This is a genomic window from Sphingomonas sp. S-NIH.Pt3_0716, from assembly GCF_003950715.1.
Taxonomy (GTDB): Bacteria; Pseudomonadota; Alphaproteobacteria; order Sphingomonadales; family Sphingomonadaceae; genus Sphingobium; species Sphingobium yanoikuyae_A.
On record NZ_QLJK01000039.1, the window covers coordinates 1 to 44250 of the forward strand.

At 61.1% G+C, this 44250-nt stretch carries 34 protein-coding genes and 1 pseudogene; 17 read left to right on the forward strand and 18 right to left on the reverse strand.

Annotated elements, in window-relative coordinates:
• The first annotated feature begins 405 nt into the window (after positions 1-405).
• A complete protein-coding gene (locus BRX37_RS22870) occupies positions 406-651 on the forward strand; it encodes a BrnT family toxin (protein ID WP_017502885.1) in 246 nt (81 codons plus the stop codon).
• Positions 648-935, forward strand: a complete 288-nt coding sequence (locus BRX37_RS22875) for a BrnA antitoxin family protein (protein ID WP_017502886.1) — start codon at positions 648-650, stop codon at positions 933-935. The genes BRX37_RS22870 and BRX37_RS22875 overlap by 4 nt, the downstream gene beginning before the upstream one ends.
• A gap of 97 nt (positions 936-1032) precedes the next feature.
• Here the strand turns inward: BRX37_RS22875 and BRX37_RS22880 are convergent, their stop codons facing one another.
• Positions 1033-2256 (reverse strand): Fic family protein, encoded by a 1224-nt coding sequence (locus BRX37_RS22880; protein WP_125989610.1) that lies wholly within the window; start codon positions 2254-2256, stop codon positions 1033-1035.
• 79 nt (positions 2257-2335) lie between these two features.
• Here BRX37_RS22880 and BRX37_RS22885 point away from each other — a divergent pair, with 79 nt between their 5' ends.
• The gene (locus BRX37_RS22885; protein ID WP_080727349.1) at positions 2336-2653 is read left to right on the forward strand and encodes a hypothetical protein; all 318 of its coding nucleotides are present in this window, start codon (positions 2336-2338) and stop codon (positions 2651-2653) included.
• A gap of 219 nt (positions 2654-2872) precedes the next feature.
• Here BRX37_RS22885 and BRX37_RS27685 read toward each other — a convergent pair.
• Positions 2873-2965: pseudogene (locus tag BRX37_RS27685) on the reverse strand (IS5 family transposase); the annotation flags it as partial.
• A 555-nt stretch (positions 2966-3520) separates the two neighbouring features.
• On the opposite strand from BRX37_RS27685, the gene BRX37_RS22900 reads away from it, so the two are divergent.
• Positions 3521-4237: a hypothetical protein gene (locus BRX37_RS22900; RefSeq protein WP_318276883.1), complete on the forward strand. Its 717-nt coding sequence runs from the start codon at positions 3521-3523 to the stop codon at positions 4235-4237.
• Positions 4238-4491: 254 nt separating this feature from the next.
• Here BRX37_RS22900 and BRX37_RS22910 read toward each other — a convergent pair whose 3' ends face one another.
• The 4 genes from BRX37_RS22910 to BRX37_RS22925 are packed head-to-tail and all read right to left on the reverse strand — an operon-like array spanning position 4492 to position 9246.
• On the reverse strand, positions 4492-5349 hold the full coding sequence (locus BRX37_RS22910) for a glucosamine kinase nucleotide-binding domain-containing protein (RefSeq protein WP_017502894.1): 858 nt from the start codon (positions 5347-5349) through the stop codon (positions 4492-4494).
• Entirely contained in the window at positions 5346-7043 is a 1698-nt protein-coding gene (dld, locus tag BRX37_RS22915; protein ID WP_125989596.1) for a D-lactate dehydrogenase, read from the reverse strand. The genes BRX37_RS22910 and dld overlap by 4 nt, the downstream gene beginning before the upstream one ends.
• Positions 7040-8191: an N-acetylglucosamine-6-phosphate deacetylase gene (gene nagA, locus BRX37_RS22920; protein ID WP_063976951.1), complete on the reverse strand. Its 1152-nt coding sequence runs from the start codon at positions 8189-8191 to the stop codon at positions 7040-7042. Before nagA ends, dld begins: the two co-directional genes overlap by 4 nt.
• On the reverse strand, positions 8188-9246 hold the full coding sequence (locus tag BRX37_RS22925) for an SIS domain-containing protein (RefSeq protein WP_017502156.1): 1059 nt from the start codon (positions 9244-9246) through the stop codon (positions 8188-8190). The genes nagA and BRX37_RS22925 overlap by 4 nt, the downstream gene beginning before the upstream one ends.
• A gap of 172 nt (positions 9247-9418) precedes the next feature.
• On the opposite strand from BRX37_RS22925, the gene BRX37_RS22930 reads away from it, so the two are divergent.
• From BRX37_RS22930 to BRX37_RS22945, 4 genes are read left to right on the forward strand one after another with little or no spacing between them, the layout of a single operon-like run.
• Positions 9419-10309 (forward strand): N-acetylmuramic acid 6-phosphate etherase, encoded by an 891-nt coding sequence (locus tag BRX37_RS22930; protein WP_017502155.1) that lies wholly within the window; start codon positions 9419-9421, stop codon positions 10307-10309.
• Between the two features lie 6 nt (positions 10310-10315).
• Positions 10316-11047, forward strand: coding sequence for a GntR family transcriptional regulator (locus tag BRX37_RS22935; protein ID WP_017502154.1), 732 nt, complete (start codon positions 10316-10318; stop codon positions 11045-11047).
• Positions 11048-12541, forward strand: coding sequence for an MFS transporter (locus BRX37_RS22940; RefSeq protein WP_063976950.1), 1494 nt, complete (start codon positions 11048-11050; stop codon positions 12539-12541).
• Positions 12542-12549: 8 nt separating this feature from the next.
• The gene (locus BRX37_RS22945) at positions 12550-13566 is read left to right on the forward strand and encodes a serine hydrolase domain-containing protein (RefSeq protein WP_017502152.1); all 1017 of its coding nucleotides are present in this window, start codon (positions 12550-12552) and stop codon (positions 13564-13566) included.
• Here BRX37_RS22945 and BRX37_RS22950 read toward each other — a convergent pair.
• Complete coding sequence (locus BRX37_RS22950; RefSeq protein ID WP_234781622.1) at positions 13563-14666, reverse strand: serine hydrolase domain-containing protein; 1104 nt, start codon at positions 14664-14666, stop codon at positions 13563-13565. The genes BRX37_RS22945 and BRX37_RS22950 overlap by 4 nt on opposite strands.
• A 220-nt stretch (positions 14667-14886) precedes the next feature.
• Between BRX37_RS22950 and dacB the strand changes: the two genes are divergently transcribed.
• Entirely contained in the window at positions 14887-16329 is a 1443-nt protein-coding gene (gene dacB / locus BRX37_RS22955) for a D-alanyl-D-alanine carboxypeptidase/D-alanyl-D-alanine endopeptidase (protein WP_234781621.1), read from the forward strand.
• 3 nt (positions 16330-16332) lie between these two features.
• On the opposite strand, the gene BRX37_RS22960 is transcribed toward dacB, so the two are convergent.
• A complete protein-coding gene (locus BRX37_RS22960; protein ID WP_125989598.1) occupies positions 16333-18714 on the reverse strand; it encodes a penicillin acylase family protein in 2382 nt (793 codons plus the stop codon).
• A gap of 465 nt (positions 18715-19179) precedes the next feature.
• On the opposite strand from BRX37_RS22960, the gene BRX37_RS22965 reads away from it, so the two are divergent.
• A complete protein-coding gene (locus BRX37_RS22965; protein WP_235682147.1) occupies positions 19180-21996 on the forward strand; it encodes a TonB-dependent receptor plug domain-containing protein in 2817 nt (938 codons plus the stop codon).
• Between the two features lie 239 nt (positions 21997-22235).
• Here the strand turns inward: BRX37_RS22965 and BRX37_RS22970 are convergent, their stop codons facing one another.
• On the reverse strand, positions 22236-23867 hold the full coding sequence (locus BRX37_RS22970) for an N-acyl-D-amino-acid deacylase family protein (RefSeq protein WP_017502147.1): 1632 nt from the start codon (positions 23865-23867) through the stop codon (positions 22236-22238).
• Positions 23868-24033: 166 nt separating this feature from the next.
• Here BRX37_RS22970 and BRX37_RS22975 point away from each other — a divergent pair, with 166 nt between their 5' ends.
• The 5 genes from BRX37_RS22975 (at position 24034) to BRX37_RS22995 (ending at position 28730) form a co-directional block, all read left to right on the forward strand.
• Positions 24034-24918, forward strand: coding sequence for a LysR family transcriptional regulator (locus tag BRX37_RS22975; RefSeq protein ID WP_026109384.1), 885 nt, complete (start codon positions 24034-24036; stop codon positions 24916-24918).
• A gap of 94 nt (positions 24919-25012) precedes the next feature.
• Complete coding sequence (dgcN, locus tag BRX37_RS22980) at positions 25013-26050, forward strand: N-acetyltransferase DgcN (protein WP_017502145.1); 1038 nt, start codon at positions 25013-25015, stop codon at positions 26048-26050.
• 5 nt (positions 26051-26055) lie between these two features.
• Positions 26056-27048 carry an N-acetyl-D-Glu racemase DgcA gene (dgcA, locus tag BRX37_RS22985; RefSeq protein WP_017502144.1) on the forward strand — a complete coding sequence of 331 codons (993 nt, stop codon included), beginning with the start codon at positions 26056-26058 and terminating at the stop codon, positions 27046-27048.
• 16 nt (positions 27049-27064) lie between these two features.
• The gene (locus BRX37_RS22990) at positions 27065-28297 is read left to right on the forward strand and encodes a dicarboxylate/amino acid:cation symporter (protein ID WP_017502143.1); all 1233 of its coding nucleotides are present in this window, start codon (positions 27065-27067) and stop codon (positions 28295-28297) included.
• A gap of 169 nt (positions 28298-28466) precedes the next feature.
• Positions 28467-28730, forward strand: a complete 264-nt coding sequence (locus BRX37_RS22995) for a hypothetical protein (RefSeq protein WP_017502142.1) — start codon at positions 28467-28469, stop codon at positions 28728-28730.
• Positions 28731-28757: 27 nt separating this feature from the next.
• Here the strand turns inward: BRX37_RS22995 and BRX37_RS23000 are convergent, their stop codons facing one another.
• Entirely contained in the window at positions 28758-30266 is a 1509-nt protein-coding gene (locus BRX37_RS23000) for a tyrosine-type recombinase/integrase (RefSeq protein WP_037522387.1), read from the reverse strand.
• Positions 30267-30550: 284 nt separating this feature from the next.
• On the opposite strand from BRX37_RS23000, the gene BRX37_RS23005 reads away from it, so the two are divergent.
• Positions 30551-31468 carry a hypothetical protein gene (locus BRX37_RS23005; RefSeq protein WP_125989600.1) on the forward strand — a complete coding sequence of 306 codons (918 nt, stop codon included), beginning with the start codon at positions 30551-30553 and terminating at the stop codon, positions 31466-31468.
• Positions 31469-33969: 2501 nt separating this feature from the next.
• Here BRX37_RS23005 and BRX37_RS23010 read toward each other — a convergent pair.
• From BRX37_RS23010 to BRX37_RS23020, 3 genes are all read right to left on the reverse strand, one after another.
• Positions 33970-35100: a replication initiator protein A gene (locus tag BRX37_RS23010; protein ID WP_017502138.1), complete on the reverse strand. Its 1131-nt coding sequence runs from the start codon at positions 35098-35100 to the stop codon at positions 33970-33972.
• Positions 35101-35174: 74 nt separating this feature from the next.
• Complete coding sequence (locus tag BRX37_RS23015; protein ID WP_026109382.1) at positions 35175-36248, reverse strand: ParB/RepB/Spo0J family partition protein; 1074 nt, start codon at positions 36246-36248, stop codon at positions 35175-35177.
• A complete protein-coding gene (locus BRX37_RS23020) occupies positions 36245-37441 on the reverse strand; it encodes an AAA family ATPase (RefSeq protein ID WP_037522374.1) in 1197 nt (398 codons plus the stop codon). The genes BRX37_RS23015 and BRX37_RS23020 overlap by 4 nt, the downstream gene beginning before the upstream one ends.
• Positions 37442-37823: 382 nt before the next feature.
• On the opposite strand from BRX37_RS23020, the gene BRX37_RS23025 reads away from it, so the two are divergent.
• Positions 37824-38216, forward strand: a complete 393-nt coding sequence (locus BRX37_RS23025) for a hypothetical protein (protein WP_125989602.1) — start codon at positions 37824-37826, stop codon at positions 38214-38216.
• 374 nt (positions 38217-38590) lie between these two features.
• On the opposite strand, the gene BRX37_RS23030 is transcribed toward BRX37_RS23025, so the two are convergent.
• The 5 genes from BRX37_RS23030 to BRX37_RS23050 form a co-directional block, all read right to left on the reverse strand.
• A protein-coding gene (locus BRX37_RS23030) for an IS5 family transposase (protein ID WP_486057003.1) occupies positions 38591-39375 on the reverse strand; the annotation gives its coding sequence in 2 pieces (ribosomal slippage) (positions 38591-39033 and positions 39033-39375; 786 coding nt in all).
• A 179-nt stretch (positions 39376-39554) separates the two neighbouring features.
• Complete coding sequence (locus BRX37_RS23035) at positions 39555-40046, reverse strand: hypothetical protein (protein ID WP_164522515.1); 492 nt, start codon at positions 40044-40046, stop codon at positions 39555-39557.
• 110 nt (positions 40047-40156) lie between these two features.
• Positions 40157-40732: a hypothetical protein gene (locus BRX37_RS23040; RefSeq protein ID WP_081261097.1), complete on the reverse strand. Its 576-nt coding sequence runs from the start codon at positions 40730-40732 to the stop codon at positions 40157-40159.
• Positions 40729-41277: a hypothetical protein gene (locus tag BRX37_RS23045; RefSeq protein ID WP_125989606.1), complete on the reverse strand. Its 549-nt coding sequence runs from the start codon at positions 41275-41277 to the stop codon at positions 40729-40731. The genes BRX37_RS23040 and BRX37_RS23045 overlap by 4 nt, the downstream gene beginning before the upstream one ends.
• A 625-nt stretch (positions 41278-41902) precedes the next feature.
• Positions 41903-43894, reverse strand: coding sequence for a site-specific integrase (locus tag BRX37_RS23050; RefSeq protein WP_125989608.1), 1992 nt, complete (start codon positions 43892-43894; stop codon positions 41903-41905).
• Positions 43895-44250: the final 356 nt, after the last annotated feature.

The following is a 44250-nucleotide window of genomic DNA, read 5'->3' on the forward strand; positions in this document are numbered from 1 at the left end:
CCTGGTTTGCGGACCCCATCAGGGCCAGCAGTCCCTCCCGACTGCAACAGTAGGCCGGACAGACGACTGCAACCGACCGAACGTCAAAACATCAATTTGTACTTGCAACGCGGGAGCCATCCACAGAAGACGGACCGCTCCTGGGACCCCAAATTTGGCGTCTGAGCGCCCGCAAAGGGGCGGGCGCAGAAGTGCCTCTACGTGCCGGCCGCGAGCGTGGCCGCCAGTCACCAAATTCGCCGTTCCATGTATGATCCGGTCAAAATGAGCCTACGGTCCGCTTTCCCCTCTGGAGCACGTTCGCCTGCGGCGCCCGGCGGATTCGAAGATCGATCACGACACCAACGGCATTTTGTAGTAACGATAAGCGATTGACTGCTAATCAAATCGTAACTACAAAATGCTATGATCATCGTATGGGATGAGCCGAAGCGGCAAGCGAACCTCGTCAAGCACGGGATCGACTTTGCCGATGTGGGCGAAGGGTTCTTCCTCTCCGCCCTGGTCATGCCTGCGAAGGATGGACGCTTTGCCGCCATCGGTGAGATGAACGGTAAGATCACGGTGATTTTCGCTGTGCTGGGCACCGAAGGCGTCTCGATCATCTCGGCCCGCCCGGCCAGCATTACGGAACGGAGGCTCTTGCCATGACCTACCCGAAAAACGCCGCTCTCGGTTACACCAAGGCCGATATGGATGCGGTCAGCAATAATCCTGAATGGACTGCTGAGGATTTCGCCAGGGCCAAGCCTTTCGCTGAGGCCTTCCCGGATCTCGCAAAGTCGATTCGTGCACGCGGTCCGCAGAAAGCCCCGAAAAAGGTTAGTACCACACTGCGCCTTTCGCCCGAGGTGATCGAGCATTTCAAATCCGGCGGCCCGGGTTGGCAGTCACGGATCGATGCAGCACTCAAGGATTGGGTGGCTGCACACTGAGGCCGACAGCGCCCATCCGCCCGGAAGGGCGAAGACAAGCTGCCGGACCGCTCCTGGAGAGCTGAGCACGACCGCTCACGTCGGTATAGGGTCGCTGTCAGGCGAAGAGCTTTGGGAAAAGCGTATCCTGGGTGTCACTCGAGAAACGAAGTGATACCGGCCCCTTCGGGGTATCGGACGCCAGCAGTCCAGCGTCGGTGAGTTCCTTTAGGACGCGTCGCGCGCTGCGCTCGGGCAGACCCGTAAGGCGCGGAGCTGCACCCCGCTCGAATTCTCCTCGAATAAGGGCTTCCTGGAGTAACCAGTTACTCTCCGGAGACAAGCCATCTGTGATCAACACATGGCGCTCAAGCCGCTTCGATAGGGTGTCGAGTTCGAAGACGCCCGACATGTAGCTGATTTGATCGAGACAGACTTTGAGAAACCACTCAGCAAATCCCACCAGATGCGCTTCGGAAAGGTTTCCCCGGCCATCGCGATCTCCCTGACGCGGTGCATCGGCCGAGGCCATGTACTTGCGATATTCTGTCCGGCCAGCATCTCCGGGCTCCAGCCCGCGTGCAAGCCCTCGAGATACCGACCATAGCCCGTGCGCGCCGATCCCTGCCTTGAGCGCCATGGCGTGGCTCATCAACCGACTAATCCGGCCATTGCCATCGGGAAAGGGGTGAATCCAATTGAACCGGTGGTGTGCTGTTGCCAGTGCCAGTATGCGCTTTGCTTTCCCGGCTCCCACTGCGGTCAAGCGCATTCCATCCTTGGGTTCAAAGGCAAACCGCGAGAAGAAATAGCTCATGAAATCGGCCACTCTGGCCGACGATGGCGGAGTGTGGCGGCCGATCTGGACATCGTGCTCGGCCCTTGATCGCCATTCGCCCGGCGTCATGACAAAGCTTCGCTCCCCACCGCGCACGGTGAGCATGTCGATCGAGGCATCCGCGTAGAAATCGCGGTGCAGTTGCAGGATAAAATTTGGGTCGGCAGGATCGGGAAGTTCGCCATGAATGGCAGCGCGATCGATGGCTTCCTGTACGCGGTAATGCGCGGCAGCTTCGGCCATGAGATCTCGTTGATCGTCATCGCGTTCGCCGGCCAACGCGCGCTCGATATCCCGTGGACGGGTGCGGTGCCCCTCGATGAGGTTACTGTAGTAGGTGTTCATCACTCGCACGAGGCTGGCTAGATGGAGTGCGGTCTGCGGATGAAGTGCTCGCCCGAGACCTTCGGCCCTGGCTGCTATTTCGGCGACGAGATCCGGCAAATCACCGGCCGGTGCATCGATCCGTGCAGGCTCGATCTGTGTGGGGGATTCGACGTTCACTGCCACAGTTTTGGCCGATCCTTCTAGCCGGTTCTCTTATGCTCACATTAGCCCAAGAATAGCCGTTTTTCCAGCCTTTATGCTTTACTTTCAGCACTGCCTGATGGGCTATGGAGTGGCAATTTGGCCGGTCATTTGGCCGATCTTCTTGCCAAAGTTCGCCCTCCGTCGCGGCACCCCGTTCCGACAGGCCTACGCTTCGGTTGCACTTGACGCCCATTTCGCAACAGTAGGCAGCCGTGCCGATATCGTCCGAAGCGCCATGGCCCCCAATCCGCATGATGCCACCAACAAGCCGCTGGAGCGAGGTCCCAGCGATCTTTCCGACCACGGCTTGGACATCATTCCGGGTCAGCCGACCCAGGGCATCAAGGTGAAGACGCGGGATTTTCGTTAAATGGCGGCAGGAGCTGCTGCAATCGAGCCGCCATTCCCCTCCATCGGCGACACGCAGCACGGGATAAGGATCATCGCCAAGCAGTATGCCGATGAGCTCGCGCCGCGTGCCGCGTGGCATGTCATTTGCGCCTTGCGGGCTTGCACGCGGATCGGGCCTCGGCCCCGTTCTGGTCCTGATTTTCGAACACCCAGTTGAGATAGGCGGCGATGCGGATACCTTGCGGTTCGAACGCGGTGGGATGACCGGCAAAATGTTGCTCAGGAGCAGGTTCTCGCGGAAGCGGTCGCCATCATAGCCTTTGTCGGCAAGCAAGGCGCCCCACATGCCGAGCGCGGCATTTTTCGGGAAGTTTCTGCTCCTGTGATGCATTCGCACCTCCTGGGCTCGAAGTCGCTAGACGGGCGTCCGACACATTTTCGACGAGGGGGGAATTCCATCATGCCCAGCACCCGATTGACCAGGCTCAAGCGCCTGCGTCTCAAACTCGACATCGACCGGCCCGCCGCGCATGCGGGTGAAAGCAGGGTGTCTCACACCTCCCGCGTCGCCCAGCCGACCGCCAGCGCGCCCGACAGCCAGGCGCGCCCATCAAGGCTGAGCCTCCGCCGTGCCGCAATGGCGCGCGGTGGCTCGCGTCGCTGACCGCCCTCCGTCCCGCAGGCTTGATGCCATGGGCACGCACGCGCCGATGCTCCGCCTCTCCCGTCCGCCAGGGAACAGCCACAAGCCCCCGCCTCCGCGCATTCGCCAGGCCCCGGCGCGGGTAGCGGAAAAATCCGCGGCGTCCACGCGCATTCATCGCATTGTCCACGATCTGTTGGGGATTTTGTCATAGGCCGCGCCACGATGATGTGCGAATCGCTCATGCCGCGCCTTTTCCGGACCATCCTCCCTCTCCTGTGCATGATCGCATGCATGGTGATGATGGCACTTGGATGGTCCTCCCCCGCCGCCGCGGAAATGCTGCGGATCGGCCATCCTTTATGCCATGCCGTGAGCCAGGCGGTGGCGCAGGGCGATCGCGCGCCTTCCCCCTTCGCCTGTCGCGGCGCGCCTCTAGGATATCAGAAGGGAACACTCTGGCTTCGCGCGACGCTGCCCGCTCGCGCAGGGGAGCCCGACGACCTGTCGCTGATCGTCCACAGCTCGCGTTTCGATCGTCTCGGCGTCGCATTCACCTATGCCGATGGCGCGGTGGAGCGCCAGCATGTGCGCAGCGGTGATTTCGGGCCCCATTGGCGGGCCGGCGGACAGCTTGCCTTTCGCGCGCCGCGCCGCGACGCCGCGCTCACGGCCGTGACCCTGCGGTTCGACAAGGTGGCGAGTGCGCGCCTGCTGCGCATCAGGCTCGTCGGCGAGGCGCAGAAAGCACCCAGACGGCCGCGCTTCATCATCACGCCCGGCCAGACTGGCGACGTTACTCAAGCGCCGGCCCTGCTGCACGGGCAGGAAGGCGGCGTCGTGCTCGCCGACAAAGCTTATGACAGCAATGCTTTACGGACAATCATCGCGAAAATGGGCCCGAAGCGGTCATACCTTCAAACCGCTGCCGTAAGGTCGCCATCCCGCATGACACGCTGATCTACAAACACCGCAATCGTATCGAACGATGCTTCGGCAGGCTCAAACACTTCCGCCGCTTCGCAACACGCTACGATCGCCGCACCATCCACTTCGCCGGCTTCACAAACCGCGACGCCGCCACGATCTGGTTACTCTGAATGTCGATCCGCGCCAGGATTGTCAGCGGGCAGGCGGATTGAAGTGCGGCAAGTGCCCTGAATGTTCTGCGCATAATCGACCCTAACCCCAAAATTGTGAAACCAAGAAATGCATCACAAATAGCTGGCAAAGAGCAATGCACCGTCCAGCGGATCGCCCAACTTAGGGCTCAACCGCCCCACCGTTCGCGCCCGCAGCCAAGGCTGCATGCGATCGGCCAATCCGCCGACCAGCGTGCAGCGGCTAGCTCCGCGTTCAAAAATTGTCTCGATGAACCGTTCGATATGCTGGACCGCATCCTCGACGATCGAACGAGCAATGGCATCATCCGCTTCAGCGTAGTCCATCACCAGAGGCGCAAAACTGCCGTAGTCCTTAGGCGTAGCCTTATCCATCCAGCCGATCGCCTTCGTTGTGTCATGATCGAACCGCTCTGTTACCGCTCGGCTCAGAGGAGTGGCCTGTGATCGCCCGTCCAATGCGCGCAGAGCATGGCGCATTGCGCTCAAGCCCAGTGCAGCGCCGCTGCCCTCATCTGATATAGGGAAACCATAGCCACCGATGGTAAAGTCCCGGCCACCTGCGCGCACCTGCGCGATACTCCCCGTTCCTAAAATAAGGATTGCCCCATCTGCGCCGCCATGCGCCCCTAAGTTGGCGATGAAGGCGTCCGTCCCATAATTGACTGAGGCAAAGGGAAAGGCGAACCTCTCCAGCGCGTCGCGCACACCCGGTCGAGAAATGCCGGCAATGCCCATGCCCGCACGGATCGTTTCTACCTGCATCGAAGAAAGTCCCGCTTCAGCGATCGCTTGATTGGATACCGCGCACAATGTCGTATAGAGCGCTTCCAGGCCGATCCGAGCATTGGCCGTTCCGCCCTGTCCTGTGCCGATCACATTGCCTTCACTGTCGATCAGCCGCGCACGGCAATTACTGCCACCCGCATCGATGCCCAAAAAATAGCTCATGATGGAACTTCCTTTTGCTGTTCGCCCCAATGGCGCGCCCGCACTGTCTGGCCGATGCCGGGATTGCACTGGTTGCGCGGGTCGATCTGGCGATAGAAATCCGCAAGATCGGGCTTTGCCTTGTAGAGATGGCCAACATTATGTTCGGCTGGATATTCCGCACCGCGCTCATCGAGCAGCGCCCAGATGCGATGCTCGAAAGCCAGCAGGTCTACGCCTTTACGAACGATATAATCCTGATGGAACACATGGCACATAAAATGGCCATAATAGAGGCTATGGATGCTCTGCGCCGCCAGATCCGGCGGCAATTTCTCCTGCCATTCCGGTATATTGCGCGGCAAAGCTACGTCCAGTGGCACGATATCCTCGACTTCGCGAGCATGCACTGCGCGATAACGCACCGCCGCCCCCGCCGCGACGAAGCGATGCAGGAACGCCTTGGCCGCCAGCGCTGGGCTACACTCAAAATACCCCCCCTCGCCGGCGGCAAATAGATCGGTGAGTAAAGCGCGGGTATCCGCAACCGCCGCCAACGGCATCTTGAGCAGCAGATGATGCTCGAACCTATTGCGCCAGGCGCGCATCTCAGGCGGCAGATGATCGGGCAGCATCCGGCCGATACGCTGCATTATCCGGTCGCTAAACCCCGCCCCGACAAGGGGAAGCGCATCAACCCGTGATTTCAATGCAAACAACCGGGGCAGCCGGTCCGTCCCCAGCCGCTCGATCGCGATGAACATGTCCTTGCCATAACGATCGGCAATGTCGAACGCGTCGCGGTGCATATATTCGCCCGCCACCGGCAGAAAGCTGAATTCACCCAATATGGTGCGCCGTATCGCCGTCAACTGTGCGGGATCATTGGTCCCGATATAGAAGGTGGTGGCGCCTTCTTCCTTCACGAAACTGTCCAGCCGCACGGCAAAGACGATGATCTTGCCGGCGCTGCCCGCCGCTTCATACAGGCATCGACTGTCGGCATTGAATCGAGCGGGCGTCGCGCTGTCGATATCGCGCACATGGCCGGCATAACCACAGTCATGCGCCCATCGATCCGCCGCCGCATCGACATCGTCGGGCCGGAAGTCGCCACTCTCCAGCCGCCGCAGCATCTCTTCGGGATCATCGCCCAGCGCCACGCCCAGATGATTGACCAGCCGCAACGCCCCGTCCGCGCCGATCTGGCCATAGAGACTGAGCTGCGTATAGGCAGGCCCGCGCTGCACCAGCGATCCGCCCGAATTATTGCACACGCCTCCCACCACCGACGCGCCGAAGCAGGAGGAGCCGATCACCGAATGCGGCTCTCGCCCCAGCGGCGCCAGCGCCTTTTCCAGCGCATAAAGCGTCGTACCGGGCAGGCAGACGACTTGCGCACCATTGCGGATAAGATGCAGCCCGTTGATCCGCGTTGTGCTGATGATCACGCAGCCGCCGGGATAACCATCGCCATTGGGCGTCGATCCGCCGGTCAGCCCGGTATTGGACGCCTGCATAATGATCGACACATCTGCCGCCACACAGGCCTGCGCCACTCGCCACTGCTCGACCAGACTGCCCGGCCGCACTACTGCCAGCGCAGCGCCCGATCCGGTACGATAGCCATGGCGATAGCGCGCGGTCGCCTGTGAGCCAGTCAGCACATGGCGCGCGCCCACGATCGCGCGCAGCCGGGGCAGCAGGCCCCTCATTCGCTGCTCTCCTCCATCTCCCCATTGATCCAGGTCCGCCGCACCTGCCGGTCGCAGTCCATATGAACAAGATCCGCGCACAGCCCAGGCGCTATCGCGCCTTTGCGATCCTCCAGCCGCAAAAAGCGCGCCGGATTGCCGCTCGCCATGCGCGACGCTTCAACCATGGAACAGCCCATCATGTCTATCGCGTTGCGAAACGCCTGCGCCATATTGAGCGCCGATCCCGCCAGCGTTCCGTCCGGCCCGCGGCATATGCCATCCACGACATGGATAGACTGTCCCATCAGGGTGAAGCTACGCTGCGCACCTCCCACCGGCGGCATCGCGTCCGTCACCAACATCGCACCCTCTAGTCCGCGCGCAGCAATTGCCACACGCAGGGTCGCTGGATGCACATGTACTCCATCGACGATCAGGCCGAAATGGCTGCTCCGATCCAGCAATGCGGCCGCCACCATGCCCGGCTCCCTGCTTCCCATCTGCGTCATCGCGTTGAACAGATGGGTGAAGCCGTTCAAGCCTTCGCTTAGCGCCGCGACCGTCTGGTCATAATCAGCCAGGCTATGCCCCGCCGCGACCAGAACCCCCGCATCACGCAACGCCCGGATAGCCCCCGACGGTGCCAGTTCCGGCGCCAGCGTCACGATCCGCCGCCCGATCGTCGGCCGCGTCAGCCGCTCCAGCACCTTGGGATCGATGGCGGTGAATTTGGCGGCGTCATGAATGCCTTTCTTCACCGGGTTGAGGTGCGGCCCCTCGATATGCAGGCCCAGGACGCCGGGCACGCCCTGCACGAGCGCAGCTTCTCCTGCCGCGATTACCGCATCGACCACATCCGCATCATCGCTGATCAACGTCGGCAACAGACCCGTCGTCCCGAACCGCCGATGCGCGCTCGCAATCGCGCGGATGCCCTCCACATCAGGCTGATCATTCAACAGTATGTTGCCGCCGCCATTGACCTGCGTGTCGATAAAGCCGGGTAGCAGCCATCCGCCCTCCAGCGCTACCGTATCATATCCTGCTGGCACCGCGTCCCGCGCCACGATGCCAAGGATATGCCCGCCTTCAAGCAGCAGCGCGCCATCATCGGCAATCCCATCCGGCTGCACGATCGCTGCACCGACAAGCGCATGCCCGTTCATAGCGTCCGCGTCACCTTAGCCAGATGCGGCGGCGCGTCGGGATTATACCCGCGCGCCAGCGACAGCGCATTGGCGAGGCCATAGAAGCTCTGTATTTGCGCGATCGCATTCAGCACCGGATGCACATCCCATTGCCCCGGCAACGCCAGCGTCGCCGCCGCCACATCATCAGGATGGCCCACCGCAATCACCTGCGCCCCACGCGCCCGGAAATCCTCCAGCCGTTCGCGCAGCCCGGCCCGCGCCGCATCGATCGGTCCCAGCGCCAACACCGGATCACCCTCGCCGATCAACGTCATGGGCCCATGCGCCACCTCCGCAATGCTGAACGCCTCGGCATGCAGGCTCGACGTTTCCTTGAACTTCAGCGCCGCTTCCCCCGCGATCGGCAGGGTCAGGCCGCGCCCCAGCACCAGCATATTGCCTGGCTCTTTCAGCAACGGCACAGCCCCGGTCCAGTCGGCCGCAACCGCCGCCTCCAGCACATCGCCGACAGACGCCAAAGCCGCCAGCAACGCCTTGTCCTCGCTCCATTCCGCCGCCAGGTGCGCCAACGCGACCAACGTACCGATGAAGCTCTTGGTCGCCGCCACGCTGGTTTCCGGGCCAGCATGGATGGGAATGCAGATATCCGCCAACTCCGCCAGCGGCGACGCATCATCATTGACGATGGTGACCACCAGCGCGCCCTGCCGCTGCGCATCCACCGCTGCGGCGATCAGGTCCGGGCTGCGCCCCGACTGCGAAATGGCAATCAGCGGCACGCCTTTGAAGCGCGGCGACGTCGCCTTGTACAACGAGCCAATCGATGGCGCATGACTCAATGTCGGCAAGCCCGCCCGCGTTTCCAGCAGCACCTTGGCAAAGGCCGCCGCCTGATCCGAACTGCCCCGCGCCAGCGTTGCGGCAAAGGGCGGCGCCAGCACGCGCAGCCGCTGCCCAACCTCCCGCATCAGACCGGCATTGCGCGCAATCTGCGCCGCACAGCGTTCCGGCGCTTCAGCCGCCTCACGCGCCATCAGCGTGGTACGGCTCTTATCCTGTATCGCGATCATGCCGAAACAATACCAAATGAACGAAAAAAGGCAATTGGATTTATTTTGGTTGCATCGAAATGCGACAAGGACAATACCACATGCCAGAAGCGCCGCTTGCACACATACTGCCTGCCGCGCATGAAGTTGAACCGATTAAAGCCGGGCGTCAACGACCGGCCACGGAGTGTCCATGAGTACCGAAACCATCGATCCGCGCTATGTCGACATCGACCAATGGCCGACCATTCGCGCGGTCGAAGCGATGCTGGAAGGGCAGATGGCCGCCATCGCGGCCATCGGATCGCAGGCGAAGGCCATTGCACTGGCCTCCGAAGCCGCCGCCGCGCGCCTCGGCACGCAGGGGCGACTGGTCTATGTCGGCGCCGGCACCTCCGGCCGCATCGCGGTACAGGATGGCGTCGAACTTTATCCCACTTATAACTGGCCGCAAGAACGCCTCTTATTCCTAATGGCGGGTGGCCTAGCAGCGCTCACCGAAGCGGCCGAAGGGGCGGAGGATGATGCGGACGCAGCCCGCGCCGAAATCGCCGATGCCGCCGTCGGCCCGCAGGATGTGGTGATCGGTGTCGCCGCCAGCGGACGCACCCCCTACACGCTCGCCGCCATCGCTGCCGCTCGAGAGGCTGGCGCGCTGACCATTGCCGTCGCCAACAATTGCGATACCGCTCTGCCCGCCGCCGCCGACCACGGGCTAGTCGCGGAAACCGGCACCGAAATCGTCGCCGGCTCCACCCGGATGAAGGCGGGCACCGCGCAAAAGGCGACGCTCAACATCCTGTCCACCGCAATCATGCTGCGCATGGGCCTCGTCTATCGCGGCCGTATGGTCAACATGCGCATTTCCAACGAAAAGCTGCGCTTGCGTGGAGAGGCCATGGTGCGCGACATTGCCGATGTGGACATGGCCGCCGCATCGCGCGCACTCGATGCAGCGGGACAGGACATCAAGCAGGCGGTGCTTGTTGCCATGGGGGTAGCAACGCACGAAGCGCACCGTCTTCTTGAAATCCACGGCCAGAATCTGCCGGACGCGATGCGCGCCGCGCAAGGGGGGGAATAGGGGGACATGCGGGAAAAACTGGTCGCACGGGGGGAAGACGGGACGCCGCTCTACCTGCAACTGGCGCGCAATCTGCGCGATCATATCGAAAGCGGCGGGATCATACCGGGCAACGCCCTGCCGTCCGAACGCGACCTCAGCGAAATGGCCGGCATTTCGCGCGTCACCGTGCGCAAAGCGATCGAACAGCTGATCGAGGAAGGCGTGCTGTTCCGCAAGCAGGGTTCCGGCACCTTCGTCGCCCGCCGGATCGAAACGCCCGCCTCCGTCCTGTCCAGTTTCACCCATGATGCCCTGTCACGCGGCGAAGATCCCGGCGTCATCTGGATGATGAAAAGCTATGCCCAGCCGACCGAGGAAGAGGCCGCCGCGCTTTCTATTTCCCCGTCCGCCCGCGTCGCCCGCCTTGGCCGCGTGCGCCTATCGGGCGGCGAGCCGCTGGCGATCGAACATGCCATCGTTCCGGCCGATTGCCTGCCCGACCTCACGACCATCGGCGACTCCCTCTATGAGGCGATGGGCCGGGCCGGTTTCCGTCCTACCTCCGGCACGCAGCGCGTCCGAGCCTCGCTCGCCACGCCGACCGAAGCCGGCCTGCTCTGTGTCCGCCAGAATAGCGAAGTGCTGCGTATCGAACGCATCACCCGCATCCCCGGTGGCCGGGCGGTCGAATTCACCCGCTCCGTCTATCGCGGCGACCGCTATGACTTTGTGACTGAACTCAAGGAAATCGGCTGAATGACAGCATCGATCGCCGCCGATCTGACCGAAGGCCCCACGCCAGAGCGCCCGCCGCTCCGCACGCTGGGCCTCTATCTCCTCCTCGGTTTTTCCGCCGGCCTGCCCTTCTACATGTTCAATGCGGTGCTGACGCTGCGGCTCGCGCGGCATGGCATCGACATCGTCATCATCGGCTTCTTTGCGTGGATCGCGCTGCTGCCGACCTTCAAATTCGTCTGGGCGCCTTTGCTGGATCGCTACAGCGTACCCGGCTTCTCCCATTTCTGGGGCAGGCGGCGCGGCTGGATCATGCTGTCGCAACTCGGCATCTTCTTCTCCATGGTCGCCATGGCCTTCACCTCCAGCGACCAGAGCCTGCCGCTTACAGCGCTCTTCGCGATCCTGCTCGCCTTCTGGACGACCACGTTGGAAGTCGCGGCCGATGGCTGGCGCATCGAACTGGCGCCCACACAGGCGCAGCAGGGGCCGATCGTCGCCGCAAACCTGTGGGGCTATCGCAGCGCCATGGTCGCGGCGGGCAGCGGCGCGGTGCTTGTCGCCGCCTGGGCCGACTGGACCTGGGCCTATCTCGCCATCGCCATCGCCGCCTTCCTCCCCTTCCCCATTCTCGCCGCCATGCGCCCGGAACAGGAAAAGACGAAAGGCCGCACCGGCGCTCTAATCAGCGGCACCCTCGTTAGCCTCGTCATCCTCGCCGTCACCGGCGCGGCCACCGCGCTGATCGGCTGGGTACTGCTCTCTGCCGTGCAGAGCGCGGGCTTCTCCGCCCAAACCAATGTTACGCCGATCGTGCTGGCAGTCGCGCTGCTGCCCTTCGTCGCGCTCGCCATCGCCCTGCCGCGCATCCGCCGCCTGCCGGCCGATGCGCCGGCGAAAATGCCCGGCTTCATCGCCCCCTATGTCGAGATTTTCTGGCGCTATGGCTATGCCGTGCTGCCGGTGCTGGCCTTCGTCTCCTTCTACCGTATGGGCGACGTGCTGACACTCACCCTCTCGCATCCGCTGTGGAATGCGGCGGGCTACAGCCTGGAACAGATCAGCATGGCTGACGGCGTCGTCGCCCTCACCTGTTCCATGGCCGGCGTGGCGCTGGGCGGCCTGTGCGCCGCGCGCCTGCCGATGACGGTCGCGCTTATCATCGGCGCCTGCGCCTCGGCCATCGGCAACTGGGTGTTCGTCTGGCTCTGGTATGCCGAACCGTCCGCCTTCGTCCTGTATGTCGCGGCGGGCGTGGACCAGTTCGGCCATGGCCTGGAAGGCGCCGTCTTTGTCGTCTATCTCTCCATGCTGGTCAGCCCGCGCTATCCCGGCACCCAATATGCCTTCCTGTCGGGCTTCGCCTTCCTGCTGCCCCGCCTGATCGGCGGCGCGGCCGGCGCGATCCAGAAGCAGATCGGCTATGACGGCTTTTTCATCCTGTCGGGCGCGCTCAGCTTCGCCGCCATCTTCTTCCTGCCGATCGTCATGCGCGTTCGGGCCAGAACCGTTTAGGACCAATAATGATAGATGAAATCTGCGAAGCCGCCTTCGCCCCGGCGGTCGAAGCGGTCGCCAGTGGCCGCATCCCCGGCGCGACCCTTGGCATCGTCAGTGCCGACGGCAAAAGCGCAGTGCGCCTGGTCGGTTCAGCCGCCATCTTGCCCGAACGCGAAGCCCTGACCCGCCACCACTGGTTCGACCTCGCCTCCGTATCGAAGGTGATCGCCACCACCACCATGATCTTGCAACTGGCGGAGCAGGGCCGACTCGATCTCGACCGTCCTCTGACCGACGCCATTCCCGACCTGCGCCAATATGACGTCGCCAATGCAGCGGAACGCAAGCTGACCTTCCGTGATTGCCTCGCCCACCGCAGCTTCCTGCCCGCGGTTGAGCCGATCTACACCTATGGCGATGATCCCGCGCGGCTGCGCGCCTTCGTCCTCCAGCGCGAATGGCACCATGGCCCGCCAGTCTATTCCGACATCAATTTCATAATGCTCGGCATCGCGATCGAACGCATCACCGGTGCGCCGCTCAGCGACTGGCCGCTGGGCGATGGCCTGTCCTACGGCCCGCCCCCTGGCCCCGCCGTCGCGACCGAGGCATGCAGCTGGCGCGGACGGGTGCTCAAGGGCGAAGTGCATGACGAAAATGCCGCCGCACTGGGCGGCGCGCCGGGCCATGCCGGCCTGTTCGGCACGGTCGACGGCGTGCTGGGCTTTGCCAGAACGATGCTCGACGGCTCGATCCTATCCCCCGCGATGCTGGCCCAGACCCGCACCGCGCAACTGGGCCACCGCACTTGCGGCTGGGAACGCGCCTTTGCCAGCTGGTCAGGCGGCGACGCCTGTTCGACCGCAACGATCGGCCACACCGGCTTCACCGGCACGGGTCTATGGATCGATTTCGAGCGCGGCCTCGCCTGGACCCTGCTCACCAACCGCGTTCATCCCACCCGCCATGCCGACAGCGGCATCTTCACCCTGCGCCCTGCGGTGGGCGACGCGCTGATCGCGGCGTGGGATGCCGCTTAGGGGAGCTGCCCCTGCGCCAACCCTTCCTCGACCGGCGTATAGGCGCTGACCGCGCCACGCCCGGCCGGAACATCCGTCGCGAAATAGAGCACGCCTGTACCGCGCTTCGGATCGATCCACAGTCCGGACTTCAGGCCATAGGCATCGCCGGCATGGCCGATACGCTGGCGGCCATCGCCGAACGGATCGTCGGCACAGCCGTTGGCGGACGTCGCAAGGAAAGCAATCGCCAGACCATAGCGGCAGGTGAAACCGGTGTTCGTGTCACCCATATCGGCTTCCCCGGTCACGCCATTGGCGGCATCGACGCCGCCATAGGTCCATAGCGGCGTCATCAGTTGCGTCATGCTCTGCGCGCTCAGCAGGCGCCGGCCATCGACCACGCCACGCCCCAGAAACAGGCGGCCCACCGTCGCCAGTCCGCGCGCCGAAATCCGTAGACCGCCCTGCGGAGAGAAGATCGCGCCATTGCGCCCTGCAACCCAGGTCGACAGATCGCAACTGCCATCGCGGGCCGGCGTCACGGTGCAGTCTGGCTTCGCGCCCTTATTATCGTCCCGCACCGGCTGCCCGTCCTGATAGAGCACCACCGCCTGCGCAGCGCGGGCATCCGAACAAGTCGACCAGTTATAGCAGGCGTCCAGTTTCAGCGGCTTTAGCACCAGCCGATCCATCAATCGGTCGAACCGCTCCCCGGTCGCCCGCTCCATGACGGCAGCGACGACCGGAAAGTTGAGATTGGTATAGGCATACCAGTCGCCGGGCCCGTGGTGCGCATCCCATGCTTCCGCCTTGGCCAGGGTGGCGCGCATGTCCGCATTCAGCGGTAGTGCATAGCCGGCGCTGTCGACCAGCCCGGACCGGTGCGACAACAGCAGTCGCAGCGTGATCGGCCGATCGGGAAAGCCGGGGTGGCGCAGCCTGTAGCCCAGCCAGTCGGACACGTCCTGGTCCAGGTGCAGCTTGCCCGCCTCCACCAGCCGCATGACACCGATGGCAACAACCAGTTTGGAAATGGACGCAACCCGCACCGGATCATCAATGGTCAGCGCCCGCCCCGTCGCCTTGTCGGCTGGGCCGCTGACCTTGCTATCGGTCACGCCCGTGCGATCGAAGCTCACCCGAACCATCGCGACAGGCGGATGCACCGCAGGGACTGCAACAACGGGAGCGGAGGCGAGAGCTAGGACAAGAGACAGCATGCGCAAAAGGCTAGTCCGATCCCCGCCAGCACCGCAAGTCCGCCCCATTGCCGCAGGTTATGGCTTGCGCCGTGCACGCCCTATTCCCCTGCCCTGCCTGCTCTCTATGATCCACCTCATGCGTATCATCCTCCCCCTGCTCGCCCTCACCCTGCCACTGACCAGCCTTTCCGCCCAAAATGCGCCGCCGCCGCTCCTCAGCGCGGTCGAACAGCAGCTGGCGCAGGGGCCTGCCGGCACTCGCTACGGCCTGATGGTCGCCACGCTGGATGGCGAGCCGATCCTCGCCATCGCCCCGGACCAGCGCTTCATCCCAGCCTCCAATACCAAGATGTTCACCACCGCCACCGCCTATGCCGATCTGCCCGCGCTCGACGCCGCGGCACGGGGCACCGGCGTCCGCCTCGATCGGGGCGACGTCATTCTGGTCGGCCATGGCGACGCGCGCCTGTCCAGCGCGAACGGCTGCACGATCAACTGCCTCCAGACGCTGGCCGACGCGGTCGCCGCGAAGACACACCATGTGCGCAACATCGTGGGCGACGATAGTTGGTTTCCCGACGAACGCTGGGGACCGGGGATGAGCTGGAACAATATCCAGTCACGCTATGGCACCGGCATTTCCGCGCTGACGCTGGACGATAATGAGGTGACGGCGTCGGTCGCGCCCGCCGCGATCGGCGCATCGCCAGCCGTCACCGCGCCGGCCTATTACGGCATCGACAACCGTATCATCACCGTCCCCGGCAAAAGCGAAGCGATCACGGCCGACCGCGCGCCCAACAGCCGCCTCATCCGCCTGACCGGCACGATCGGCGTGGAAGCGAGACCCGCCTCGCTCCATTTCAGCATCGACGATCCGGCCCATTATGCCGCCTGGCGGCTGCGCGAGGCGCTCCTCGCACGCGGCGTGAGGGTCGATGGCGATATCCTCACCCGCCACCGCCCGCTTGCCCCCGCCGATGATCCTGCCATCCGCAAGGACGCGCCTGCCGCCCAACCGCCCTCGTCCGATATGCTTGCGCAACTCCCTGCTCTGCCGTTGGCGCAGGACATGCGCATCATCAACAAACAGAGCCAGAATCTCCACGCCGACCTGATGCTGCGCCGCGTGTCCCGCGCGCAGGCGAGCGGCTCGATCGCCGATGGGCAAGTCGCGCTTCACCGACTGATGGCGCAAGCCGGTCTGCCTGAAAGCAGCTACAGCTTCGCCGACGGATCGGGCATGTCATCCTATAACCGGATCACCCCGCGCGCCGCTGTCACCCTGCTCACATGGATCGCCCGCCAGCCCTGGGGCATGGCCTGGCGCGAGACGCTGCCGATCGCGGGACATGACGGCACGCTGCGCGGCCGCTTCAAGGGCACGCTGCTGGAAGGCAAGCTGTTCGCCAAGACCGGATCGCTCAACGCCGCGCGCGCCGTATCGGGCTATTTCATCACGAAAAGCGGCCGCACTTTGGTCTTCTCCGCCCTCGCCAACGACATGCCCGATGGCACTGACGGACAGGCCACCGCCGCCGTCGACCGCGCGCTGGTCGACATAGCGGCGGCGCTATAAGCCTTATGCTGGAATGATCTCCACCCGGTCCGCCGCATGCTGCTCCACTGCAGCGCGGCTGAACCACAGCGGCTGCATCTCGCCCGCCAGCCAGCGCGGGTAGAAATTGCGATAACGCGGCGATCGCGGGTCGGCCGACTGGCCGGGCAGCAGCAGGAAGCGGCTATTGTCCCATGCGCCGACATCCGCGACCAGCAGATAGCTGGCACCATGCGACACCTGATAGCCGCGCTTTGCATTGAAACCGCGCGCCATCGGCGTGAAGCCGTCGCCGCCTGACCGCCCACCCTCGATCTTCGGGAAAGCCGCTGCGACCCCCGGCAGCGACGACAGCGGATGGGCCAGCGTCACCCGATGCAGATCACCCCAGCGCCATTGCGCGGGATCGGCACCGCCCAGTTCCGCCGCCTTATTCCACCCGGCGATCAGCGATCGTTCGATCAGCGCATCGCGTGCCAGATCCGGCACCGGCCCCAGCCGCGTGTCGGGCGCGGCCAGTATCCGCAGCATTTCGAACAGATTGACCGACGGAATATATTCCCGCGCCGCCGCCGGCACCACCAGATCGCGGAAGCCCGATTGCAGTTCGGGCATCACCATCTCATAGAGCAGGGCCGCGCCGCTATCCGCCTCCAGCCCGCAATCCCAGCGCTTCAGCAAGGCCGCCGCCGGCTGCGCTTCGGGCAACAGCTTGTCCGGCAGCAATTTCACTAGCGCCCGCGCCGGCAGCGACTGGACATCATGCTGCAGCGCGATGCTGTCCTCGATCCGATGCTTTGGGTGGCTGCGCAGCACTTCGGCAATGCGGTCATAGCGGAAAGGATCGCTCCAGTCGAAGCTGATGACCTTCTTGCCATAGGGATAATCGGCCGGGATATTAAGCTGATTGGCCGACGCGAACCAGCCTTCCTTCGGGTTATGGACAGACGGCATTTCCTCCACCGGCAAGATCCCGGTCCAGTCGAAATCACCGTCGCCCGGCGCCGGGAATAGCCCGTCATGCTTCGGGCGCATCGGCGTGAAGCCGATCGTCTGCCAGCCGGTATTGCCGTCTACATCGGCATAATGGAAATTGGTCGGCGAGGTATGGATCCTGAACGCCCGCCGCAGCGTCGGCCAGTCCTTGGCCAGGTTGATCGCGATGATGGCAAAGCGCATGTTCGCGCCCGGCAACATGCTGACCGTGGCAAAGGCACTGGCCCGCTGCTTTTTGGCATCCTGCGCCACGATCGGCCGGCCCTGCGCATAGCGCAGCGTCACCCGCTGCATCGGCCCATCCTTGACCGCGATCTCATCCTCGAACGTCTCGAACCGTTTCCACTGCCCCTTGTGCCAGTAACGCTCGGGATCATCCTTGTCGGTGCGCAGGATGAACAGGTCGGTCTGGTCGATATGGAAATTGGTGCGGCCAAAGGCGAAACGCTCGGTATGCCCCTGCATGATCCCCGGCAGGCCCGGCGCGCCTGCGCCGATCACGTCCAGCCCCGGCGCGGTCAGGTGGATCATATGGCGCGGGCTGTTACCACCAATGCCCAGATGCGGGTCATTCGCCAATATTGGCCGCCCGGTCGCACTGCGCGACGCGGCGATCGTCCAGGCGTTGCTGCCCTGCGCAAAGCGATCGGCGCGGCGTTCCGCCCGGTCGAGCGAGGCTTCCTGGATCGTGTCGAACGGCACTGGCCGGTTTGCCGGGTCCAGCACACCCAGATCCGCCTCGCTTACTGCCGAGCAGTCGAGCCCTTCCGGCACAGTGAATTGCCAGGCCGGGCGCAGCGGCGCCATCAGCGCGTCATGCGCCAGCAGCCCCTTGGCCTGCATCTGCGCGCGCCGCACCTCATCATCGGCGTCGCCCATGCCGATGCCCCGGTTCCGCACCAGATCGCGCACGTCCCAGCGCAACGGCGTCAGGTTCAATATGCCATATTCCAGCGGCATTTGCGCCGGGTTGGCCTCGAGTTCAGAAATCCGTGCATTGACGCCCGCGACATAGCCCTGCGCACATTCGAGCACGCCGGGCGGCAAGGTCGCCAGTTCCGCATCGATGTCACCGCGATACAGGAACAGCCGCGCCGCCTTGTCCGCCGCGACGAAGCGCGGCCCGAACGCTTCAGCCATCCGCCCCATGTCGCGCCGATAATCCATGTCGATCTGGAACAAGCGGTCGCGCGCCACCAGATAGCCCTGGCCGAAATAGGCATCGTGCAGCGACTGTGCCCGCACATGCGGCACGCCCATTTCATCCTCGACAATCTCGATCGGCGCCTTGGCACCCGCTATCTTGACCCGCAGCGGCTTTCCGCCCCGCACCATCGGTTTCGCCATCAACCCGCCCGGCAGGGCGAATGCCGCCACACCGGCCAGAAGGAACGCACGACGCTGGATCAACACATTCTCCTTGTCTTGGAAATTGGGGCAACGATCATCGACACCGAACCCGGTCCGCCCATGGCAGGCCGGCAGGTGCCTAAACGTTGCAAGCTATCCCGGCTGGCGGCGAGAAATCCACCCCGCCATTCCCTTCGGCTATACCTGTATAAGATCAAAGTAATACCAAATCTATTGACCAGCCGTGACCACCCTGTAACCTCCCCGTCATGAAGCCGGTTTTTGCGCCCATTAGCGGAGCCTTGCCGGGTTCGTGATGACGGTATGGTGGGAACCGGCAAATCGACAAGACAGCCTGCCTGCGGTCATGTGATGTTATGGGTTGGATAGGGCCAAACCGGCGCAATAACGCCGCGCACGCATGAATGCGAGCAGCCCCGTCCTGTGAAAAGGGGGTTTTTATCTATGCGTGATTTCAGGCGAATTCGTCGGTCCTTCGGCCGTCGCCATGGCCTTGGCCTGGCCATGACCGCAATAGCATTGGTGCATGCAGCCCCCGCTCTAGCGCAGGAGGCGGCCACGCCCCAGAGCGGCATGGAAACGGCACCGACCAATCAGATCGTCGTCACCGGCACCCGCATCGTACGCGACGGCTTCAAATCGCCCACCCCCCTGACCGTGATGACACAGGAGGCGATCCAGAACCAGTCGCCGACCAACAATATCGCGGACCTGATCAACCAGATGCCGGCGCTGGCCGGCAGCACCCGTCCGTCCAACTCGCGCCTTGCCATTAGTTCGGGCCTGGCGGGCATCAATACGATGAACCTGCGCAACCTTGGCGAAGTGCGTACGCTGGTGTTGCTCGACGGTCGCCGTTCGGTGGGATCCACCATTACCGGCCTGGTTGACATCAACACTTTCCCGCAGGCGCTGGTGAAGAGCGTGGAAATCGTGACCGGCGGCGCATCGGCCGCTTATGGTTCGGACGCCGTCGCGGGCGTGGTCAACTATGTGCTCGACAAGACATATGAAGGCTTCAAGGTCAATGCCGACACCGGCATCACCGACAAGGGCGACGGTTTCAACTACAGCTTCAACGCCGCAATCGGCAAAAGCTTTGCCGACGGGCGCGGCCATATCCTGCTGTCGGGCGAATATGCGCACAAGGACGGCATTTTCCAGGTCGATCGCGACTGGAACCAGCTGGGCTATCGCACCGTCGCCAACACCGCAGCCGCCATTGCAGCCGGCGGCCCGGCCAGCCTGGTCGTGAGCGGCGCTGGCACCTGGAACACCACACCGGGCGGCATCATCCGTTCGCAGGTCGGCGGCACGACCAGTCTGCGCGGCATCTATTTCGGCCAGGGCGGTGCGGCCAAGCAATATCAGTTCGGATCGCTCAGCGACAGCTCGCAGACGGTTGGCGGTGACTGGGAAGTGAACGACACGTCGCGCAATATCGGCCTGGACGCGCAGGACGACCGGCGCGGCGTATTTGGCCGCCTGAGCTATCAGCTGACCGACTGGCTGGAAGTCTATGGCGAGGCGTCCTACAATTGGAACAAGACGCTGTTCAACGCTGGACCTCAGGCCGCGACGATGACGCTGACCGGCGACAACGCCTATCTGATCAATGCGCTGGGCAGTGCGGCGCTGGCCGGGGTAACTTCCGTCACGCTCGGTACTTCGGCATCCGACCTGCCCTATCGCAAGAATAACAGCACACGCGAAGTGCAGCGCTACACCATCGGTGCGGGCGGCGAATTCCAGATGTTCGGCAACAAGGCCGTGTGGGACGCCTATGGCCAATATGGCCGCACCGACACGCATGAACTGCTGCGTGACATCATGAACACGTCGCGCATGGCGCTGGCGACCGACGCGGTATTTGCGCCGGCCGGCAATGCGCTGGGCGTAGCAGCTGGCACCATCGTCTGCCGTTCGTCATTGACCAGCCCGTCCAATGGCTGCGTGCCGCTCAATCGCCTGGGCACCGGCGTCGCCAGCCAGGCGGCGATCGACTATGTGCTGGGCGATCCCTATCGCGATCAGACCTTCAAGCAGACGGTCGCGGGCATCAACCTGTCGACCACGCCCTTCGCCACTTGGGCAGGCGATGTCAGCGTTGCGATCGGCGGTGAATATCGCAAAGAAGAAGTGTCGGGTTACGTGCCCACCGAATATCAGAGCGGCTGGTCAGTCGGCAATTTCCGTCCCACTTTCGGCAGCTACAATGTCAAGGAGGCCTATCTGGAAACCGTCGTCCCGCTCGGCCTCGGCGCGGAATTCAACGGAGCAGCACGCCTGACCGACTATTCGACATCGGGCACTGTCACCACCTGGAAGGCGGGCCTGACCTGGCAGCCGATTCCCGACATCCTGCTGCGCGGCACTCGTTCGCGCGACATCCGCGCACCCAACCTTAACGAACTGTTCCAGTCGGGCACATCGCGTACCAACACATTTGGCACCAACGCATCGGCCTATGGCCAATATGCCGGTGCCACCTTCCGCGAACTGACCACCGGCAATCTGGCGCTCAAGCCCGAAAAGGCCGATACGCTGACGCTGGGCGGCGTGTTGCAACCACGCTTTGCACCGGGCCTGTCGATCTCGGTCGACTGGTTCCGTACCAAGGTGAAGGATGCGATCGCGCAATTCTATGCCGACGACATCGCCCAGCGCTGCAATGAAGGCATTCAGAGCTTCTGCGCCGCGATCGTCGCCGATCCGCTGGGCGAGCGCGACTATTATGTGACCGCCAGCCCGTTCAACTTCGCCCAGGTCAAGGTGCGCGGGATCGACTATGCCGTGAACTATAACCTGCCGATGGATCGCCTGTTCAACAATGGGAGTGCCAGCAGCCTGACCCTGAACGGTACTGCTACCAACTATCTGGAAAATCTGGTCGACAACGGCATTTCGGTACCTGTCGATACGGTGGGTCAGAATAGCGGCCAGTCCAGCACCCCGAAATGGATCTTCCGCATGTCGGCCACGTTCGACACGCCGACCTATTCGATCACCGCGGTCGGCCGTGGCGTGAGTTCGGGTACCTACAACAACACCTATATCGTCTGCACCACGGGTTGCCCGACCAGCACGGCAGCTAATCCGACGATCAACAACAACCATGTCGACGGCACCTTCTACACCGACCTCAACCTGACGACGAAGATCAAGGTCGGCGGATATGATGGCCAGCTGTTCTTCAACATCACCAACCTGTTCGACAAGGATCCGATCCTGCTGCCGGAAACCGGCCTGTCGGCCAATTCGACTTACAGCGATTTGCTGGGCCGCGCCTTCCGCGTCGGCGTGCGGTTCAAAACCAACTGAGCATTTTCGAAGCAGATGCCATCATCTGCGGACTCGGAAAGTGCGGAAAAACAAAGAACATCTTAAGGAGGAACAGGGTGGCGGATCAACGATCCGCCACCCTTTTTCTTGCGCAGGTCCCCAGCCTACCGCGCGGGCCATATTGCTCCGGATGATAGACGCCTGGGATCGGACAGACACGCCCCTTATCGGCACGACATACCGACCTGCGCAGATTGGCTGATGGTCCCTTTCGTCCGTCAGGAGCAGCCCGTCGCCGGCCTGGCCCGCAACAGCGCCCGCCCGGCCCTTGCGCCGGTGGTCTGGCTGTCACTGACCGCAAGGGTCCCGTTAACGAACAGCTTGGCCACCCCGACGCTCAGTTCGCGAGGATGCACATAGTCGGCCCGCGGCGCATATTTTGCAGGGTCGATCACCACGACATCGGCATAATAGCCGGCTTTAAGATAGCCGCGATGATCGATCTTGTAGATGTCGGCAGTGGCCCCCGTCGATTGCCGCACGAAGGTCTGCAGGCTGATGACCGGCCGCTTGCGCACATAATTCACATATTTTTCCGGAAAGGTCGCGAACATGCGGGGATGACCGTCTGATCCGTCCGACGATGTCACGATCCAGGGTTGCTGCATGATCAGGTCGACATCGCTCTGCGCCATGTTGAACGAAGCAACCCCCGTGCCCTTGCCCTTCTTAGCCGGATCGGTCGTCTCGATGCTCTGGCGGATGATGCGCAGCGCCGCGTCGCGCGGATCGACCTGCCATTCGCTCGCCACCTGTTCCAGTGTCTTGCCCGTCCAGGGGAAGCCCTGTGCGATCAGCAGCAGCGCTTTCGCCCCGCCGCGCCGGCGCATGTTATTCCGCATCTCGTCCCGGATCTTTGCCAGCATCGCCGGATCGTCCAGCCGCTTCACCAGCGCCTCGCCGCCGCCATCGACGGCCCAGCCGGGCAACAGCGACGCGTCCAGGCTCGATCCCGACGCCAGCCAGGGATATTGATCCGCCGTGACATCCTGTCCTGCCTTGCGGGCCGCCTCAATCTCCGCAATCACCGCCGGTGCCTGACCCTGCACATCGACGCCCAGCGCCTTCAAATGCGCAAAATGCACCGGCATGCCGGCCTGCCGGCCGATCGATATGGCTTCCTTCACCGAACCGAGCAGACCGATATTATAGCTGGATTCGTCGCGCTGATGGGTATCGTACAGACCTCCCCGGACTGCAGCTTCCTTCGCCACCGCGACCACTTCTTGGGTCTTGGCAAAGCTTTGCGGCGGATAGAAAAGCCCGGCCGAAAAGCCAGTTGCGCCTTCGCACATGCCCTTGGCGACCAGCGCCTTCATCTGCGCCAATTCCTGCGCATCAGGCGCGCGGGCATCATCGCCCAGCACCTGCTGCCGCACTCGCCCGAAGCCAATAAAAGGCACGATATTCGTCCCAATACCCGACGCCTGCAGCTTGGCGGCATCCGCACCCACATTGGGTGTACCGAACCCGTCAACGCCGATCATCACTGTGCTTACGCCCTGATCCAGCCAAGCGGCATTGACCCGCGTACCTGCGTCCGGCGAGCGGATGAAACTATCGGCATGGGTATGGGCGTCGATAAAACCAGGAGCGACGATTAAACCTTTTGCATCAATGACCTTGCTCGCTTTCATGCGCGCCGCGCGACCGACATAGATGATCCGATCCCCCCTCATCGCGACATCGCCCACAAAGGGCATGCCTACACCACCATCATAGATGGTGCCGCCGCGGATCACTATGTCCGCCTGCTCGCCCGGTGCCGCATGGCTGAAAGCGGCAATGGCTGACAGCCCCCCCGCCATCAATAGGGCCTGGAGGCGACGCGCGGCGGTGAAAGAAGGCATGGGTAGGAAGTCCTTGGAAGCTGAGCCTTATCGGCAACATGGCCCCGATAAGTGATGGCCGTCCAGTCCGGCCTGTTGCACCACCTATAACCGAATGTCATAGCGGTTACGTACCCAGCCGTCGTTGATCCAGACGAACAGGGCCGCACCTGAAGGGACCACGCCTGTGAACTTGCGCCAGATTGAAATTTTCCACGCCGTTTATTTGCACGGCACGGTCAGCGCCGCCGCGCGCGCGCTCAATGTTTCGCAGCCTGCCGTCACCAAGGTACTTCGTCATACTGAGAGATTGATTGGTTTGCCATTGTTCGAACGAACGAATAATGGCTTGATACCAACGCAGGATGCCCGCACCCTGTTCGCGGAAGTCTCCGACATTCAAGACCGAGTGCGTTCACTGAAGCAAGCTGCTCAGAATATGCGCAACGGCCGCGGCGCCATGTTACGGTTTTCCGCTCTTCCTTCTCTTGGGTTAGGCGCAATACCCGAGGCGGTCTCGCGCTTCCTGCGAAGCCACGAAGACATCATGTTCGATCTGCAAACGCTCCATCATGACGAGATGGTACGAAAACTCTATGAGCGGGAAACTGATATTGCTATCAGTTTCGAAATTCCGATATCCGCTCCCGTGGCTCATCAGGTAATCGGCGAAGGCGAGTTGGTCATACTGTATCGCGAAGATGACCTGCCAGCTGCTCCGGCGCGGTTACATTTGGAAGATTTGCGGAACAGAAAATTTATCAGTCCGATAAAGAGCGGGCCAATTGGTGTGATGCTGTCCAACGAGTTGAGCCGTCTCGATGTTGAGCTTGAAGAGGTGGTTTCGGCACGCACTTACTATATCGCAGCCGCCTTAGTACGCGCGGGGGTCGGCATGGCCATCGTGGACAATTTTACGGCACATGCCGCTGCTGCACCGGGTCTTTCAAGCCGGCCACTCCAACCAGCCATAACCTTCGACATAAATGCCATATATCTACAGAACCGGCCACCATCGAAAACAGCATCGGAGTTTTTGAATCTGCTCTCGACCGTTATCGATAACCTATAGCCTCAGGCTATGACCTTCATGGCCATTGATATTGGGTTGGGTGGGAACGTGAAGATAAAGCACGTCCTCCCATCAGCATAGGTTCGACACATCCATGATCGCCACGCCCTATCTTCTCTATCTCGGCCACAGCAATGACGATATTGGCATCAAGACTTCGCGCGGGCTGGCGGTGTTCCGGCCTGATATCTGTGTAGGAGAATTCCGCCATGACGATTGCAGTCTGACGCTGGGCTTGCCCCGCATGGATTTCGCCACCGCTTATGCCGGAGGCGCACGGACTTTGGTGTTGGGCATCGCCAATGCCGGCGGCAAGCTGGGCGAAGATTTGGTACGTGACGCGCTTGCGGCGATGGAGGCCGGGCTCGACATTGCATCGGGCCTGCATCAGCGGTTGAAGGACGAACCGCAACTGGTGGAAACCGCTAAACGCCTCGGCCGCACCTTGCATGACGTGCGCGATCCCCGTGCCGACATTCCGGTCGGCAACGGCAAGAAGCGCGCCGGCAAACGCCTGCTGACCGTCGGCACCGACTGTTCGGTGGGCAAGATGTATACCACGCTTTGCCTGGCCCGCGCCCTGTCCGCACGCGGCGTGCCCGCCGATTTCCGCGCCACCGGCCAGACCGGCATCCTGATCGCAGGCGACGGCGTGCCGCTGGACGCCGTGGTGGCCGATTTCATCTCCGGCGCGATCGAACAGATTTCGCCCGATCGCAATGATGGCGGCTGGGATTTGATCGAGGGTCAGGGTTCGCTCTTCCACCCCTCTTTCGCTGGCGTGTCGACAGGCCTGCTGCATGGTGCTCAACCCGACGCACTGGTGCTGTGCCATGATCCTATGCGCCAGAGCATGCGCGGCCTGCCCCATTACAAGCCGCCGGGCCTTTCCGACTGTTTGGAAGCCAATCTGCGCACCGCCCGCCTCACCAACCCCGATGTCCGCGTCGTCGGCATCGCGCTCAACACCTCCGCCTTGGAAGAGGCAGAGGCGCTAGCGCTCTGCGCCCGTATCGGCGACGAGTTCGGCTTGCCCTGTTCCGATCCCTATCGCATGGGCGTGGAGGCGATCCTCGACCGGCTGCTGGAAACGCACACGGCGACGATCGCGCCCGCAACGAAGACCGCCTGATCCCCATGGCCCGCACGCTGACCGCTCTGGGGGAAAGCTTTCCTCTCGCCACCCCTTTCCGCATTTCGCGCGGGGTCAAGACCGCCGCTGATGTCGTCACCGTCACCCTGTCGGAAGGCGGCGTCATCGGCCGGGGCGAATGCGTTCCCTATCCCCGCTATGGCGAAAGCGTGGAAAGCAGCATTATCGAGATCGAGGCAATCCGGGAAGCGTTGGAAAGCGGCATCGATCGCCGCGTCCTTATCGATATGCTGCCCGCAGGCGCAGCGCGCAACGCGGTTGATTGCGCCCTGTGGGATCTGGAATTGCGCTTGAGCGGCAGCGACATCGCCACGGCCATGGGTCTTGCCCGGCCGCTGACACCTATAGCCACGGCCATGACCGTCGGCCTCGACACGCCCGACGCCATGGGACTGGCCGCTGCCGCGCTTGCCGACGTGCCCCTGATCAAGGTGAAGGTCGACCGGACCGATCCCGCCGCCCAGCTCCGCGCCGTCCGCGCCGCCGCGCCCTCCCCCCGCATGATCGTCGATCCTAATGAAAGCTGGACGATGGCGGAGGTCAGCGATCTTCAGGCGCTGATGATCGACCTGAGGGTTGACCTTCTGGAACAGCCGCTGCCCGCGCATGAGGATGGCGATCTCAACGGCTTTAGCTCTGCGATCCTGATCGCCGCCGACGAATCCATCCATGTCGCCGCTGATCTCGATAGCCTGCCCGACGGCTATGGCGTGGTGAATATCAAGCTGGACAAGACCGGTGGCCTGACCGCCGCGCTCGACCTGGCTCAGGCCGCGCGCGCGCGCGGCCTTGGCGTCATGACCGGCTGCATGATCTGTTCGTCCCTCTCTGTCGCGCCCGCCTGGGCCATTGCGGCGGACAGCGACTTTGTCGATCTGGACGGACCGCTCTGGCTGTCGGTCGACCGGGAAGGCGGCGTGACAGGGGTTCGCGGACATCTGTTGCCCGCGCAACCGGGCTTCTGGGGCGGACTGTAACTACAGCATGTCAACAATGACCCGCCGCTGGTTCGCCATTCCCCTCTGGCTGCGCGTGTTGGGCGGGTTGCTCGCAGGCGTGTTGACGGGGCTATTCTGGCCAGCCGCTATTCCCTGGATTGGCTTTGTCGGCGAACTCTTCGTCCGGCTGATCCGCATGCTGGTCGTCCCCATTGTCTTCGTGTCGATCGCATCAGGCGTAACGGCTCTCGCCGATCCGCGCCGGCTGGGATCAGTAGGTGGGCGTACGGTCCTTCTTTTCGCCTTCACCACTGCCTGCGCCGTCTCGATCGGCATGGCGCTGGGATTGTTGATCGGGCCCGGCACCGGCGCAGCACTGGGCAAGGCTGTGCCCCATGCATTGGAGGAGGCGAAATCGCTGCATGATCAGTTGATCGGCATCGTGCCCGTCAACATCGTCCAGTCATTGGCCGAAGGGGATATGCTGGCAATCATCTTCTTCGCCATGCTGTTTGGCTGCGGCGTCATTCTGGCCGGAGACGAAGCACGGCCCATGGCCAATATGCTGCAATCGGCCAGCCGGGTGCTGTTTCACCTTGTCCGCCTCGTGATGGAAATCACGCCCTTCGGCGTCCTAGCCCTGATTGCCAAGGCCGTGGCGGACAATGGCATCGCCGTCTTCGCCAATATCGGCTGGCTGGCGCTGTGCGTGCTGCTGGGTGTGATAGTCCAAATATTGCTGGTCCATCTGCCGCTCATCAGGCTGGTCGCACGCCTATCGATCCGCCGCTTCTTCCACGCGGCCGTTGATCCGTTGCTGGTCGCCTTCTCTACTGCCTCTTCCGCAGCGACATTGCCTGTCGCGCTACGGGTAGCACAGGAAGAATTGCAGCTAGATCCCGCCATCGCATCGACCGTGTTGCCCATTGGCGCCAGCATTGGCAAGGACGGCACCGCCATGTATGTCGGCCTGCTCAGCATCTTTGCCCTGCAGGCGCTGGGCGTACATCCGGATTCTACGATGCTGGGAATTATGCTGTTAACCGGCGCGTTAGCAGCTTTTGGTACCGCGCCAATTCCATCTGCATCTTTGTTCATGCTCGCAGCTGTGCTATCGGCAGTTGGCATTTCACCGGAACAGACCGCGCTGGTGGTAGGCTTTGTACTGCCGTTCGACCGTCTGCTCGACATGACTCGTACCATTGCTAGCGCGAGTGCGAACTTGGCAGTTACAACTGCCGTCGCGCGTAACGACACCCGGTCCAATCAATTAGCATTTCCGCAGTAGGCGAGGCGCCGGTCAGCTATTACCGATAGTCACTCAGCTCCAAACGTGGCGAAGACGACCCTCTTGTCCTTCAGCAGCGCTGAACACCGAAATGCGGTCGCTTCCTGCCGCCCCCCCCTGTACCTCGTTCGCGTCGACGTTTTCCTCAGCCTGATATGAATGCTGCGAGATGAGCCCTGATCCCTCACCGCTGCATTGGGTCGACGATAGCGCTTACTGGAGTGCCAATCGCGCCCAGCATGCAATTGTCGGCGACTATGAGCTGATTGCCTATGATATTCCTCCGACGGGCGACGCGGCGGCGAAGATTGGCTGGGAAATCTATACCGGACCCAACCAAAGCCAACTTCTAAGGACGCAAGAGGCAACGGATTTCAATGCAGCAAAAGCTGCTGCAGAACAGGCTTGGCGCGACCTTCAGAACGACTTGTAACGCCTACGGGCCGAGATTGTGTGACGCCTATTTCATGCGCGTCAGCAACCGCCCCGCCGCGCCGTGCTCCGCTGCCAGATTGCGGTTATAAAGAAGCGGCATCTTGGGTGACTTCCAGCGCAGCGCATCCATGATACCGGCAATATCCTCGCCGGCCGCAAACAGGTCGTTGTTCATGCCGATCCGTGTAGAGTGGGCACTGATCCCCTTGTGCCATTGGGCAAATTCTTCAGCTGTCAGGTCGGGGATAAGGCCCTTATCCCAGGCCTCCTGTGCACGTGCCTTGAATATCTGCGTAACCGCCTGGGGGCGAAGCGGTTCCTGCCCAAGCGTAACCACCTTCAAGGGACCAGCGCCCGCGCGCTTGCTGCTACCCTCGTCCAACATTAGGCCGGGTAGACCCAAATAGGTAGCTGCTGCCCTGCGCCGGGCATCAGCACGCAATTTCGCCGGATCGGCAGGCTTGCGCATCTTGATGAACAGACGCCGGAAGACGGCGCCCTGCTCACCGGGTACGCCAAGTTCGTCCTTGACCTTCGCCCAAGCCTGAAGGGCAAGGACCGAGCGCATCGACAGAAAGGCAGTAGCCCCCTCCCCTTCCTGGTCGCCCTTATGCCGGGGAATGACGAGGAGCCGGGTATCAGGATCGCTTGCAGGCAGGATATGCTCAAAGCAGATGGCCACAAGTTCTGAAGCGCGCAGACCGGTATCATAGGCGACGGAAAGCAAGGCGCGGTCCCGAATCCCCTTTTCGTCCGAGCCGCAGGCTTCGAGCAATGCCTTAAGGCTCACCCCTCGGCTCTGGGCGCCGAAGACATCGCTCACGGCCCCCTTGTATCGCAAAGGCCGCGCCTGTTTTTGGGCGGTGCCAAGACGGCGCCGCAAGGCCTTCATCTCGAGACGGACAAGGTCGTTTCTGGTGGGATCCTCGAGCCCAAACAACCTATGGAAGGTCCCGATAGCCCATAGGATACGGGACAATGTCGCGGGACGGGCAGACTTTCCCCCTACCCCATCTGCGCGATCCCGCAGGAATGCGATCACCGAGGCGGGCTGCGCAGGCAAGGCGCTCACGCCTTGGGCGCGGCAGGCATCGCCAAAGCCGCGCATGTCAGCAAGGAGACCACGCACCGTATTGGCAGCACTGGCCGCAAGCGTCGCCTCGACAAGATCAATGTTGAGCACCGGCCGTTCGCGACCGGGCAACTGGGCGAGAACCGCCTCAAAGCGCTGCAGCGGCGTGCGCGCGCGGTCGGCCTCGCGCCAGCTTCGCCGCGCGGCCAGTTCCTGCTTACGCGCGCCATAAGCCCAACGCTGCCCGGGCGCAGGCATAACAGTGCCGGTCAGCAACGGGCCCGGCGGCGCATCGGGTGGGACCTGAGATGTGGCAGGCTCCGGGGCAACAGGCTCGCTCTGCGGCCGGGAGAGCACGGGAACCTCGGCCTCTTCCGGCAGCGCCATGAAGGCTCTCAATCCGCGCAAGGGGCGCTTGGACGTATCGTTCATGCCCATGTTCGCTTCGCTGTCATAAGCCATCTTATAGAAAACCACCGATTTTGGATCAATGATAATGGCCCTTGTCGGCTATTCAGTTTTTCAAGCTATGTTCACCATTCACTGAAATGACATTTAGCTTTAATTATGGATTACCAAATGGCAGGAAACTGGACTAAACATCCTGTAGAAATAGCCATCGTGGAAAGCAGCCCGACGTGGATCGCAGCGATCTTATGCTTGCCTATGCAAAGGCCCATGGCGCCCTCGAGCGATTGGATGATCGATGGGCCACATCTCCGGTTGCCGGCGCATGGCGCGCACGCATGGCCTGGACCGAGCGTCATGCCCTCGCCTGGGCCGACAGTTTCGACATACCTGCCGACGCGCTTGTGTTCGACAAGCGCGGTCGACTGCGATCGGGCGACTATGACCTTACACATTGCAAAGATGCGATCGGGGCACCGATCAGCCGCAGGGCGCTGCTCGAAGAGCCCGAACAGCTTCTCGCCTGGCTGGGTGGGGAGCGCGCAGGCGCCGGACCGGACTCACGATGGGAAACGATTCAGGCCATCGAGACCTGGTCGAGAGCCAGCACAGCACTGCCCCCTGCCCCGCCCCTTCTCATGGCCGCCCGTCTCTCTTCCCTCTGGCGGCGCCACGCGCCTCTTGGACGCGGCGACGTTGTCGCCAGCCTTCTTATCGGTGACCGGTGGAGCATGGGCCGTCAGCCAGGTTCGCAGGGCGGGCTTGTCGCATTGGGCATGCGCCACAATGGTGGCCGCTGGAAGACGGCGAGCGGCGAGGAGGCCGAGCATCTGTGGCTTGGCGCCATTCGGGCAGGCGCAATGGCCCATCTCGAACTCGAGAACCGATTGCGCGCCTTCGCCATGCGCGTGCGCCATGTTCTCGTGCGTCGTCGACGCAGCGGTCAACTTGGAGAGCTGATGGCCTTTGCAATGGAGCGCCCCCTGATCAACAGCAGCGACGTGGCACAGCGTACTGGTCTCACGCACGCCGGCGCCATCAAGCTGCTGTCGATCGCGCATGACGAAGGCCTGCTGATCGAAACGACTGGCCAGGCCAGCTACCGGCGCTATGCTATCCCGCTCAGCGAACCACAAAGCGCGACTTTGGTGGAACAGCAAAGATCCCAACCTATGTTTGCAGAGCCTCTCGGAGAGGTTGAGGCCAAAAAATCACCCCTTCCAGGAGCCCTTCTGAGAGCCAAAATGCGGCATTGATGATCCATATCCTGCCGGCGCGTCCAAGGCCCTCCAGTAGCCCTTAAAACGCACCATGCGCGATTTCATGATTTGTTCCTCTCGAGAGGCATCATCGCAGCTATTGCGCGGGCACATAGGGCATGCATGAGGTCAGTCGGCGTTGTTGGCCGCTTGAAGATGGTTCTCATACTTGGTGAGTGACAGCATCAAGCCTGCATCAACCAATGAGGGCTCTGATCGGGCCGCGGCAGATCGTCCATTCACCAGCGCCCCTGTCGCGTTGCACTGCATGTTTCAAGCGCAAGCCACGCGACTGCAGAGCCAGAATGATTGCGAGCGACGCCTGGACAGGCCTTGGTCTGAGCCACTGGGGCTCGACGAAATGCACAGATGTTTCCGATCGCAGGGTTAGGATGCCCTTTCATCCCGTCGCTCTTCCTTGAGCGGATCTCCGCGACGGCCTGTGACCGCAGCATGCTGCCTGGCCAGCGGCTGCCGAGGATAGATCGTGCGACAAAAGACCTGATCATCTGCGCCGAGCGGACATTGCCGTGATGACCGGGACGCGACATGAATGATGAAGAGAGGCTTCGGTTGCAAGATTGGTATCGCTCCCCTCCTCTGCAGCCAAGTGCTAAAACAGGGGATATGCGCGTAATCCTTGTTTGGCAGGCCCTTCCCATCAGGCCTTGCACAAGATTTGCTGATCAGGCTTTCATATCGATGAGGAAACCGAGCATTGTCATGCCGGCATTGGTAGTGGCCCTTGTCGGTTGTCAGTCCAATTCCCGGCCTGGGACTGACACAAGAGGCCCTCCCATCTCTGGCTTGGGCTTGGACTTGGCGAGCCTCAAGATGTTTGTCGAGATCGTTAGCCCTGGCCGGCATATGCCGCCAATGAGCGGGTGCGGTGATGCGTCCCCTGCCCTGTCGAAGGCCCTCGAACTTGGCAGGTGCTGCGTCCAGATTATGACTATGCGGGTCGGGGCAGATGGATGGGCCGTAATGTCCGCGCGAGTGGTGTTCGGACTTCTGGCCCATTGTCCGGCGCACCCTTCCCTCCCTGCGCCATCAGCAGGCTATCGTTGAAGCTCTACGTGCAATCGAGCAATCCAGGGTCTTCCGAGAGACTCAGTCTCCGGCTAAATTTCAACCAGGAAGGAAAGCGCCGCAAGGCGCGTCTTATCAGGTTTAGAAGAATCCATAAGAAGTTAGTGCTGCCCAACAGGCTGGGCGAATCGCGGAGTCCGCGCGATTCGCATCAGAAGCGCCGTTCCTGAAGTCCCGCTGACCTGTTCCTGAAGTCCCGCAACTGGTGTTCCTGATACCCCGTAGATGCGTTCCTAAAGTCCCGTTGGCCGTTCCTGATATCCCGTGTCGTAGGCCAGCAGGAGCAACGGGCGATAGAGAGTAAAACATGTTTTACTTGCCGGTAAGTCACCGGAAAATCGGGGCTTTCGTATGCGTATCACCTGTCCGATCGCGACGAAAATTGAGCTGAGAGCATCGGCGCGGGCCCATCGGCAAGCGCGACCGACATAGCGCCGCTGCCTGGCAGGCACGGTATTTGAGGAACATGGCATTCGGCTGGAAAATGGCCATCTAGCCGCTTCTTGCTGGTATCCAACCGGGCACGGAGCGGGCTTGAGCCATTTTTGCGCCCCCATCGCTACGGAACTTCGGGAACGGATGGAGTGACGAGGGCATGTGCGCCATCTGCCATGAACGGGATTTCAGGATCAGCCGATGCCGGCTCCCTGTGCCGCAGCCTCGTCCTGTCCGGGACAAGGCCCCCTCCCCTCCCAAGGGGTGTTCCCGCAGAGATCTTGCCTTTGTTCGCCCTTATGAGCCGCTACCTGTAGGACTGGATGCGTCGCCAGGGGCGCTGCCCAGTCCTGGGCATCTTCGCCCGACCTGTGCTATTCAGGCTCCCGCTATCGATGTGGCGCTGCAAGGCGCACGAGGCTGAAACACAGATGTCTCGCGACGATCTTCCAGCTTTCGCAGCGATCGGTACATGGTTGGCCATCGTGTGCGGACCGGCTGTCGGGCTCGTGCAGAGGCCGTTCCTGAAATACCGCCTTCGCATGTTCTGGCTGATCAGCGTCGCGCGAGACCGACAGATCGGCACGATCATAACAGAGCGGGAAGCTTCGACTTGGGGGGCTTGGCGGTGGGCCGGCGAACCGGTGGCTTCCAAGAACCAGCGCATGGGGCAGGGGCGGGCGCTTGCCGCCACGACAGGTCAAGCGACGCCCTTGATACCCGCTGGGGCCGGCGATGCGATCCGGCGTGCTCATGCACGCCCGATTGCCGTCAATGCCGATCGGCCACTTATGCAGCGGACATCAGATGAAGGGCAAGAATGAGTGCCGCAGCAGGCTCTAAGTAATGAAGTTGCAATCGCGATCGGCAGGAGAGGGGAGGGGCATTACCCGTCCCCTCAAGGCGGTATTTCAGGAACGGACCGCTCCCGATCGCCTGGGCGCAGGCAAAAACGATCCTGATGCCGACAAGGCTCAGCTTGCGGGACGCTGCTTCGCGCAGAAGGAGGCAAAGATGCTGGTAATGTTCTTGGCGTCAAAGGCGATATCGCGGGCCCGCAGGAAGGCGCGGAAATCATCTGCAACAACCAGATGGTCGCGCTGGGGCGAGGGCAGGTTGGCGCGTGCGATCGCTCCGAACGCGCCATAGCCGATGGAACCCTGTTCAGGAAAGCGCACTGGTGCTTCCCTGGCGTCTGCAGCCTCTCTACCCTTTGTCGCCCGTGCGGGTGCAGCGCCGGGCTCGTAAGAGGAAAGGGCGGGGGGCGTGGTATCGAGCTCCCGCCGCGCCATGCGGATCATTGGCTCGGTGCCTTCCCTGTGGACAAGGTCGAGGGCATAGCCCGGCAGTGCATTTTCCCTGACGATTTTCGCCATTTCGAATTTGAAGCGGCGATAGTCGCCCTCCGCACCCGACTTCTCGAACAGCGTGGGCATGCTGATCGAGAAACCATCGGGGCCTGCGCCACCGGCATGCTTGCGTGCGACGCGATAGAGCCAGCGTTCGCGGCCGCCGGTCAACGAGAAATAGGCCGGATCGATTGCAAGAACCCCACCCTCCATCAGGACGCCGTCATAGAACCATTTGGCAAGCGTGATGCGCATACCACGGACCTGGCCATTGCGATCCTTGAGCTGGCTATAGCTGTCGATCCAGGAAAAGGTCGTCTCCACGGCATCGCCTGAACGGATGTTGGTCTTGACGGTGGTCGACTGGAGCCGATCAAGCGCATTGCCAAGCAGCTCATAGGATCGTCCCCCTGCATCGCGCTTGAGCGTCGTGAGCATGTCATAGGGGACGATATGAAGCGTCTGGGGAATGTCATTTGCCCCACGCCTCTTATGCTCGATCAGCACAGAGGCGCAGTAGATGAGGATGTCGAGATCATAGATTGTCGCCAGCCCATATTCGGAGTTGGCACTCACATGGACCGTTACCTTGCGATCGGGACTGACATAGTCGATCGGCTTGAGACGCTTGCGCTTTGAAAGCGAGAAGAAGGGCCTCTCCATGGTCTCGCGCTGATCGCGCATGGGGAGGGTGGTGAGCTGCGGTAGAAACAGATCAACCTGGATATCGTCCCGGGCATCCTTCCGTGAAGCCATGTGCGTTCTTGAACTCCATCAGAGTAAAACATGTTTTACTCTTAGATAAGTATCTGAATTAAGACGACAAAATCCTATCGCGATGTGAATTTGGCGCCTTCGATCACCGGGCGCAGCGCCTCGAGGATCTCGTCGATATCAAGCTTGCCCCGAGGATTGATCGTCAGCGTCATGCCCTTGATCCGACTGTCCGCTACGATCTGACCAAACTCCTCGCCCTTGCTGGTCGAAAGGCTGGAGCGATGGCGAGGGGCTGCCTTGGTCGCAGGGCGTGCATTAGCGGCAGCCAGGCGCTGAAGAACCTGGGGGCCATCGATCATCGGCTCGCCCGCTCGTCGACGCCGGTTTTGCTCCGCGCTGATGATCTTGGCTTCCGCCATGATCGCATCGCGCAAAGTCGGCTGCTTGAGGAGCGGCGACAATTTCATGCCATGACGAACCTTGAGATCGGACAGGGTTGCAAATGCGTCCACTACCTCCTGTGGAAGCTCGGCCAATTGTAGCAGGTTGTGCAGGTTCTGCTTACCGATGGCGAGCCGCTCGGCCATATGCGCCCGCACGCCACCATAATAAGCGCCGACCGCATGCTGGTAATTGCGAGCCCGCTCGACGTCGGACACGTCCTCACGCTCGCGATTCTCGATGTCGGCAAGGCGGAACGCGCCTTCATCATCCAGAGTCTCAATGCGTGCGATGAGATCGATCTGGGCATGATTATTGGCGCGAAGCCAGGCGACCGAGAAATGGCGCCTTGTTCCTACAATCAGCTCATAGGGCTTTTCGCCATCCTGCGTCCGGCGGATGACAACCGGTTCCCGATTGCCATTCTCCTCTTTGATGGAGTCAATGAGCGAGGCGCAGCGCTCATGGCTCAGGCTCGCATAGTCGCGCGCATTACCCGGCCACACGGTACATTCGTCCGGCCGAATGCGGATAGTGGGCCGCTTAACGGTCCGCGCGATCTCGTCAAACGCAACGCCGCGCCGCTCGAGAAAGGAGGGCGTGGCTGCCTCCTGCCGCGTGGGCGCGGGGCTTGATGGGGCAGGTGCGACCGCCGCGCTGCCCTGCTCGTGGACAGGCGCCATAATATCCAGGCTGTCGATCGCGCTGGCCAAAAGGCTCCGACGGCGTCCTCCCGCGCTGCTCATGCCGCCTCCGTCAGCCTGTCAGTGCCCAGCTGGGCAAGGCGAGAGGGCCACTGCTTGCAGATATCCTTCTCGAGTTCTTTGAACACGGCGTTGAGATTGTCCCTGCAGCGCGTATAGGTCTGATGAGAGCCGTAAGGCTTGTTGATCTCGTAGATGGACGACATCGCGATCCCGGCATTCTTGATCTCTTCCGAAAGCAGGATCGGAGTCGAGAGCATCTGGCCGGCATAGGTCTTCTCCATGACCTGCAGCATCTGCGCCTCGTTGGTGCGATTGGGCTGGAACATCGTGCATACTACCCTGATGAAGCCATAATCGATGGAATTGTCGAACTTCGACACTAGGCTCATCGCCTCGCGACAGGTCTGCATGAAGTGGATCGTCGAGAGATAGTCGAGCTGGCGTGCCGGCACCGGGATGAGAAGCCCGTCCGCTGCGCTCAGTGTATTGACGCCCAGAAAACCCATGGCCGGCGGCGGGTCAAGAATGATGACATCATAGTCATGACGAACCTCTTCCAACCCGACACGCAGCATTCTGAACGCTCCGGCGATGGCGTGCGGTCCTTCCTCGATGGTGGCCGTCAGCTCCCACTCTGTATCCTGCAGCCCAAGATTGGCTGGGCAGATGTCGATGTTGGGCCAGGCGGTAGGCTTGATCGTCTTTCGGAAGGAATCCGCCTCATCGATACGGGGCGAGAGATAATTGGAAAGTGTGTGCGTCTCCTCGACCAGTTCCTCAAGATTGACGTCGAACATGACACTCATCGAGGCCTGGGGATCGCAATCGACGACGAGAACGCGGTAGCCGCGCAAAGCCAGATAGTCGGCCAGATGCTTGGATGTGGTCGACTTGCTGACACCGCCTTTGAAATTCTGGACCGCGACCACGACAGCGCGTTCGTCGGGCAACTTGCCTGCCTTAATGCCGAGCGCCTCGCGGATCGCGATAAGGTCCTCGACCGTATAGAAGCGTCGACCATTGTTCGCGGTCTTGGGCGCGGGCAGGCGACCGCGCGCCTCCGCCTTGGCCAGTGCTTCAGGGGTCCGCCCGAGAAATTCCGCGGCAACCGACGCCCCCATGGTGATGCTTAGGGTCTTGCGATCAGAGGGATCGATCGCCGCTCGTCGCAATACGCTCTTGGCGTTTTCGCACGATGTGATCATGGTGTCCAAAATCTGGCCGGACAACATCGGCGCGTCCCCTTGTTACGGTCTCGAATCAGGGCGGTTCGTAAAAAACGTCGAAATTGAACCCCCTATCCCGGACACATATGTCAAAATGGCGATGGTTAGTCAAACACGCTTCCAGGTAGATGATGTGCAGGACAGTTAGGCATCATGGAGGACTGTCGGGTACAGAAGGAGAGGGGCCATCCGAGCAGAATGAATGCTGGACTGCCGCCCCTGTTATCGACCAACCTATGTAGAGATTTTGGTTAATCGTCCGTAATCCCCATACGTCGATCAATTCGACTTTGGCCCCGCGCCACGTTGCGCGGCGCCGGGCGTCTAGGGGCGTGCTGAGAAGTTTTGGTGAAGTATCTCAGGCGGGAGGGGGGAGGGCGGGATCCTCATGCCAAACACGCGGTTTTCCAACCTGAATGATACGGCCAAGAGCATCGAAGCGAAAACGCTGCGCCGCAAGTTCGACGATCTTGTCGAGACCGGTAGTTTCGACATCCACAGATACTCCGATACGGACCTTACGCTATGGCGGGCCGGAATAGAGGCTCTCGATTGGCACCAGTCGACGCAACACCCGATAATCAGGATGCGAACTCAGTGTGTCGACCGAACTCTCGAAATTTGGAGGTTCACCTATCATGAAGTGCAAGCGATCCATCGCACCGAGATCATCGGCCTGCCAGTTTTTAGTGAAGAAAGGAGAAGCGGCGCCCCGAAATCTCTTCGCCTTTGGCCGCAGCATCGCCATCCGAGCAAAATGAATGCTCGACTGCTGCCCTAATTATCAACCAACCTGCGCAGAAATGTTGGTTAATTGTCCGTAAACGCCAAAACCTCCCCACATTTTCGTAGCTGCTGATCTGTCTATGTTTTGCCCCTCATCCGAGGGGTATCGTAGTGGCTGATGATGTAAGAACATTCGAAACAGGTTTCGAAAGGCAGGAGCGACTATCTGTCTCGTCATCCGAGCAAAATGAATGTTCGACAGCAACCATGATTATCAAGCGGACTGCACAGGAATTGTGGTTAATTGTCCTGTAATTCGCGACCTGCGATCAACTCGGCTTTAATCCGGCGCCATGTCACGCGCCGGACTCAACCGATACCGCCAGGTGCATTGAAGCATCTTGGCAGTCCAGCCAGCACCGCCCAGACCTAGGTCGCGTTGACAAAGTGCGGCAGCCATTTGCGAATGGCGGCGAGGTTCAGGAAGCTTGCGAAGGATAAGGCGGTTTTGTCGTAACGGGTTGCGATACGGCGGAACTGCTTGAGTTGTCCGAACATGCGCTCGATGCGGTTGCGGTCACGATAGCGGCGGAAGTCGCAGTGAATGGGTTCGCGGCGATTGGCCTTGGGCGGGATGATCGGCAGGATGCCGTGCATCAGCAGATTTTCGCGGACAGCATCACCGTCATAGCCCTTGTCGGCCAACAGCGCCTTGGGCTTGGCGACGGGGATCGCCATCAGGGCATCGACAGCGCCATAGTCGGACGCTTCACCGCCCGTCAGGATGAAGCCGATAGGGCGACCCTGATTGTCACAGCGGGCGTGGACCTTGCACGTAAAGCCGCCGCGTGATCGACCAAGAGCTTGCGCACAAGCCCCCCTTTTCCGCCCACTGCCGATACGTGGCCGCGAACTATGGTGCTGTCGATCATGTGCTGCCAGTCGTCGGTCAGTCCCAATTCCACCAATGTCGCCAGGATTGCATCCCACACACCTTGTTCGGCCCAGCGCCGGAACCGCACATAGACCGAATTCGACAGACCATAGCGTTCATGCATATCCCGCCACGGACAGCCGACCCGCAAAACATGCAGCATGCCGTTGAGGAAACGCCGGTTGTCATGGGCAGGACGGGACTTGCGGCCGCGCTCCGACGGCAGAAGCCCCGCGATCACATCCCATTCCTCGTCCGTCAGATCGCCTCGGCCCATCATCGCTCCTCGCAAAGAGAAGCTGTGAATCAGAAATCAGGCAGATTGGGAATCCACTTTGTCAACGCTGCCTAGCTCTGTCATCGAGAACGTGAGCGATCTCGCCTTCGCTTCGCTGCTTATGCATGGTTTTGCAAAGAGGCGACAATTCCGAACGACATCGACCATCGTAGCAGCCGGTACTAAAGTTCAGGAATATGTTCTGACAGATCGATCCGTGCCTTGTCCATATCAACGGCTGCAAAAATGAAGTTTCGCTTGTTTGCCTCCTGCGGTGTGAGCCTGCCAGTCTCGATCTCCCAATCCAGCTTGGCTCTTGCGATTGCCTTCTCGTGGGTTCGGTTCCAGACAGGATCGGGTGCTGACGTGCCGTCCCGCAGTTGCTGTCTGGCTAATCGCCATCGCGAACGTCGCTGATCTTCGTTGTCATCGATTAGGGCATCGAAAGGGCAATTTGATCGCAGTTCGCGGCCCAAGCCATCATCCTGCACCATAAGCGCCATCCAGAGTTCCTGTGGCCGACATGTCAACAGGAAGCGCCAGAAACGCTGGCCTATCGTTGCCGCCCTGGCGGCGACCCTATGATCCAGGGCAAGCCGCGCTGCCTCAACCAGAGGGCCGATGCCCTCTCGCTGGCACCGTAGCATGTCGACTAGCTGGATCGCGCGCAGCAAGCGGCAGCGCTCCCCAATAGCGTGAGCATTATGCCGCCTGTCCTCGGAAAACGCAGCGCGGTCCGTCGGTCCAGTGTGAGCTGATTTCTTGTCGCGGATGTCCTTACTCCTCATACCGCGCCTACTTTCTCAAACTCTTGCCAGCTCGTCAGCGCCGACGCGCAGCCGTTATCGCAGCAGACATCCCGGGCGTGAAGACCAAAGCCATTAGCTCCAAGCCTACGGGCAGGCACGATCAGATGGACATGCGGGTCGTTCGATGAGCCAGCCCAATATGGTACATGTAGCACCATCAGCACCGCGAGTTGCAGTTCGCGTACGAAATAGCTCAGGACCCATGCCCGGATATCTTCCCAGCTCACGTGGAGGGGCCGATCGGCTGACAAGTCAATTGTGAACTGAGCATATCCCGTCTTCTCGACCGCTGGGTGCGTGGCATCATAACGTTCGAGAAGATAGGAAAGCTGCGCATATTCACCCGGCGCATTTGTCGGTACTAGCAGGTCATGTCGGGCTGCTTCATGTCCTGCTGGCGTCAGCTTTGCGAGAACGGCGGCGGAAACGCCGTTCCTTATTCCGTCATTCTTCCAATAATAGCGGACGTAGCGAAAATGGGGATGGTCGGTGCTATCCCCAACGTAGGCGGACAGCGCCTCGGGACCAGAACGGCTCTTCTTGCCAGTCATGCTGCCCACCTCCCGGCAAAGGGGAGCATTTTTTGGCTGGTGCAGGGAAACAGGATAAGTCCCTCGGTGGAAGCCCTGACTCCAGGCTGGCCATCCTCAAGCATCGGCATGAACCACAGCCTGTCGTCGAACCAGGCAGACCGATAGTCTACCAGCCACTCGCGCCTCCTGTGGAAATGAATGTCCAGGCTCTGCGGCCAGGCCCCCGAACGTAGGAGCAGCAGGTCTAGCCCATGGCTATCTCCCATCTGCGCCAATTTTTCACGGGTTTCTGACCCAGAAACATTTGTGCCCGCAATCAGCAAATTGGCCTGTTCGAGAAGCAACATGCCTTCGGTGCCGGTCAATTGTCGGCTCGGTTCAAGATCGATCGGCGCGCCGATATCGCGCGCGATCCTCATCATCGCTCGCTGGACCGAACTGCGAACGAACGGAAGGGTTTGCGCCCCCCCATTGGGGACGCATTCTGGAATATATGTCACATTAATCACTTTCAGATTGGGGAGCCGCGCCACTGAGCCGGGCTGCACTCTCCCTTTTTTCATTCCGTTACTCAGTTGTACTGAGCTACTTGCTTACTTGATAAATCGGGCTGCGATGGCAGCCCTTGTCCCGCAGGGACAGCATCTGTTAATCCGGGCAAGATTAATGCTCGATCGCAACCATGATTATCAATCGGGCTCGGCAGGGTTCACGCTTAATTATCCTGTGACATGCATTCAGCGATCAAATCGGTTTTGGCCCGGTGTCATGTCGCACGATGCTCCGTAATCCGGGCCATTGCTCTACCCAATGGGGCGACGGGGGCGAGTGATCCTGGGCCTTTCCCGTGTCCCGCGGACCTGCAATCCGTCCCTGCAGCCGGGGGCTGTTCGGTTATCCGAACTACATGTGTTCGCGAAACGGGCATGGTTGCACCGACATTGTATTGGACTCGGCCACTATTGCGGAGAGTATGCCGCGTACCTACAAGACTTGGCACGTGCTGTTCGAGGCCGGCCAACCCTTGGCGCTGGCGGCCATTTCTTCCGCTGAGGAATTCGTATTTGTAGCCGGCAACTTTGGTATGGTTTAACTGATCAGCAAATCATCGGCGCTCGGACATAGGAACCAAAATAACTCCAAATCATATCGGATAGGCATAAGATTGCTACCAGGTACCATATGATTTCAGCCGACCTCCTGCATGGCCCTTCCATTCATTTCCCTGAACAGTTTGACGATCAATGCTAGGCGACGCTGGCTAGTAGGGCGGGCCAGGGCATCGGCCGCCAGTTGCTCAGCGCGGACGTGGATGGCCAAAAGAACAATCGCCAATTTGAACGCGCGATCATCCTGTAGGCTTTTACGTTCTTTCTGTTCTAGCCTGACCGCAAGCGACCCGCGCCACCGGCTGCGCCCCTTCAATGGCGGAATGACGTCCCGGCTTTTCAGAAAAAGATGCAATGTGGCCGAATTGCGCATTGGATAAAGTTTGCATGTGTGGCGCAGATGAATGTCCGCCTCCTTAAAGCCCATGGCCTTCAACAGCAGATTGACGAAAATTTCTCCGTCTTTCAGCTTCCGGAAAAGGAATTCATTACTCCTTGTATTTTGCAACATCGCTGTGAGCGCTGTTTCCAGTACTCGAGCCTCACGCGCGCCCACCTTTCGACTGAGGCTCAGGCGGCTCTCCAGCGCCTTCAGATAGGCGGGATCTTTCGTCAGTGGGGAAAGCAGCAGCTGCCCTTTCTTGCCTTGCCAGAATCCAACTGGCAGAAGACTGTTGCTGGCCCTCCTCCAATAGACATGCTTGCCATTGCCAGCCTGCGCGTTGCCCGAAAACAGATCAATCATGTTCCGAGCGGGAATGGCATGAGGCGCAAGCCAATCCCTTGCGCGCTTCTTGGACCTCGGCTTGTGTATAGCTTGAGGCGAGGTGGGCAGCTGCTTTTCCTCTGCTGTGAATGTCGCGGGCCTACCGAAATTTTCCGGCAACGGCCTTGCCGATCGCGAGGTAAAATCAACGGCTAGAGACTTGCTGGCCTTCTTAAGCGCCGATTGCAGCAAAGATATCTCAGCCCTTTTGGCGTCCATCTGGGGCGTGTAGGATAGAAGCTGCGATGCAGTCGGGCGACAGGGCAATGGAGGGCATTGCAGTGCGTCGGACCTTTTCAGCCGACCCTTTCGCTTGCGCCATGCGTCCGGTTTGACTTTGGTCAATTCCTGCAGCAATTCAGGCTCAAGCACATCGAAGGAAGAAGGGCGGGCGCAATAGAGGCCCAGCAACCAATCCAGTAGATGGATATATGAACGCAATGTCATGTCTGGTCCGCTATGACCCATAACCTGGCTGACTGCGTGTAGGGCGCTGGCTCCGAGTCTTTCCGCACCTAGCAAGCGCTGCGCGACCCGTTCCCTGCGCTGCTGCGAAATCACGCTGGTCAGTCGGCGCGGCACGGGCGGTTCGGCCATATCGACCGGCAACATCAGCGTCGCCAGCAAATAGGACGCGAAGCTGTGGCGTAAATGACCGTGCTCCAATTCACGGGCAGAAGCCCTTTTCAAGGCATCGTTGATCGCGCTGCTCGCGAAGGCGGGATTCGGAGCAGTCGCACTATCGGCTGTACCGAACAGCCACCCGTCGCGCCCTTCGATCGTTTTGGTCCGTTGCGCTTTAAGAAAGCGCTGCAGTCGCTCCAGTTCTTCAGATTCGAGCAGTATGTCGAGGGGAATGATTCGTCGACTTCCCGGTGTTTTCAGAACCCGTTCTTCATTTTTTTCCACAAAGAGTTCTAAACGATCGCCCGCACTGGCAAAATCGCCGCAACGCAGTCCAACGGCCTCTGTCAGACGGAGGCCGGTGCGAAAAAGCAATATAACGACAAGGGCAATCTGCTCCTGTTTGGTTCTATCGAGTAGGCGGATGAGTCGATCATATTCTTCGGGCAACAGAAGATCGGCGGAAATAGGGTCTTCCAACCGATATTCGTCCAGTCCGAAATCGATCGGTTCTGAACCACGGCAATTATACAGGAAGCGCCCGAATGACTGAAATGCATTTATGCATTTATTACGGTGCTGATGACGCTTTTCATTTGCTAGAAAGGATTTTACATATTCTTCAAGAGTGAGCCATGGGATGGTCAAGGGGTTGAATTCATGATGCCAGCCTATAAACATTGATACTAGGCAATCAAAATAATCTCTTACCGTAGATATTGAATAACCTTTTCCGTTTCGACCGCGTTCGCTCCGAATTGCATATTTGCACCAATCTACAAGTGTGTTTTGCAATTTAAATTTGTCGTTGTCAATCAGTGATATATTTGACAAATTATTTAGTACTATTCTTTTTATTTTAGATTTCTTTAGATTTACGCCACTTTTGAAAATTGATCGGGTAGGATTAAGAGGCTGTTTGGGAAATCGGCGGCAGGGGTTGTCATAGGCGTATCTGCGTGATTCAGGCTCTGGATGTGGACGCAGCAGAGCCGGGGGCGGATGGCCCAGATTGCGAAGAAGACGAAGCGTTATCC

Excerpts from the sequence above, each read along its gene's own strand:
- BRX37_RS23050 (WP_125989608.1), bottom strand. The coding sequence starts at position 43,894 with ATGTTTATAGGCTGGCATCATGAATTCAACCCCTTGACCATCCCATGG.
- nagA (WP_063976951.1), bottom strand. The coding sequence starts at position 8,191 with ATGAACGGGCATGCGCTTGTCGGTGCAGCGATCGTGCAGCCGGATGGG.
- BRX37_RS22965 (WP_235682147.1), top strand. The coding sequence starts at position 19,180 with ATGACCGCAATAGCATTGGTGCATGCAGCCCCCGCTCTAGCGCAGGAG.
- BRX37_RS22945 (WP_017502152.1), top strand. The coding sequence starts at position 12,550 with ATGATAGATGAAATCTGCGAAGCCGCCTTCGCCCCGGCGGTCGAAGCG.
- BRX37_RS23010 (WP_017502138.1), bottom strand. The coding sequence starts at position 35,100 with ATGGCTTCACGGAAGGATGCCCGGGACGATATCCAGGTTGATCTGTTT.
- dacB (WP_234781621.1), top strand. The coding sequence starts at position 14,887 with ATGCGTATCATCCTCCCCCTGCTCGCCCTCACCCTGCCACTGACCAGC.
- BRX37_RS22900 (WP_318276883.1), top strand. The coding sequence starts at position 3,521 with ATGCCGCGCCTTTTCCGGACCATCCTCCCTCTCCTGTGCATGATCGCA.
- BRX37_RS23025 (WP_125989602.1), top strand. The coding sequence starts at position 37,824 with ATGCCAAACACGCGGTTTTCCAACCTGAATGATACGGCCAAGAGCATC.
- BRX37_RS22870 (WP_017502885.1), top strand. The coding sequence starts at position 406 with ATGATCATCGTATGGGATGAGCCGAAGCGGCAAGCGAACCTCGTCAAG.
- BRX37_RS23040 (WP_081261097.1), bottom strand. The coding sequence starts at position 40,732 with ATGACTGGCAAGAAGAGCCGTTCTGGTCCCGAGGCGCTGTCCGCCTAC.
- BRX37_RS22995 (WP_017502142.1), top strand. The coding sequence starts at position 28,467 with ATGAGCCCTGATCCCTCACCGCTGCATTGGGTCGACGATAGCGCTTAC.
- BRX37_RS23015 (WP_026109382.1), bottom strand. The coding sequence starts at position 36,248 with ATGAGCAGCGCGGGAGGACGCCGTCGGAGCCTTTTGGCCAGCGCGATC.
- dld (WP_125989596.1), bottom strand. The coding sequence starts at position 7,043 with ATGAGGGGCCTGCTGCCCCGGCTGCGCGCGATCGTGGGCGCGCGCCAT.
- BRX37_RS22990 (WP_017502143.1), top strand. The coding sequence starts at position 27,065 with ATGACCCGCCGCTGGTTCGCCATTCCCCTCTGGCTGCGCGTGTTGGGC.
- BRX37_RS22925 (WP_017502156.1), bottom strand. The coding sequence starts at position 9,246 with ATGATCGCGATACAGGATAAGAGCCGTACCACGCTGATGGCGCGTGAG.
- dgcA (WP_017502144.1), top strand. The coding sequence starts at position 26,056 with ATGGCCCGCACGCTGACCGCTCTGGGGGAAAGCTTTCCTCTCGCCACC.
- BRX37_RS22885 (WP_080727349.1), top strand. The coding sequence starts at position 2,336 with ATGCTTTACTTTCAGCACTGCCTGATGGGCTATGGAGTGGCAATTTGG.
- BRX37_RS22875 (WP_017502886.1), top strand. The coding sequence starts at position 648 with ATGACCTACCCGAAAAACGCCGCTCTCGGTTACACCAAGGCCGATATG.
- BRX37_RS23045 (WP_125989606.1), bottom strand. The coding sequence starts at position 41,277 with ATGAAAAAAGGGAGAGTGCAGCCCGGCTCAGTGGCGCGGCTCCCCAAT.
- BRX37_RS23020 (WP_037522374.1), bottom strand. The coding sequence starts at position 37,441 with ATGTTGTCCGGCCAGATTTTGGACACCATGATCACATCGTGCGAAAAC.
- BRX37_RS22970 (WP_017502147.1), bottom strand. The coding sequence starts at position 23,867 with ATGCCTTCTTTCACCGCCGCGCGTCGCCTCCAGGCCCTATTGATGGCG.
- BRX37_RS22935 (WP_017502154.1), top strand. The coding sequence starts at position 10,316 with ATGCGGGAAAAACTGGTCGCACGGGGGGAAGACGGGACGCCGCTCTAC.
- BRX37_RS22910 (WP_017502894.1), bottom strand. The coding sequence starts at position 5,349 with ATGAGCTATTTTTTGGGCATCGATGCGGGTGGCAGTAATTGCCGTGCG.
- BRX37_RS22940 (WP_063976950.1), top strand. The coding sequence starts at position 11,048 with ATGACAGCATCGATCGCCGCCGATCTGACCGAAGGCCCCACGCCAGAG.
- BRX37_RS23000 (WP_037522387.1), bottom strand. The coding sequence starts at position 30,266 with ATGGCTTATGACAGCGAAGCGAACATGGGCATGAACGATACGTCCAAG.
- BRX37_RS22930 (WP_017502155.1), top strand. The coding sequence starts at position 9,419 with ATGAGTACCGAAACCATCGATCCGCGCTATGTCGACATCGACCAATGG.
- dgcN (WP_017502145.1), top strand. The coding sequence starts at position 25,013 with ATGATCGCCACGCCCTATCTTCTCTATCTCGGCCACAGCAATGACGAT.
- BRX37_RS23005 (WP_125989600.1), top strand. The coding sequence starts at position 30,551 with ATGGCCTGGACCGAGCGTCATGCCCTCGCCTGGGCCGACAGTTTCGAC.